The sequence below is a fragment of the Curtobacterium sp. MCLR17_039 genome (assembly GCF_003234745.1).
Classification (GTDB): domain Bacteria; phylum Actinomycetota; class Actinomycetes; order Actinomycetales; family Microbacteriaceae; genus Curtobacterium; species Curtobacterium flaccumfaciens.
Genome location: NZ_QKTF01000007.1, coordinates 1 through 55849, shown reverse-complemented (window position 1 = coordinate 55849; position 55849 = coordinate 1). Strand labels below are relative to the sequence as shown.

The window sequence follows — 55849 nt, the reverse complement described above, 5'->3', positions numbered from 1 at the left end:
GTGCCCGACGAGCGCCTGCCCGGCGATCGCGAGTGCGTCGAGCGCGAACGCCAGTGTCGAGAAGACGGTCAGCCCGACCTGCGTCGTCGCCAGCCCGGTGGTCCCGAGCCCGGCAGCGGCCCCGACGGTCGCGAGCATCGCGATCCGCAGCGACGCGGTCCGCAGGAACAGCCATGCCCCCGACCGCAGGGCCCGGGCGACGCCCGAGGCGCCGGGTCGCAGCGGCGCCCCCGACGACCGAGCGGCCCGCACCGCGATGCGCACGTAGACGACGGCCATCGCCCACTGCACGATGACGGTGCCGGCGGCGGAACCCTCGACACCCCAGCCGGCCCCGTAGATCAGGACGGCGTTGAGCAGCCCGTTCGCGACGAACCCGATGGTCGCGACGACGAGCGGGGTCTTCGTGTCCTGCAGCCCACGCAGCAGCCCGGTCGAGGCGGTCACGACCAGGATGCCGGGCAGCCCGATCAGGGAGATGGTCAGGTACGCGGTCGCGGCGGCCGACACCTCGGCCGAGGCGCCGAACAGGTCGACGAGCGGCCCGGCGAGCGGCCACCCGACCAGCGCCAGCACCACCCCCAGCACGAGCGCGAGCCACATCCCGTCGATGCCTGCGTGCACGGCTCCGCGACGGTCGCCACCACCGAGCGCCCGTGCCACGGCCGGGGTCGTCGAGTACGCCAGGAACACCAGCAGCCCGGTCACCGTCGACAGCACGGCGCTCGCGACCCCGACGGCCGCCAGCGGCGTCGCCCCGAGGTGCCCGACGAGCGCGGTGTCGGTCAGCAGGAACAGCGGCTCGACCACGAGCGCGCCGAGCGCCGGCACCGCCAGCCGCACGATGTCGCGGTCGACCGCGCGCCGTTCGGCAATCACTGCGGCTGTCATCGTTCGGGGCACCGGGCCATTCTGGCGGGGATGCGGTACGGGCGTCGTCCGCACACCCGGTGATGGTCGCCATCGTCGACTTGGCCGGTCTTTCTGGATGGCTCGATGTCCCGGCCCTTACGCTCTTCGGATGCGTTCTCTCGTCAGGCTCGATGACTGGTCTGCATCTGGCGTCGATGCGGTCTTCGACCTGGCTGACGCGTTCCGTGCGGGCCGGGGGCCCGTGACGGAGGGCGCGGCGGTCATGTTCTTCCCGCCGACGAGTCTGCGCACCAGGGCCACGTTCGAGCGGGGCGCTTCGCTCATGGGGCTCGAACCGATCGTGTTCCCGGACACGACACTCGACAAGCCGGAGGCGCTGTCAGATGTCGCTCGCTACCTCGAGAACTGGGTCGACATCGTCGTGGTGCGCCACCAGGACCTCGCCGTGGTCGACGCCTTGGCTGCGGCGCACGCGCTGCCAGTCGTGAACGCGATGACGGACGACAACCATCCGTGCGAGGTGCTGTCCGACCTCCACGCCTTGCAGCAGCGGGGCGGCATCACCGCGATGCGCTTCCTCTTCGTGGGCGCGGACAGCAACATCGCCAGGGCGTGGCAGGAAGCCGCTCGCGTCTTGCAGCTCGACCTGATCCAGTGCTGCCCGGCCGAACTCGCAACCCCGGGGGTTGCGTGGACCGACGACCTCGAGGCAGCTGTTCGATCAGCGGACGTGGTCCTCACCGACGGTCCCGGTGCGCACACTGACGCTCTCGAGGAGTACCGGATCACGGCGGCTCTCCTCGACCTCGCGCCACCGGGAGTCCGCTTCAACCCGTGCCCGCCGTTCCTGCGCGGCCGTGAGGTCAGTGTCGACGCCGTCGAACACGCCGCATTCGTCGGACACGACTTCAAGGCCGGACTCCTGCCGGTGCAGCAAGCCGTCATGGCGTTCTGCCTCGGCCTCGGCTGAGCAGGCGTCCCGACCACTGGCCTGAGTGTGTCGGACGATGCGCGCCTCGCTGGCGATCAGGTTCAGGTGAGGTGGTGTTCGTGGGCGTAGATCGCTGCGGCGATGCGGTTGCGGAGGCCGAGCTTGGTGAGGACTCCGGCGACGTGGGTCTTGACAGTGACCTCGCCGATGCCGAGCGCTGCGGCGATCTCGGCATTCGACTGGCCCTTCGCGACGAGGAGGAGCACCTCGTTCTCCCGCTGGGTGAGGTTCGGGAGTGCGCGCCCGTCGGGTGCCTGCAGCGGCCCGGTGGGGAGTTGCGGTGCGAAGCGGTCGAGCAAGAGCCTCGTGATGCGGGGCGTGGTCACGGCATGGCCGGCAGCGACGGCGCGGACGCCCGCGAGGAGCTCGGCGACCGGCGCGTCCTTCAACAGGAATCCGCTGGCACCGGCACGGAGCGCCCGGTAGGCGTACTCGTCGAGGTCGAAGGTTGTGAGGATCAGGATCTTCGCGTCGGGGTCATCGGTGAGGAGTCGTCCGGTGGCTTCGAGGCCGTCCATGCCGGGCATCCGGATGTCGAGGAGGATCACGTCCGGGCGAAGTGCGTTCGCCTGACGGATGGCGCTCCGCCCGTCCGGGGCCTCGCCGACGACCGTGATGTCCTCTGTGTCGTCGAGGATGAGCCGGAACCCCATCCGGATGAGGGCCTGGTCGTCGACCAGGAGCACGCGGATGGTCATGCTCGTGCTCTTCCTGGCTGGACGGCGAGGGGGATCGAAGCAGCGATCCGCCATCCGCGGGTGCCATCGGGTCCCGCATCGAGGATGCCGCCGAGCTGGGTGACGCGTTCTTCCATCCCGACCAGCCCGAAGCCTCCGGCTCGGGTCTCGAGCGTGCCTCCGGTGCCGTCGTCCTCGATGCTGAGGACGAGCTCGTCTCGCGAGGCCGTGATGGTCACGGTGAACGTGGTCGCACTCGCGTGCTTGAGGGTGTTCGTGATGGCCTCCTGGGTCACCCGGTAGACGGCGACCCCGATCGTTGCCGGAACTCGGTCGACGGCGCCGTGGGTCTGCAGTGTGGCGCGCAGCCCGGCTGCGGTGACGAGTTCGAGCAGCGCCGGTACCCCGTCGATGCTTGGCGTGGGTAGCAGTCCATCGCTCGCTCGGATCGTCCCGACCGCGTGACGGGTGTCGGCAAGGGCCGTGCGGGCGGTGCGTTCGATTAACCCGACGGCCTCGTCCACGCGCTCTGGTTGCCGAGTCGCCCTGCCGGTGCTGGCCGCCGCGAGGGTGACGATCACGGCGAGGCCGTGGGCGATGACGTCGTGCATGTCCCGCGCGATCCGGATGCGCTCGTCGGCGACCGCGAGCAGCGTCTGCTGTTCACGTTCACGCTGTGCCCGAGCGCTCTGCTCCTGCAGAACCGCGACCACGCGGCGGTGGTTGCGGACCGAGGCACCGCACGCGGTCGCCGCGAGGACGAACACGGTGAGGACGGTCAGCATCTCGGTGACGTGGAGCCCGTGCGGCCACGTGACGGACGCGGCCACCGCACCCCCCTCGGCGATCCCGACCGCGACCGCGGTGTCCCGCACCGGGCGGTGGGCGGCGACCGTCGCCAGCGCCACCAGCACGCTCACGTCCGCAGCGAGCTGCACCCCGATCGACCACTGCACGGCAGCGACGACGCTGATGCCGAGGAAGACAGCCATCGGCCATCGTCGACGCACACTCAGCGGCGCGATCATCGCCAGCGACAGCGTGACGTACGCCACGAGCAGCGGGTCACCGGCCCGGGCGTGGAAGACCAGCTGCGGTGTCACCGCGACGGCGAGAGCGCCGGCGATGACGGTATCCGCGACGACAGGGTGCGCCCGCCACCACTGCCGCACCGTGCGGTCGTGACCGAGGACCATCACATTCCGCTGCCGTCGAAGAACGCGGCCAGGGCGGGTGCCGTGTCCGCGACGGTTGACAGGTTCGCCAGGAGCACGATCCCGAGGAACAACAGCATCCCGGGGAGCAGGATCCCACCGCCGGCGAGCACCCGGCGGAGACGCCGATCGGCCTTCGGGGTCCGGGCCCGCTGCACCCAGATCGCCGCTGTCCCGGCGACGACCACGACGATCGCGGCAACCGCGGTCACGACGAGCGCCGCGTGGTAGCGGCGGAAGTCCTCGATGAGCGCGGCCAACGGCGGGGTCATCGTCCCGGACGCGAGCTCACTGCGGACCTGGAGCACCGAGGCGCCGTCCATCGGGAGGAAGGTCAGCACAGATGACAACGGCGCCACTGCACCCTGCACGTTCGCCATCACGACCAGCAGCACGACCGGGGCGATCGGAGCGCCCAGGACACCGACCAGGAACAGCCCGAAGCAACGCCTCCGCGATCGTGCCCGTGCGAACGCGGTCCAGACACGTTGCCCGACCGGGACCAAGACGACCAGCAGGGCGACCGCGACGATCGCCTTCACGATGTGGAACACGGTCCAGTACGACACCGCGCCGGCCAACGGCGAACTCGACGTCCGCCCGGACCCCACCCACTGCGCGAACCCCGAGGCCACGGCTCCGGGAAGCGCCGCGACGGACAGGTGTGTCCCCGAGGCCCAACCGGCGATCGCCGCCGGCCAGACGACCACTGCGATCGTCAGCGCTCCTGCCAACGTGAACCAAACCACCCCACGGCGATCCACAGTTGCCGGCGTGTTCGTCATCGTCATCATCACCCTCCACCACGTCGGGCGCATCCCGACGAGACAACGGTAGGGAGCGCGACCACACCGCCGCGTCCTCCCCGGACACGAGGTATGACGTCGGCGAACCTCCTCCTCGAGGAGGACCCGGCGGACGGAACCTGCGCGTTCCAGACGCCCGGCACCGGTTCCGGGGTTCAGTCGCGGACGACCTCGTTGATCGCGGCCCAGCCGAGCGTCGGCGGTACCGAGACGACAGCACCCGGCGCACCGAACATCTGTGCAGCCCAGTCGCCGGCGACGCTGTACGCGGCTTCGGCGATGGCCGATCCCGCGCTGACCCGGCTCGCCCCCGCCCGTGCGAGGTCACCGACCGACAGGGTCCCGGGCCCGAACGCGACGTTGAGGGGCAGCTCGATCGCGTCCACGAGCATCGAGATCGTGGCGGCCGACAGCGCTCCGAGCACGAAGACGCCACTGGCGCCGGCACTGGCGTAGGCGGTCGCACGGGTGAGCGTCGCCTCCGCCCAGGCGTCGCTGCCGGGCGCGCCCAGCAGGTGCGTGTCGATCCGAGCGTTGACGAAGAGTGGGATGCCGGCGTCATCCGCAGCCTGGCGGGCTGCGCGGATGCGGTCCTCCTGTTCCGCCACCGGACGGAGAGAATCCTCGATGTTCACGCCGGAGACGCCCAGCCCGAGGAACGCGGACACGGTCGAGGCGACGTCGCCCGGTGTCTCGCCGTACCCGCGCTCGATGTCGGCGGTGAACGGGACGTCGACTGCCGCCGCGATCGGCCGCACGGCGTCCAGCGCGCCGTCCCGGGTCAGATCGTTGCCGTCCCGGTGACCGCGTGACCAGGCGACACCGGCGCTCGTCGTCGCGATCGCACGCGCTCCGGCCGAGAGGACAATGCGTGCGGACGCGATATCCCACACGTTCGGCAGGACGACCGGTGCCCCGGGGACGTGCATCGCGGTGAAGGTGCGCGTGCGCTCGAGGTGCGTGCTCATCGTGCAATCTCAGCACACCGGCTCAGAACGGCCAGTCCGACGGGTGGGTCAGCGGCACTGCCACGATCTGCACGTCGTCTTGGTAGGCGATCCGTCCAGGGCTGTTGGTCCGCAGCTCCACCCACGCGACTCCGTACCGGTCGAGCAGGTCGAGGTAGTCCGCGCTCATCGTGAGCAGGGCCGTGGCACTCGTCCGGAACCAGGATCGCGCTCCTGGATTGCGTGCCTCGTCGAAGAGCCGCGTCTCCACGGTCGAGGGGTCCACGTACAGCCCCTCTGCTCGCTGGTTCGCGGCGACCAGCCAGCGGTCGTCGGTGTCGGAGAGAGCTCCGGCCGCGCGCAGACCGTTGGCCAGCGCGAAGATCCCGGGGAAACGACCACGCCGGTTGGGCACCGCGCTCTGGTAGCGGACGAAGTCGGTCACGGTCCGACGCTAGCCCCGTCACGGTCGTGACCGCATGACTGGGCGTGGGCGCCAAGGCAGGCCCACGTCGTCGACGTGCGCCACGACGGACTGGAGGCCCGTGGCGGCGCCGCCACGGGCCTCCAGTCCGGTGGTCCCACGTCGTCAGGCCGGACGCGCGTTCCGGCCGACCACTCGCGTCAGTCGGCGCGCGGTTCCGCGGGGACGGCGCCGGTGGCGGCGTGTGCGGGGTCGGCGACCTCGGTCGACGGCTCGTCGGTGCCACGGGCCCGGCCGATGACGTCCATCACGTGGTAGACGACGATCGCGGCGATCGTGCCGACGATGATGCCGCCGAAGCTCGCCTGGCCGAACGTGAACGTGAAGTTCGCGATGCCGATGATCAGGGCGATGCCGGCCGTCAGCTGGTTCTTCGGCTTCGAGAAGTCGACGCGGTTCTCGACCCAGATCCGGATGCCGATGACGCCGATCAGGCCGTAGAGCGCGGTGGTGGCGCCGCCGAGCACGCCGGCCGGCACCGAGGAGATGACGGCGCCGATCTTCGGTGACAGACCGAGCAGGACGGCCGCGATGGCGGCGACCCAGTAGGCGGCGGTCGAGAAGACGCGGGTGGCGGCCATGACGCCGATGTTCTCGCCGTAGGTGGTGGTGGCGGAGCCGCCGCCGACGCCCGCCAGGACGGTCGAGATGCCGTCGGCGAAGAGCGCGCGACCGGTGAGCGGCGTGAGGTCACGGCCGGTCAGCTGCCCGACGCCCTTGACGTGGCCGACGTTCTCGGCGACCAGTGCCAGGACGACCGGCACGAACGCCAGGTAGATCGCGAGCTGCGACGGGTCGAAGGCGGGAGCGGTGAACTCCGGCAGACCGATCCACGGTGCTGCGTGGACCTTCGAGAAGTCGACCTGGCCGCCGATGAGCGCCGCCACGTAGCCGACGAGCACACCGATGACGATCGACAGCCGGCCGATCAGGCCCTTGAACAGGACGGTGACCAGGATGATCGCCGCCAGGGTGATGAGCGCGATGACCGGGGCCGCCGTGAAGTTGTCGCGGGCCGCCGGAGCCAGGTTGAAGCCGATCAGGGCGACGATCGCGCCGGAGACCACCGGGGGCATCAGCCGGTCGATCCACCCGGCGCCGGCCAGGTGCACGACGAGCCCGACGATCGCGAGCAGGGCACCGACGACGATGATGCCGGACAGGGCGAGCGGGATGCCGCCGATCTTGGTCGCCGCACCGATCGGGGCGATGAACGCGAACGACGAGCCGAGGTAGCTCGGCAGGCGGTTGCCCGTGATGAGCAGGAACAGGATCGTGCCGATGCCGCTGAACAGCAGCGTCGTCGACGGCGGGAACCCGGTCAGCAGCGGCACCAGGAACGTGGCGCCGAACATCGCGACGACGTGCTGCACCCCGAGGCCGATCGTCCGGGGCCAGGTGAGCCGTTCGTCGGGTGCCACGATCGTCGTCGCGGAGACGGTCTTGCCGTCTCCGTGCAGCTTCCACGGAAGTCCCATGCGATGACCGTACCGGCAGCCGTGCGCCGGTGACGACCCGGATCGACCTGCCCCATGGGGTCGGTGGCTATCGTGGACCGCATGACCGACGTCGCACGTGCCTCCGGCATCCACACTGACGAACTCGACCCCGCGGTGCGCCCCCAGGACGACCTGTACCGCCACGTGAACGGGACCTGGATCGAGGCGACGCCGATCCCCGACGACAAGGCCCGGTACGGCTCCTTCACGGTGCTGGCCGAAGCCGCCGAGATCGCCGTGCGCGACATCATCGAGCGCTCGCAGCAGGCCGCCCCTGGCACCGAGGAGCGCAAGGTCGGTGACCTCTTCACCTCGTTCACCGACGAAGCGCGACTCGAGGAGCTCGGCACCGCACCGATCGAGCACCTGCTCGCCGAGATCACCGCCATCGAGTCCGTGCCCGAGGTCATCGCCGCCGTCGGCCGCTTCGAGCGCATCGGCCTGCCGAGCTTCCTGCAGCTCTTCGTCGACAACGACCCGGGCGACCCCGAGTCCTACGTCGTGTTCCTGGAGCAGTCCGGCCTCGGGCTGCCCGACGAGTCGTACTACCGCGAAGAGCGCTTCGCCGACATCCGCGAGAAGTACCGCGAGTTCGTCGCGGCGATGTTCCCGCTCGCCGGCCTCGACGACGGCGGCGCCCGCACCGAGCACGTCATCGCGCTCGAGACGGCGCTCGCCGCCCAGCACTGGGACAACGTCACGACCCGCGACAGCCAGAAGACCTACAACAAGCTGCCCTGGGCCGAGGTCGCCGCGCTCGCGAAGGGCGTCGACCTGCAGACCTGGTGGCAGGCCATCGACGCCCCGGCTGGCGCGTTCGAGACCGTCGTGGTGCGCGAGCCCTCGTTCATCACCGGCCTGGCGGACCTGCTGAACGACCAGCCGCTCGAGGTCTGGAAGGACTGGCTGCGCTGGCAGGTCATCCGTGGCTCCGCCGCGTACCTGACGAGCGCGTTCTCGGCCACGAACTTCTCGTTCTACGGCACCGCACTCACCGGTGCGCCCAAGCAGCGCGACCGCTGGAAGCGCGGCGTCTCGCTGGTCGAGGGCGCGATGGGCGAGGCCGTCGGCCGCATCTACGTGCAGGAGCACTTCGACGAGACCTCGAAGGCCAAGATGGACGACCTCGTCGCCAACCTGGTCGAGGCGTACCGGCAGAGCATCACTGCGCTCGACTGGATGACCGACGAGACCCGTGCCCGTGCGCTCGACAAGCTCGACAAGTTCACGCCGAAGATCGGCTACCCGGTGAAGTGGCGCGACTACTCGGCGCTGCCCGTCCGTGCCGACGACCTGGTGGCGAACGTGCGCGCGGTCGCCTCGTTCCAGGTCGACCGCGAGCTCGGCAAGATCGGCAAGCCGATCGACCGCGACGAGTGGTTCATGACCCCGCAGACGATCAACGCGTACTACAACCCCGGCTTCAACGAGATCGTGTTCCCGGCCGCCATCCTGCAGTTCCCGTTCTTCGACGCGAACCGCGACGCCGCCGCGAACTACGGCGCGATCGGTGCCGTCATCGGGCACGAGATCGGCCACGGCTTCGACGACCAGGGGTCGCAGTACGACGGCGACGGCAAGCTCGAGAACTGGTGGACCGAGGCTGACCGCGCGGCGTTCGAGGAGCGCACGAAGGCCCTCATCGCCCAGTACGACGCCCTGGTGCCGACCGAGGTGCCCGACAGCCACGTGAACGGTGCCCTGACGATCGGCGAGAACATCGGTGACCTCGGTGGCCTGTCGATCGCGTGGAAGGCGTACCTGCTGTCGCTCGACGGCCAGGAGCCCCCGGTCGTCGACGGCCTCACCGGTGCCGAGCGCTTCTTCCTGAGCTGGGCACAGGCCTGGCGCATGGCGATCCGCCCGGAAGAGGCGGCTCGTCTGCTGAGCATCGACCCGCACTCGCCCAACGAGTTCCGCTGCAACCAGGTCGTGCGGAACATCGACGTCTGGTACGACACCTTCGGCGTGACCGAGCAGGACGCGATGTACCTCGACCCCGCCGAGCGCGTCGCGATCTGGTGATGACGGAGCCGGACGCGGCCCGGTCGTCGCGCCGCCGGCGACCGGACGACCGCCCAGCAGGTGGCGGCCGCGGTCGTGGGCGGCACAGCGGCCGGTCCGACGACCGCTTCACCGCCACCACCGAGGCCCTCGGCGCCCTCGCGCTCGAGGGCGCCGGGGTCAGCGCCTCGGTGATCGACACCTCCAGCGGCAAGGCCCTGCTCGCGATCGACGACACCCTGGTGCAGCCGGTCGCGAGCCTGGGCCGCGTCCTGCTGCTCATCGAGGTCGCCGCCCAGCTCGAGGACGGCCGCCTGCACGGTGACCGCCTGCAGCGCATGGCCCGCGACACCGCGACCGGTGCCGGCCTGTGGCAGTTCCTGCAGGAGCCCACGATGCAGGTGCCCGACCTGGCGACCCTGGTCGGGGCCACCGCCGATGCCTGGGCCATGAACGCACTGCTGTCGACCGTCGGCATCGACGCCGTCCGGGAGCGCGCGGAGTCCCTGGGCATCGAGCGCACGGCTTTGATCGACCGGGTGCGGGACCGCCGGGGACCGGACGACGCCCCCGACGCCTCCGTCGCACCGACCGGGGAGCTGTCGTGGGTGATGCGCGGACTGGCGCTCGGCGAGGTCGTCGACGAGGCGGTGTCCAACCGGGTGCTCGGCTGGTTGTCCCTGGCGAGTGACCTGAACCTGGTCGCCGGGTCCTTCGGGCTCGACCCCCTGGCGCACCGTGCGCTCGACCACGGGCTGCAGGTCGTCGCGGTCACCGGGTCGAGCACCGGTGTGCGGGCCGAGGCGGGGATCCTGCGGGGGCCCGGGTCGTCGGTCAGCTACGCCGTGACCGTCACGTTCGACGACGCCTCGTTGCAGCGGCGGTTGGCCGTCGTCGAGGCGCTGCGGACCATGGGCACCGAGGTGCTCGAGGCGGTGCACGCCCCGGCTCGTCGCTGAGGGCGAACGCCGCATCCGGTTCGGTCGGCGTCCAGGGATCACGGGCACACTCCGAGGCAAGCAACCCGAGCAGCGGAGGTCGGACATGACGGGCAAGCACGAACAGGCACGAGGCGACGAGGGTCGCGCGGACGGGGTCGAACCCCGCGCCGGAGCCTTCACGGACAGCGAGATCCCGGGCGAGGAGCACGTCGAGTCGACGGAGCCCGTCGGCGAGTTCGTCTCGAGCGACATCCCCGGCGAGACGCGTCCGAACGGAACCGGACCCGACGGCGAGTACGTCGACTCGGACATCCCCGGCGAGGCCGAGCCGGCCCAGAACGGCGAGGTCGGCGAGTACACCGACACCGACAAGGCCTGACGAATCCGGGCAGAACGCATCCCATGATCAAGGATAGGCACTCATCCTTGATCATGGGATGATCCATGTATGGCTTCGTACGAGACGATCCGACGCACTGGCGACCCGGCAGCCGCGACACGCGCCTTCCGGATGCCGATGGTCTTCGACGCCTACGTGCCGGATCTGCTGCAGGGCCGAACGGTCGAACTCGGACCGGCCGAACAAGCGGCCGTACTCGAGGCCACCGCTGCGGTGACGGAAGCCGAGACGAGATCCACGCTGCTCCGCAGCGGAGACGCACTGGGCCGGATGCTCCTCCGAGCCGAAGCGGTCGGGTCGTCGATGATCGAGGGCCTCGAGGTCTCCCCGCGGAAGCTGCTCGAAGAAGAGGCCCGCGGACGGAGCCCGCTTGGGCAGTGGAGCACCGCAACCGAGGTCCTCGGCAACATCGACGCCATGACCTTCCTCACCGAGTCGGTCGGTCCGGGTTCCCCGGTGACCCTCGACCTGCTCCTCGAGGCGCACCGGCGCCTGATGGAGGCCTCGACGACCCCCGAGGTCGGGGGCACGGTCCGAGCGGTCCAGAACTGGATCGGTGGACCGACGCCTGCCGCAGCGGCGTTCGTCCCTCCCGTGCCGGAGCGGGTGCCAGGACTCCTCGACGACCTGTTGGCGTTCGTGAACTCGAGCACGCTGCCGACGATCGCCATCGCCGCCGTTGCACACGCACAGTTCGAGACGATCCACCCGTTCGCCGACGGCAACGGTCGCATCGGACGCGCACTGATCCACGCTGTCCTGCGGTCACGGGGTCTGACCGTGGAGTCGTCTCCACCGGTGTCCCTGGTCCTGGCGACCCGTGCTGTCGACTACGAAGCGGGGCTCCAGCGGTTCCGGTCCACCGATCCGCCGGCATCGGAGCCAGCGCAGCGAGCCGTCGGGCAGTTCGTCCGGCTCTTCGCCGAGGCGATGGCCGAGGTCGTGGACCGGATGACGCAGTTCGAGCACGAGCTCGTCCGGATCAAGGAGTCCTGGCGATCTGCGCTCGCCGGAGTCCGCTCTGACTCCGCTGCGTGGTCGGCGCTCGAACTCGCGCCCCGCATGCCGGTGCTCACCGCGCAGACATTCGCCGCCGCGACGGGCCGGAGCGAGCAAGCCGCGAACACGGCCTTGGGGGTGCTCGTTGATCGTGGCGTCCTGACACAACGATCGGCGGGACGGCGGAACCGCGTCTTCGAGGCAGACGCCGTGATCGGCGCGCTGGCACTGCTGGAACGCCGTCTCGCCTCTCCGGCCGGTGACACCGGCGTCGTGCCGCCGACCAGGCACGTGCCGGCAGCTCCGCCCAGGGCCTGATGGTCAGTCGATGAGCTCCGCCGCCACCAGGCGGCGGAGCGTCTCCACGCCCGCAGGCGGGCAGCGTTCCGCGTCGGCGGAGGTGACCCACTCCACCTCGTCCACCTCGGCCGAGGCGACGGGCGTGGCGGAGTCCAGCGGGCCTCCCGGTCGGACCAGGAACAGCGTCATCGCGACCATGGTCCCCGGAGCCTGCCCGTGGGCGGGCTCGAGCACGACGCCGAACGGGTCGACGTGGTCGGCGGTGAGGCGCAGGCCGGTCTCCTCGTACGCCTCGCGCACGGCGGCTTCGACGTCGGTCTCGTGCGGCTCCGCCTTGCCGCCGGGCAGGTAGAGCACGTCGCGCGCCCGGGCGCGCACCATCAGGACACGTCGGTCACGCACCAGCAGCAGCGCACTCACGCGCAGCGTGGGTGGTTGCGGAGCGGCCTGGAGGCTCAGCTCGCGTCCGCCTGGTCGTCGCGATCCGAAGCGGTCGGGTCCAGTGCCGTGCGGTCGGCCAGCGGGACGACCGGCGACGGCAGCTCCGGCTCGGCCGCGGGCCGGACGCCGTACAGGGAGTCGATCGCCCCGACGAACTCCTCGCCGCGACCGGCGCGACCGAGCTCACGAGCGCGGACCGACGGACGGTGCAGCAGGACGCCGACCAGGTGCCGGAGCGCCCGCTCGGTGTGCTCGACGGACTCGCCGTCGGCGTCCGCGCGGCGCTTGGCCCGCTCGATCTCGTCGTCGAGGATGTCGAACACGTGCTTGCGGAACGCCACGAGCGCCGGGGTCGTCGACTGCTCCATCGCCTGCGCGCGGAACCGGGACACGGCGTCGTCGACCATCGCGCGGGCCTCGGACTCGGCGTTCAGCTCGGAGATCGGGGCGTGGATGCTGATCGTCTCGAGGTCGAGCAGCTCGACGCCGTCGACACCGGCGGCCGCGGGGTCGACGTTGCGGGGGAGCCCGAGGTCGATGACGATGCGGCGGACCCCGTCGTCGAGGTCGGCCGGTGCGACGACCGGGACCTCGCTCGAGGTGCAGGTGATCAGGACGTCGCTCTCGCCGATGGCCTGGCGCAGGTCGCGGGCGGCGACGAGGTCGTGCTTGGCGGCGAACCAGGGCGCCCGGCCCGAGGGCGAGAACACCTGGATGTTCGTGGCGCCGCGGTCACGCAGGGCGGCGATGGTGGTGGCCGCGTAGCTGCCGGTGCCGACGAGCAGCACGCGGGTGCGGGCCCAGTCGGTGACCCGCGACGAGGCGAGTTCGAGGCCGAGGCGCACGAGCGACCGGCCGGCGGCGCCGATGCGGGTGCGGGTCTTGACGCCGCGTGAGGTGTGCGCGGCCTCTTGGAACAGGCGCTCGAGGTCCGAGGTGGTGGTGCCGTTCGACCGGGCGTCCTCGAGCGAGCGACGGACCTGGCCGGAGATCTCGGTCTCGCCGACGACGACGGACTCGAGTCCGCTCGACACGGCGAACAGGTGCTGCACGACGTCCTTGCCGTCCAGCACGTTGACGGAGTCCAGGACCTCGGTGGCGTCCAGGTCGCTCGCGGCGGCCACGGCCTGCACGGTGGCGGAGACGGCGGAGTCGCTCTCGTCGCCCGCGATGTCGAGGTACGCCTCGAAGCGGTTGCAGGTGGCGAGCACCACGGCACCGTCCAGAACGCCGGCATCCGTGACGAGTCGGCTGGCTGCCGCGGGTGCACCGATGCTCAGTCGCTCCAGGAGATCGAAGCTGGCGTTGCGATGCGACGCCGTGAGACAGATGAGCACGTAGTCAATGGTAACGCGCTCGATGGGAGAATCATCCGGTGACCGAAGCGACGACCACATCCCTCCCCGACTCCCACCCCCTGGCATCAGGGCGGACGAGTGGTTCCCGCCTGGTACGGGCCCTGCGGGGTGACCGTCCGGAGACGCTCCCGGTGTGGTTCATGCGGCAGGCCGGACGGTCCCTGCCGGAGTACCGGGAGCTTCGGATCGGCACAGCCATGCTCGACGCGTGCCTCGACCCGGAGATGGCGTCGGAGATCACCCTGCAGCCGGTCCGCCGGCACGGGGTCGACGCGGGCATCTTCTTCAGCGACATCGTCGTGCCGATCAAGCTCGCCGGTGTGGACGTCGAGATCGTCCCCGGCCGTGGACCGGTGCTCTCGTCGCCGATCCGCACCCCCGCCGACGTCGACGCCCTCGAGCAGCTCGACCCCGCGGCCCTCGCCCCCATCGAGCAGGCCGTCCGACGCACCGTCGAGCAGCTCGGCGACACCCCGCTGATCGGTTTCGCGGGGGCGCCGTTCACCCTCGCCGCCTACCTGGTCGAGGGTGGCCCGTCCAAGGACCACATCCGCGCCCGCACGCTCATGCACGCCGACCCCGAGACCTGGTCGCGGCTGCTCGCCTGGGCCGCCGAGGTGTCCGGGATGTTCCTCCGGGCACAGGTGCTCGCCGGGGCCTCGGCCGCGCAGCTCTTCGACTCGTGGGTCGGGTCGCTCTCCCGCGCCGACTACGTCCGGTCCGTCGCACCGCACTCCGCGCAGGCGATGTCGCACGTCGCCGAGCTCGGGGTGCCGCGCATCCACTTCGGCGTCGGCAGCGGCGAGGTCCTGGCCGACATGACGACCTTCGGCACGGACACGGTGGGCGTCGACGCGGTCGGGGTCGACTGGCGCCTGCCGCTCGACCAGGCGGTCCAGCGCGTCGGCACCGGGGTCAGCGTGCAGGGCAACATCGACCCGGCGATGCTCTCGGCGCCGTGGGATGTCCTCGAAGCGCACGTCCGCGACGTCGTCCGTCGGGGCGGTGCCGCACGGGCGCACGTCGTGAACCTCGGCCACGGGGTCCCGCCCGAGACCGACCCGGCCGTCCTGACCCGGGTGGTCGAACTGGTCCACTCGCTCGGCGACGGTCGCCCGGACGACGGTGCAGCGCAGGACGGAGCCGACGCGTGACCGACGTCGTCGTGGTCGGCGGCGGGGTCGCCGGGCTCGTCACCGCCCGTGACCTCGCCAAGGGTGGTGCCCACGTGGTGCTCGTCGAGTCCTCGGGCGAGCTCGGGGGCATGATCCGTCGGCACACCGTCGGCGGGATCGACCTGGACATGGCGGCGGACTCCTTCGCCACCCGAACGGACGCCGTCGGCCGCCTGGCGATCGAGCTCGGACTCGGCAACGACGTCGTCGCCCCCGACCCGCGCGGCGCCTGGCTGATGACCCGCGACGGCCGGACCTCCCCGATCCCGGCGACCGGACTCCTCGGCATCCCGAGCACCCCGATGGCCGCCGACGTGCTGGCCGTGGTCGGGCAGAAGGGCGGCCTGCGCGCCCAGATGGACTCGCTGCTGCCGGCACCGGTGGGCGCCAAGGCCTCGTCGCTCGGCGAACTCGTCCGCCGGCGCATGGGGGAGCGGGTGCTCGACGACCTCGTGGTGCCGATCGCCGGTGGGGTGCACTCCACACACCCCGACCAGCTCGACCCCGACCGGGTGGCTCCGGGCCTGCGTGCCGCACTGCTGCGCGAGGGCTCACTCGCCCGGGCCGTCCTGTCGCTGCGGGCACGCGCGGCCGCCGGCACCCCGGTGCAGGGGATCCGCGGGGGGACGGTGCGCCTGGTGGACGAGCTCGTCGCCGACCTGGAGACCTACGGGGTCGAAGTCCGGCTGCACACCCGGGCGACCCGCATCGAGGCGCACGCGGTCGAGATCGTCAGTACCGACGGCACGACCGAACGGCTGCCGGCCCAGCACACCCTGTCCTCCGTCGCCGACCCGGAGCGCACCGCCGCCCCCGACCGGACGGGCATCCAGCTCGTCACGCTCGTCGTCGACCAGCCCGAGCTCGACGCCGCCCCGCGCGGAACCGGGATGCTCGTGCACCCGGACGCGCAGGCCGTGTCGGCGAAGGCCCTCACGCACGCGACGGTGAAGTGGCCGTGGCTGGCCGACGTGGCGGACGGACGCCACGTCCTGCGGCTCAGCTACGCGACCACCGCGACGGACCCTGCGGGCGTCGCCACGAGCCTCCCGGTCGACCCGACCGACCCCGTCGGCAGCCGCGCGCTGCAGGACGCGTCCACGCTGCTCGGTGTGCCGATCACGGCTGACCGCGTCAGCGGCGCCGCACGCGTCGGCTGGTACGGACCGGACCTCACCGCGGCAGGGCTGGCCGACGGCGTCGTCGGCATCGGTGAGGCCTCGACCGGACGAGGCCTGGCGGGCATCATCGCCGCCGCTCGGAAGGCAGCCGACGAGATCCTCGGTTCCTGAGCGGACCGCGCAGCCCCCGAGGGCTACTGTTGGTCAGACCGCCGGACGTATTCCGTTCGGTGCATGACCACCGCACAACCAATGCACGGAGGAATCGCACATGCGCGGAAAGCTCCTGTTCGTCGCCGGCGCCGCACTCGGGTACGTCCTGGGATCGCGAGCCGGACGGGCGCGGTACGAGCAGATCAAGACCGTCAGCGGCAAGGTCTGGAACAGCAACGGCGTCCAGAAGGGCGTGCACGTCGCCGAGGACTTCATCGCCGACAAGACCCCGGACGTCGCCGAGTTCATCGGTGAGACGACCAAGAAGGCCGTCCGCAAGGTCGGCCAGAAGAAGGACACCACCACCTCATGACCGACACCCGCGATCGCAAGTCGCGTTCGCTGTTCGGCCTGGTCGGTGACGTCCCGAAGCTCGTCAAGGGCCTGGTCAAGGGCGAGATCGACCTGCTCAAGGCCGAGATGCTGGCGAAGGCGAAGATCTTCGGTCTCGCAGCCGGTCTGCTGGTCGGTGCGCTCGTCGTCGTGCTCTACGCGATCGGCGTCCTGCTGACCGCAGCCGTGATGGGCCTGGCGACCGTGATGCCGGCGTGGCTGGCTGCACTGGTGGTGGCCGTGGTGATGCTGATCATCGCCGCGATCCTCGGCCTGGTCGGCTGGAAGCGCCTGAAGAAGGGCCTGCCGATCACGCCGAAGCGCACGATCGCCAGCGTCAAGGACGACATCAACGCGGTGAAGGGCCTCGGCAAGAAGCCGACCCCGCCGACGCAGTACGGCAGCCGCAAGCCGGACGTCGACGGCCGCTCCTGAGCGCCGACAGCCCCGACAGCCGCACCACCGACGGAGGAACCGTGACCGACCCGCACGACGATCTCGCTGCTCGCGTCGCCGCGACCCGCGCCCAGCTGTTCGACACCCTCGACGCGATCGAGGACAAGCTCAACGTCCCGAAGCAGATCGGGATCGCGGCGTCGAAGTTCAAGCGCGGTCTCGACGAGAAGCCGGTGCCCTACCTGGCCGGTCTCGCAGCCGGCGTGGCGGTGGTCGGGGGTATCGTCGTGATGGTGCTCCGACGGCGGTAGACCGCCCGAGCGCGGTCCACCGGATGCGGGGCGGCCAACACCCTGGCAACCGATAGGACAATGGATCCATGAGCTCCGACGCGCCCACGAACACCGGGCCCGTGCCCGCGCACGACCACCCCCACACGGAACCCGCCGAGACCGGTCACCCGGACTCCGGGATCGACCCGAACCTGCTGACGGCCTACGCCCTCTGGGCAGTGTTCCGCCGGCCCCTCGGTCCGGTCCACCGCGTCGGCGACGACGGTGTGGCCGAACTCGACACCGTGATCGCCAGCGCCGCCGAGCGCGGGGTCACGATCCGTGGCTTCTACGACGTCTCGGCCTTCCGTGCCGACGCCGACGTCATGGTCTGGCTGCACGGCGACGACGCGCAGGCCATCCAGGCCGTGCTGCGCGAGATCCGTCGCACCGGCCTGTTCCAGGACGCCGAGCCGGTGTGGCACGTGATGGCCATGCACCGCGAGGCCGAGTTCAACAAGCGGCACACCCCCGCGTTCCTGCGCGGCAAGGACCCCGAGGCGTGGATCACGGTGTACCCGTTCGTCCGCTCCTACGAGTGGTACCTGCTGCCGGAAGAGGAGCGCTCGAAGATGCTCCGCGACCACGGCATCGCCGGCGCGAAGTACCGCCGCGTGCTCACGAACACCATCGCGACCTTCGCCCTGAGCGACTACGAGTGGATCCTGCCGCTCGAGAGCCCGGACCTCGTCGACCTGGTCGACCTGATGCGCGATCTCCGCTACACCGAAGCGCGCATGCACGTGCGCGAAGAGGTCCCCTTCTTCACGGGTCGTCGCGTGACGACCGCCGAACTCCCGGAGGTGCTGTCATGACCGACACCAGCATGATCACGAACGGCCAGGTCCTCGCCGCCACCCCCGCGGCGGCGTCCGGTCCCGAGCACGTCGAGACCCCGACCGCCTACGACGCGATCCTGCTCGCCGGCTTCGGTGGCCCCGAGGGCCAGGACGACGTCATCCCCTTCCTGCGCAACGTCACCCGCGGCCGTGGGATCCCGGACGAGCGTCTCGAAGAGGTGGCGCACCACTACCGCCACTTCGGCGGCGTGAGCCCGATCAACGCGCAGAACCGTGCGCTCAAGGCCGCGCTCGAGGCCGAGCTGGCGTCGCGCGGCATCGACATGCCGGTCCTCTGGGGCAACCGCAACTGGGAGCCCTACCTCGAAGAAGCCTTCACCGAGGCGGCGGACAAGGGCTACACGAAGCTCGTCGCCATCGCCACGAGCGCGTACTCGTCGTTCTCGAGCTGCCGGCAGTACCGCGAGGACTACGCTCGCGTGCTCAACGAGACCGGTCTGATCGACACCATCCAGATCGACAAGATCCGCCAGTTCTTCGACCACCCGGGCTTCGTCCGCCCGTTCATCGACGGCGTCCGCGACGGCATGGCCCGCGCGATCGCCGAGAACGAGGGCCTCGACGTCGCGACCGAGCTGCAGGTGCTCTTCTCGACGCACTCCATCCCCTCGACCGACGCCGCCCGCTCGGGCCCCGACTACCGCGGGTTCGACGAGCACGGCGCGTACGAGGCGCAGCACCTGGCCGTCGGCGAGGTCGTCCTCGACCAGGCCTGGGCCGAGCTCCTCGAGCAGCCCGAGCACGCGCACCTGCAGGGCACGTCGAAGCCCGCCTGGAAGCTCGTCTACCAGTCGCGCTCCGGTCCCCCGACGCAGCCGTGGCTCGAGCCCGACATCAACGACTACATGAACGAGGACCTCAAGGGCGGCCCGACCCGTGCCGTGCTGATCGTCCCGCTCGGCTTCGTCAGCGACCACATGGAGGTCATGTGGGACCTGGACGAGGAAGCCACCGAGACCGCCGGTGAGCTCGGCTTCTGGTCGCTCCGCACGCAGACCCCCGGCATCGACCCGGCATACGTGTCCGGTCTCGTCGACCTGGTGCTCGAGCGGGTCAACGGCACGCCCAAGGCCGAGCGCCCGCACATGACCGACATCGGCCCCTGGTACGACGTGTGCCGTCCGGGGTGCTGCGAGAACGTGCGAGCGGGGTTCAAGCCCGCCGCCGCGGGCGTCGCTCCGTGACCGACACGACCGTGAACGACCCCAGCGCCACCGGGCCCGACGGCCCGACCCCGATCCGGCTCGGCACCCGTGCCAGCCGGCTCGCGGTCGCGCAGTCGCAGGACGTCGCCGACCGCCTGGCGAAGGCGGCCGGTCGCCCCGTCGAACTCGTCACCGTCACGAGCGAGGGCGACACGAACCGTGCCTCCCTGGCGTCGCTCGGCGGCACCGGTGTCTTCGCCAGCGCCCTGCGTGAAGCGCTCGTCGCGGGCGAGGTCGACGTGCTCGTGCACTCGCTCAAGGACCTGCCGACCGCGCCGTACCCGGGCCTGACGATCGGTGCCGTGCCGAAGCGTGCGGACGCCCGTGACGTCCTCGTCGCCCGGAACGGCGCCACCGTCGACACCCTGCCCGAGGGCGCGAAGGTCGGCACGGGTTCGCCCCGTCGTGCCGCGCAGCTCCGTGCGCAGCGCCCCGACCTCGACGTGGTCGACATCCGCGGAAACATCGACACCCGCCTCGGCCGGGTGGACGACGACCTCGACGCCGTGGTGCTCGCCGCCGCCGGCCTCGGGCGCATCGACCGCCTGTCGGCCGCCACGGAACTGCTCGACCTCGGCTTCTGGCCCAGTGCTCCCGGACAGGGCGCGCTCGCGGTGGAGATCCGCTCGGACGAGACCCACCATGGGCTGCTCGCCGCACTCCGCAAGATCGAGCACGCCCCCACCCGCCTGACGGTGACGGCCGAGCGCGAGGTCCTCGCCAAGCTCGAGGCCGGCTGCTCCGCCCCGATCGGTGCGACGGCCGTCGTGGACGCCGAACTGCTGCTCGTGTCCGCGACCGTCTACCGCCCCGACGGCACCGAGTACCGCACCGCGTCGCACGCGGCCGTGCTCGACGGGTCGGCGCAGGAGCGTCTCGACGAGGCGCTCGCGGTCGGCGGCCGCGTGGCGACCGAGCTGCTCGAGAACGGCGCTGCCGACCTCGCCGACCTGGCGACCACCGTCGCCGAGGACACCACGGACGGGCCGTACACCGCGGGTCCCGGCCTCGCGACGCCGGCCGAGTAGGCGGTCACCACGGAACCCTCCACCACCGCGACGGACGAGGCGCGACCGCCGGTCGTCCTCGTCCCGCGTGGCGGTGCGTGGGGGGACCGGGTCGCCGAAGCGGCGCGGGCCCGAGGGCTCGCGCCCGTCGTCGTCCCCCTCATCATGGACGCTCCGCCGTCCGACCCCTCCGCGCTCGACGCTGCGGTCCGCCGCCTGGTCGCCTCCGGTGCGGTCTGGGCCCACGACGCCGGTTCCGGACCGACGCGCCAGCGGTGGTCCGGCCGTGCCGGTGGGGAGAGGCCCGGATCGCCCGCGCCGGTCGGTGAACGAACCCCTGTGGCTGGTTACGCATGGGTGGTGGTGACCAGTGCGACGGCGGTGACGGTCCTGTCGGAACGCGTGGAGGGCCTCCCGGCCGGGGTGCGCGTCGCTGCGGTCGGCGAGCCGACCGCCCGTGCCGCGCGCGCTGCGGGCTGGGTCGTCGACCTGGTGCCGACCGAGACGTCCGCAGCCGGCCTCGTGCAGGAGTTGCCGGACACCGACGGCACCGTGCTGTTCCCCCGCTCCGAGATCGCCGCACCCACACTCGTCGACGGCCTCCGTGCCCGCGGCATCGATGTGGACGACGTGGTCGCGTACCGTACCGTGGGGACCGGCGACGAGCCGATCACCCTCGAGACGACGCCCGCTGCGGTGCTCGTGACGAGCGGCAGCGTCGCCCGCGAGATCGCCCGCCGGATGACCCCGCTCGACCCCCGCACCATCGTGGCCTGCATCGGCCCCGGGACCGCGACCGACGCCCGTGCGGCCGGACTGCCCGTGCACGCGGTCGGACGCACCAGGTCCGCAGAAGCCCTGCTCGACGCCGTCGTCGAGGCACTGAACCCAACCACCCCCCACCAGGAAGGTCACCCGTGACTGGACGCTTCCCCCAGGTCCGCCCCCGTCGGCTCCGCGCCACCCCCGCGATGCGACGACTCGTGGCCGAGACCCGGCTCCACCCGGCCGAGCTCGTGCTGCCGATGTTCATCCGCGAAGGCGCGACCGACGCCGTGGACATCTCGAGCATGCCGGGGGTGCAGCAGCACTCCCTCGACTCGTTCCGCCGCGCGCTGGTCGACGCCGCGTCGGTCGGTGTGGGTGGTGTGAACCTGTTCGGCGTGCCGACCAAGAAGGACGCCACCGGCTCCGGCGCGACCGACCCGGACGGCATCCTCAACGTGGCCATCCGGGTGGCCAAGGAAGAGGTGGGGGATGCCCTCGTGGTGCAGTCCGACCTGTGCCTCGACGAGTTCACCGACCACGGACACTGCGGTGTGCTGGCAGCCGACGGCTCCGTGGACAACGACGCCACCCTGCTGCGCTACCGCGACATGGCGGTCGCGCAGGCCGAGGCCGGTGCCGAGCTCGTCTGCATGAGCGGCATGATGGACGGCCAGATCGCCGCCGCACGTGACGCCCTCGACGGCGCCGGACACAGCGGCACCGCGCTGCTCGCCTACGCCGCCAAGTACGCCTCGGCGTTCTACGGGCCCTTCCGCGAGGCCGTGTCGTCGTCGCTCGTCGGCGACCGCCGCACGTACCAGATCGACGCCGCGAACGGTCGACAGGGGCTCCGCGAGGTCGAGCTCGACGTCGACGAGGGCGCCGACATCGTGATGGTGAAGCCCGCGATGAGCTACCTCGACGTGCTCGCCGAGACCGCGGCCACCTCGCCGGTCCCGGTCTGGGCGTACCAGATCTCCGGCGAGTACGCGATGATCACCGCAGCAGCGCAGAACGGGTGGATCGACCGCGACGCCGCCGCGATGGAGTCGCTCGTCGGCATCAAGCGCGCCGGTGCCGACGCGATCCTGACCTACTTCGCCGTCGACATCGCGCGGAAGCTCAACGAGGAAGCGGGCCTCCGCACCTCGGGCAGCACCGCGGACGTCGCCGGCATCGCCTCGACCGGGAAGGCCCCCGAATGACCACGAACGACCAGCTGTTCGGCCGTGCCAAGAACGCGATCCCGGGCGGTGTGAACTCCCCGGTCCGCGCCTACGGGTCGGTCGGCGGCACCCCGCGGTTCCTGGTGTCCGCGAAGGGCGCCTACGTCACCGACGCCGAGGGCCGCGAGTACGTCGACCTCGTCGCGTCGTGGGGCCCCGCGATCCTCGGGCACGCCCACCCCGGCACGGTCGAGGCCGTGCAGCAGGCCGCCGCGCGCGGACTGTCGTTCGGGGCGTCGACCCCCGGTGAGACCGAGCTTGCCGAACTGGTGAAGCAGCGGGTGTCGGTGGACGGCGACGGCCCCATCGAGAAGCTCCGCATGGTGTCGACCGGCACCGAGGCCACGATGACCGCGATCCGGCTGGCCCGCGGCTACACCGGTCGCGACCTGCTCGTGAAGTTCGCCGGGCACTACCACGGGCACTCGGACTCCCTGCTGGCCGAGGCCGGCTCCGGCGTCGCGACCTTGGCCATGCCGGGCAGTGCGGGCATCACCGCCGAGACCGCGGCGCAGACCCTCGTGCTGCCGTACAACGACCTCGACGCCGTCCGCCGCGCCTTCGACGAGCACTCCGAGCGCATCGCCGCCGTCATCGTCGAGTCCGCCGCCGCGAACATGGGCGTCCTGGCACCCGAGCGCGGCTTCAACCGTGCCCTGGCGCAGATCACCCGGTCGCACGGGGCGCTGCTCATCGTCGACGAGGTCCTGACCGGGTTCCGCGTCGGTGCGGCCGGCTGGTGGGGCCTCGAAGCGTCGAAGGTCGTGCCGGACGGTGCCGGGTGGAAGCCCGACCTCATCACGTTCGGCAAGGTCATCGGCGGCGGCATGCCCCTCGCCGCACTCGGCGGTCGGCGTGAGGTCATGGACTTCCTCGCCCCGCTCGGGCCCGTCTACCAGGCGGGAACCCTGTCGGGGAACCCGTTGGCCGTCGCCGCCGGCATCGCCACGCTGCGGGCCGCGACGCCCTCCGTGTACGAGTCGCTCAACCGCACGGCTGCGGTCATCTCCGCGGCCACTTCGGACGCCCTGTCGGCCGAGGGTGTCGCCCACACCGTGCAGCGCGCCGGCAACCTGTTCTCGTTCGCGTTCACCGAGCAGGCGCCGCGGAACTACGACGACGTGCGGGCGCAGGACGTGTTCCGCTACGCGCCGTTCTTCCACGCGATGCTCGACGCCGGGGTGACCCTGCCGCCGAGCGTCTTCGAGGCGTGGTTCGTCACGGCCGCACACGACGACCGCGCGGTCGGACGGATCCTCGACGCCCTGCCCGCGGCCGCGAGGGCTGCTGCCGCCGCGACCGCGTGACGGGCACGGAGGCTGCTGCCGCCGCGACCGCGTGACGGGCGTCGGGGCTCAGGAGCAGTCGGCCTTCGTGAAGGTCGTGTCGACGGTCTTCGACGAGCCCTCGAACTTGTAGGTGTACCGCATGTCGACGTCCTCGTCGAGCAGCTTCTTCGTCTCGCTGTTCGAGCAGAGGTTCGGCCCGACGGCGTCGCGGATGGCCCCCTCGGTGATCGAGGCCGGGTCGACGTTCGACGACACCGTGTAGTCGTAGTGGATCGCGGCGCCCTCGGCCTCGATCCCGGTCCACGTCGTGACGGAGTCGACCTGCTTGGGCAGGTCGCTCTGCTCGCGGATCTGCTCGACGGCCTTCGAGACCTTTTCCTCCGTGGAGTCGCTGAAGGCCGCGTTGAGGCCCTGGCGGACGAGGAACGCCACCACCACGGCGACGACGACGCCGAGCACCGAGATCAGGACGCGCTTGCCGCGGGACGACGACTTGGGCGGGGGTGCGTAGGGAGCGGCTCCGGCCGGGGCCTGGTACGGCTGGCCGGCGGGCGGCTGCTGCTGCTGCTGCGCGTACGGCTGGCCGGCGGGCGGCTGCTGCTGCTGCGCGTACGGCTGGCCGACGGGCTGCGGCTGGGGCTGTCCGGCGGGCTGCTGCGGGTACTGCTGGCCGGTCGGCTGGCCCGTGTTCGGCTGCCCGTCGTTCGGCTGTGGCTCGGACCCCGGGTAGGGCGGCGGCGTGTTCGTCATGGTTCCCCCTGGTGACGGTCCGCGGCGTGACACCGTGGTGCGGTGCCGGGTCACTCCCCGACACGGGCCGCGGACACTGAACGGCCATTCAAGCACGCGTCAGGCGGATCGGCGTGCCGCCCAGCGCCCTTCCGACCGCAGGATCGCGAGCGGGAAGTCGAACGCGTGCGACACCGCCGACGACGTGATGACCTCGTCCGAGGTGCCCTGGGCCACGACGGCGCCGTCGCGGAGCAGCATCGCGTGCGACGTCGAGGCCGGCAGGTCCTCCAGGTGGTGCGTCACCATGACGCTGCCCAGCTCGGGGTGCCGGTGCCGCAGCGCGTCGACGGTCTCGAGCAGGTGCTCCCGTGCGGCGACGTCGAGGCCGGTCGCCGGCTCGTCGAGCAGCAGCAGCTGGGGTTCGGACATCAGGGCACGGGCGATGAGGGCGCGTCCCCGCTCACCCTGCGACAGCACCGGCCAGCGGGCGTCCCGTCGTGCGCTGAGTCCGACGTCGGCGATGTGCTGCTCGGCCAGCGCGACCTGCTCGGCCGAGGGTCCCCACCGCATCATGAGGTCCGTCGTGCCGGTCAGCCCGGTGAGCACCGTCTCGAGCACCGTGAGCGGCGAGAGCATCCGGTGCCGGGGGTCGACGTGGCCGATGTGCTCCCGGAGTTCGCGGACGTCGACGCGTCCGAGGCGGCGGCCCAGGACCTCGACCGTGCCGGCGGTGGGGTGTCCGGTCGCGCCGAGGACGGCGAGCAGCGTGGATTTGCCGGCACCGTTCGGTCCGAGCAGCGCCCAGTGCTCCCCGCGCCGGACGGTCAGGTCGACGTCGTGCAGCAGGTCGCGGCCGGAGCGCGTGACGCGGACCCCGGTGGCGTGGATCAGGACGTCGTCGTGCGCGTCGGTCATGACCCCATCGTGCCCCACCGCGCCGTGACGTCGTCCACGTGCGCCCGCGCGACGTCGACGAACCGGCGGGCCACTGCCCAGGCGGCACCGACGTCTCCGCTGCCGGCCGCCGCGTCGAGCGCCAGCCAGAGCGCTTCTGCGTCCCACTGCCGGAACGCCGGGGCCTCGGGCAGCGCGTAGGTGAGCCGTGCCATCGCGAGGCGGAGTGCCTGCCGTGTCCAGCGGTTGCCGGACTGCTCGGCCAGGAACCGGGTGACGGCGAAGGCGCTCTCGGTGTACCGGTGGTCGCGCACCTGGCCGTCCGCCCGCGCCCGTTCGACGACCGCGCGGAACTCCTCGAGCGCGGGTCCCTGCAGGCCGGGCAGGACGTGGACGGCACCGTGCGTGAAGACGCCGGTGAGCAGTTCCATCGTGTCGCGCCAGGTCGCGAGCGACGGTTCCACGACGCGGTACCGGCCGCCGTCGTCCTCGACGAGCCCGAGGTCGTGCAGCCAGCGCATCCCGTCGAGGACCTGCTCGGGTGGAGCACCGGTCCGTGTCACGAGGTCCTCGAGCGTGTGCCTGGACCCGGTCGCCAACGCGCCGGAGCGGACGTGTCGGAGCAGGGCGCGGTCGACCGGGCCGACGCGGTGTTCGGTGGTGTCGTCCGCCGGGCGGCTCGTCCGCGGGACCCCGACGTTCCGCCGGTGGACCTCGAACAGCCCGTCGATGACCTCTGCAGCGGTGGTCGTGACGCCCGGGTCGCCGGTGTCCACGGCGCGGCCGGTGGTCACGAACCAGGCGTGTACGTCGTGGACCGACCAGAGCTGGGTGGGGACGCGTGCCCACCGCATCCGCTCGAACGCACGCAGACCCAGGCTGCGCACCAGGGTGTTCGGGGAGTGCTCGAACCAGAACTGGCAGGCGGCGGAGAACGCCGTCGGGTACTCCGGCAACCGGAGGGCAGCGGTGGTGCGGGCTCGCGCGACCCGGCGATCGAGCTCGGCGCGCAGTTCGGGGGTGAGCGCCGGGATCGTGGCACGGAGTGCCGGACCGAGGAGCGAGACCCAGAAGTCCAGGGCGTCGGAAAGGTCGGCGTCCGAGAGCTCCTCGTACTGCCACGTACCGTTCGGCTGGTGGACCAGGATGCCGAGGTCCTCGAGCCGTGCCGCCGCCGATCGGACGTCACCGAGCGAAGAACCCCACTCCCAGCTCAGTGCGTCGAGGTCGACCGACACCGGTCCGTGGGGGCCGGTCCGGACGTGGGCGAGCAGGGACGCGTAGGCGTCGTCGTGCACGGCCGCCCAAGGGTCGGCGTCACCCCACTCGCCGACGACCATGGGTCAGCCGCGGTCGGCGCGGACCGCCTCGATGTGCTGTTCGAAGTTGCGGGTGAGGGCTCGTCCGGCCTCGGCAGCGCCTTCGCCGTCGCGCTCGGTGAGCGCTTCACGCAGGATCGAGAAGAACGCCTCGGACCCGTACTGCTCGAACGCCGGCGTGGGGTTGAGCGTGAAGCGGACCCGCTCCATGGCGCCGACGGCCGCGTTCTGCACCAGGGGGTTGCCGGAGTGCTCGACGGCGAACTCGATGATCTCGTTGAGGGCACCGCTGAAGCCGTAGTCCCGCACCTTGCGCATGCGGTCGGCCTTGTCGAGCAGGTCGGTGAGGGCTTCGACGTCCTCGTCGCTGTAATCGGGGACGCCCCAGCGCAGGCTGAGCTCGAAGAACCCGGCGGTCGCACGGGTCGCGATGACCCAGTCCTCGAAGGTCGGGGTGGCGACGCGCGTGTACCGGTTCGCCTCCATCTCGACCAGGCCGATGTCGACGAGCTTCGCGATCGCCTCGCGGATCGGGGTGCGACTCACACCCAGCCACTGGACCAGCTCGTCGTCGTTCAGGCGCTCGCCGTGCTGCAGGGTGCCGTCGCGCAGGGCCGCGAGCATCTTGTCGTAGACGACGTCGCGCAGGAGCTTCCGGGGAGAACTCTCCACGGTGGACTTGGGGACCGGCATGTCATCTCCTCGAGGACGAAATCGACACTCGAAATCCTAGCGTGCCAATATGCAAACGTTTGCTAAATCAACCGCTGGAGAAGCTTTCCGGATCAGCCCGCCACGGCGACGACCGTCCGGCCGTGCACCCGGCCTGCGACGACCTCGGCCCCCACCGCGATGGCCTGCTCGGGCGTGACCGTGCGGGTGACGTCGGCCAGGAGCGCCGCGTCGAGGTCGGTCGCGAGCCGGTCCCACGCTCGACGTCGGAGCTCGAGCGGGGCATCGACGGAGTTGATCCCGAGCAGCGAGACCGACCGCAGGATGAACGGCAGCACGGTCGACGGCAGCGCGGAGTCCTGCGCCAGCCCGCACGCCGTCACCGCACCGCCCCACCGGGTCGAGGCCAGGACGTTCGCCAGCGTGGCCCCGCCGACGCTGTCCACCGCTCCGGCCCAGGTGGCGCGCTGCATCGGCTTGCCCGGCTCGGACAGGGTGCCGCGGTCGACCACCTCGGTCGCCCCGAGCCGGCGGAGGGAGTCCGTGTTGGCCGCGCGACCGGTCGACGCCGTGACCTGGTACCCGCGGGCCGCCAGCAGTGCGATCGCCACGGTGCCGACCCCGCCGGACGCCCCGGTCACCAGCAGCGGCCCGTCGTCCGGTGCGACGAAGCGCTCGAGCGCCAGCACACTGAGCATCGCCGTGAACCCCGCGGTGCCGATGGCCGCCGCGAACGAGTCGTCGATCGCCTCGGGCAGCACGACGAGCGACCCGGACGGCACCACGGCGTGCGTTGCCCAGCCCCCGTGCCGGGTCTCACCCAGGCCAGCGCCGTTCAACACCACGCGGTCACCGATCGCGACCTCGTGCACGCCCGGCCCGAGCCCCGACACCGTGCCGACGACGTCGATCCCCGGCACGAGTGGGTCGAGCCGGGCGACGCCGGGGTTCCGCGCGAGCGCCAGGCCGTCCTTGTAGTTGACGCTCGAGTACGTGACGTCGACGAGGGCCTCGCCCTCGGCCGGATCCGGCAGGTCGACGTCGGTGACGGTGGGCGGGGCTGTACTGGACACGAGGACGGCGCGGGTCATGCGCCGGACGCTACCCCGGGCCTCCCGGCGGCCTGCCCGTTCTTTCCCAGGACGCGTGCGATGCCTGGTGGATTCGGGCGTACCGGGTCAGAAGAACCGACCAGGTACGCCCGATTCAACCCGGTACGCCCGAAACCGCCCAGCCCCGCCCCGACCCCAGCCCCGCCCACTCAGCCGAACATGATGGCGGCCTCGTCGAACCGCGCCTGCGGCACGGTCTTGAGCTCGCCGAGCGCCTCCTCGAACGAGACGTGCTCGATCTCGGTACCCCGGAGCGCCACCATCCGGCCCCAGCGCTCCTCGACGACCGAGTCGATCGCCGCCAGCCCGAGCCGGGTCGACAGCACCCGGTCGTACGCGGTCGGCGTGCCACCGCGCTGGATGTGCCCCAGGGTCGTGGCCCGCGTCTCGATGCCCGTCATCTCCTCGATGAGCGGCGCGAGGCGCTCGCCGATGCCACCGAGTCTCGGGCGCCCGAAGGCGTCGAGCCCGCGCTCCGTGTGCGCCGTGTCCTCGTGGTCGGGGACGAAGCCCTCGGCCACCACCACGAGCGGTGCGCGACCGCGGTCGTAGGCGGCCCGCACCCACTTCGCGATCTGTTCCATGCTCGTCTTCTGCTCGGGGATGAGGATCGCGTGCGCGCCCGCGGCCATGCCGGAGTGCAGCGCGATCCAGCCCACGTGCCGGCCCATGACCTCGGCGACCATGCAGCGCGAGTGCGACTCACCGGTGGTGCGCAGGCGGTCCATGGCCTCGGTCGCGATGGCGACGGCGGTGTCGAAGCCAAAGGTGTAGTCGGTCGCGCCCAGGTCGTTGTCGACCGTCTTCGGCACGCCCACGATCTTCAGGCCGGCGTCGGTCAGGCGCTTCGCGGCGGCCAGGGTGCCCTCGCCGCCGATCGCGACGATCGCGTCGATGCCATGCCGCTGCAGGGTCGCGGAGATGTTCTCGAACCCGCCGTTGGGGCCCTCGAACGGGTTCGTGCGGCTGGTGCCGAGGATCGTGCCGCCCTGCTTCGCGATGCCCTGGATGTCCTTGCGGCCGAGCGGAACGATGTCGCCGTCGACCACCCCGCGCCACCCGTCGCGGAAGCCGACGAAGTCGTGTCCGTAGATGGCGATGCCCTTCAGGACGATCGCGCGGATGACCGCGTTCAGGCCGGGGCAGTCGCCTCCGGAGGTGAGGATGCCGATGCGCATGGTGAACTTCCGTCGTCGGGTGGTGGGGATCAGTGCCCATCATGACTGACGGTGGTTCCGCATTACCATCCCCGTGTGTCCCTGCTCGCTTCCGCCACCGTCGACGCCGCTGGTGCGTCCGGTGACGCGTCTCGCGTCGACACGGTGTACCGGCCTGGAGGCGCGGTGGACGTCGCGTCGACCCTGCGGCCCCTGCAGCGCGGCTCCGGCGACCCGGCCTTCCAGGTGGTCGGCGGCGTCGTGTGGCTCGCGCTGCGCACGCCCTCCGGTCCCGCTTCCGTGGCGATCCGGCGGGCCGGCGACACCATCGCGGTGTCGGCGTGGGGCAGCGGAGCCCCGTGGGCGGTCGAGCACGCCCCCGATCTGCTCGGACGCGGCGACGACTGGTCGTCGTTCGACGTCTCCGGCAACGAGTTCCTCGCCGCGGCACGACACCGGCAGCCCGGGCTCCGGTTGCTCCGCACGAACACCGTGGTCGCGATGCTCGTGCCGGCGATCATGGAGCAGAAGGTGACCTCACGCCAGGCGTGGGGCGCGTGGCGGTACCTGCTCCGTCGGCACGGCACCCCGGCGCCCGGTCCGGCACCCGCGGGCATGATGGTGCCGCCGGACGCTCCGACGTGGGCGCGGATCCCGAGCTGGGAGTGGCACCGGGCGGGCATCGAACCGGGGCGCTCGGCCACCGTGATGCGCGCCGTGAAGCTCGCGCCGGCACTCGAACGGACCCTGGTGCATGGCCGCGGCGGCGAGGTCGTGTCCACGAAGCTGCAGTCGATCCCCGGGGTCGGTCGGTGGACCGCCGCCGAGACCGCCCAGCGCTCCCACGGTGACCCGGACTCGCCGAGCGTGGGGGACTTCCACGTGCCGGCGCTCGTCGGGTGGGCACTGACCGGTGCCCCCGTGGACGACGACGGGATGCTCGAGCTGCTCGAACCCTGGCGCGGGCACCGGGAGCGGGTTGTGCGGTTGATCGGCGGCTCCGGGTTCCGGAAGCCGTCGTTCGGGCCGCGGATCACGATCCAGGACCACCGGGGGCACTGAGCGCGAGCGACGCTTCCTCAACGTCCGTACGTGCTGGTCCGCCTACCGTGACCGCCGGTCCGGGGCGCGCCCGGCACGGAGAGGACGCGATGACGACCACCACCGACGAGGACGAGCACGACAAGGTCCCCGGCGTCCCCCCGGAGATCCCCGAGGACACCGGGTCGGCCGAGACGGCTCGCGTCACGAAGCGGCACGTCACCCGGGTCGCGTTCGTCGCCGCACTCGGCGGACTGCTCTACGGCTACGACACCGGTGTCATCTCCGGCACGCTCATCGAGATCGGCAAGGAGTTCTCGATCGGTTCCGCCGTCAAGGAGTTCATCACGGCGTCGATCCTGGTCGGCGCGATCCTCGGCGCACTCGTCACCGGTCCGATCTCGGCGAAGATCGGCCGGCGGCGCACCATCCTGCTCATCGCGGGCGTCTTCGGCCTGGGCGTGCTCTTCGCCGCGGTGTCGCCGAGTCCGGTGTTCCTGATCCTCAGCCGGCTGTTCCTCGGTCTGGCGGTGGGTGGTTCGACCCAGACGATCCCGACCTACATCGCCGAGATCGCCCCGGGCCCGCGCCGCGGCAGCCTGGTCACGGTGTTCAACTGCGCGATCGGCGTCGGCATCCTGTCCGCCGCCATCGTCGGGGTGGCCCTGAACGGCGTCGTGTCCTGGCGCTTCATGATCGGGGTCGCCGCCGCCCCCGCCATCGTGCTGCTGCTCGGGATGCTCCGCCTGCCCGAGAGCCCGCGCTGGTTCGTGTCGCAGGACCGCATCGGTCCGGCTCGACGGGTGCTGCGCTGGCTGCGCCCGGACCACGATGCCGCCGAGGACGAGCTCGACGACATCCGCAAGCTCGACGAGGCCGAACCGAGCGCCGGTTCCGGGCAGTGGGCCCAGCTGCGCAAGCCGTGGGTCCGGCCGGCCCTGATCGCGGGGCTCATCGTCGCCGCGTTCACGCAGCTGACCGGCCTCGAGATGATGATCTACTACACGCCGACGATCCTCACCGACGCCGGGTTCCCGCACGTCTACTCCCTGTGGGCGAACGTCGGTGTGGGCGTCGTCTACCTCGTGATGACGTTCGTCGGGTCGCGGTTGGTGGACCGGATCGGGCGTCGACGGCTGACCCTCGTGATGCTGCCGGGTGCCGCCGTGAGCATCGGCCTGTTCGGAGTGCTCTTCTACGTCCAGGACGGCAAGCCCTCACCGGTGCTCACGCTCGTGCTGATCCTGGCGTTCATGTTCTTCCAGGCCGGCGGCATCCAGGTCGTCGGGTGGCTCGTCGGTTCCGAGATGTACCCGCTGCGGATCCGGGCCGCCGCGACGAGCCTGCACGCGATGGTGCTCTGGGGCGCCAACCTGCTGGTGACCTCGACCGCGCTGACGCTGACCGGCTGGATCAGCCTGGGCGGCACGATGCTCGTCTACGCCGCGCTCAACGTGCTCGGGTGGGTCCTGGTGTTCCTGCGGGTGCCGGAGACGAAGGGCAAGTCCCTGGAGCAGATCGAGCAGTCCCTGCGGGACGAGACGTTCCTGCCGCACCGAGGTGGACGCGAGCGTCACGCGGTGGACCGGACCGCCTGACGGGCTGGAGGCCCGTGGCCGCGTCCGCCACGGGCCTCCCGGCCGTCAGGTGGCGGCTCCCGTGCGCGTCACGGGTGGCGGGTACCCGCACCCGCCAGCACGGCGCGGTAGCCCTCACGGAACGTCGGGTACCGCGGTGTCCATCCCGTCGACCGGAGCAGCGCGTTCGACAGGCGCTTGTCGCCGCCGGCCTGCCGCGCGTCACCGTCGCCCGTCGACGGCTCGGCGACGTGGAGTTCCTCGGCCAGGAACCGCAGCACGTCGTCCAGCCGGCTCGGCTCGTCGTCGGTGCCCAGGTAGAGCGGTGCCGGATCCGGCAGGGCCGCCAGGTGCACGAGCGCTGCTGCGGCGTCGTCGCGGTGGATGCGGTTCGTGTGCGGTGAGGCCCCCGGCGCCAGCAGTGCGGCACCGGATCGGACCTGGTCGATGAGCCGCTCGCGGCCCGGACCGTAGACGCCCGACAGCCGGACCAGCACGGCGCCGGGAGCGCGCTCGCGCAGCAGGACCTCGGCCTCGACCAGGACCTCGGCGGTCGGGGTCGCACCGCGCGCCGGAGTTTCCTCGGTGACTTCGCTGCCGTCCGAGACGTCGTACACGGCGGTCGAGGACACGACGAGCACCCGGGGGTCGGCGTCCGAGGCGTCGATGCCGTCGAGCACGTTGCGCAGCCCGTCGACGTAGGTGGCGCGGTACTCGTCGACGTCGCGGCTGCCAGCGGCGAAGGCCACGACGACGACGCTCGTGTCGGCCGGGATCTCGGGGACCTCGTGTCGAAGGTCGACGCTCCGGCCGGTGATCGGCGCGGGGATCAGCTCGGCGCGGCGGCGGAGTCCGATCACGTGGTGGCCCAGGTCGGCGAAGCGCAGGCCGGCTTCGGTCCCGAGGTCGCCGCATCCGGCGATGACGACTGTCGTGGAGTTCTGCACGGCTCGACCTTGGCACGGTCTCATGGTGGAAGGCGGGGAGCTTGGTGATAATGGTTCTCAACTGGACGATCACCGTCCGGTCTTCTCGACAGGAGTTCCATGTCCCCTCGATCCCTGCGTCTCCTCCCCGCGCTCGTCCTGGCCGGGCTCGTCCCGCTCGTCGGCACCGCGATCGCCGTCCCCGCCTCGGCCGCACCCGCCGTGACCCGGACCGCCCACCACAGCTGGCTCGTCACGGCTGACCCGACGGCGAAGCGCGTGTACGTCAACGACGCCGTCACGGGCAGGCCGACCGCCACCCTGAGCGGGATCGAGTTCGGTACCCACGCGGGCTCCGTCCAGCTCGGCCACGGGCGGATCGCGTTCATGGACGAGTCGAAGCCGCAGCTCGACGTCCTCGCCATCGGCCCGCACGGTACGGCTCGGATCGCGCAGCACTACGCGATCCCCAACGCCGACAAGCGCTGGGAGCGTGCCGGCTGGTTGTCGACCGACACCGCGCGCCGGCACCTGGCGGTCGGCTCCGACTTCGACGGCTCCGAGCGGCAGCGGGTCACGGTCATCGACCTGCAACGGAAGGTGGAGCGCACCGCCCGGATCGACACTTCGGCGGTGCAGCTCGCCACGACCGGCAAGCGCGGCACCGAAGAGGTCGAGACGTTCCTGGTCGGCAGCCCCCTGCGCCTGGTCGTCACCGCGGGCGGACGCCTCGACGCCTACTCCGTGTCCGCGATCATGCGCGGCGCGACGCACCCGCGCCCCGTCGCGACCACGCCCCTCGGTGCCTACCCGCACGGCCCGATCGTCAACGCCACCGGGACCGTGATCGGCTCCGACCTGGCCGCCGGCGTGCAGACCGTCCGGGTGACGCGGACCGGCTTCACGGGCTCCCGGTCCGTCGCGTACCCGAAGCCGAGCGTGCAGAGCTACCGCCCCCGTATGGCGCCGGACGGGACGACCGTGGTCGGCACCCAGGCCGGCAGCGCGGCTGCGGGCACCCCGTGGAACGCCGTCCCCGCCTACCTGACCACCTCGTCGACGTCCTCGAGCAGGATCCGCAGCGTCGACCTCGGCACCGGGTCCTTCACCCGTGTCGCCGTCACCGCCCGGTTCGCCGCCGTCGCGCTGACGTCGGCCAACGGGGACTCGCTCGTCCTGGTGCGGAAGCAGGCCGACGGCGTCTACTCCGGCCGGACGACCTCGGTCCCGCTCACGCCGCTGCGCAAGGGCCCCGTCGCCGGACAGCCGGCCGCCGGGGCCTCGGTGCGGTTCACCGCGGCGACCGACGACGGCCGCAGTGTGTTCGTGACGCGGGGCGACGAGGGGGAGATCACCCAGATCGACACCACCGGCACGAAGCCCTCCGTGCTCCGCACCATCACGCTGCCCACGGCGCTCGCCGGGGGTGGGTACCTGACGACGGTCGACTCGACGGTGGCCCCGTACGACCTCAGCGGTCGCTGACCGGCCGACCCGTCGGTGGGCCGAACCGCTGACTGACCGCCCGACCAGCCGCCGACCGCCCATCGGGGTGGTCGGCGTCTAGGGTCCTGGTGTGATCGTCTGGTTGAACGGAACCCACGGGGCGGGCAAGACCACGACGAGCCGACTGCTCCAGCCGCTGCTGCCCGGCTCGCGGATCCTCGATGCCGAGAAGGTCGGCGAGGTGCTGACGGACGTCACGCCGGGGCTGCCGGCCAGCGACAACTTCCAGCACTGGGATCCGTGGCGGCCGCTCGTGGTCGAGACCGCTCGCCGGGTGCACGACTACGTGGGCGGGCCGCTCATCATGCCGATGACGGTCCTGTTCGAGGCGTACTGGCGTGAGATCGCCGCGGGGCTCGCGGACCACGGGATCCCGATCCGGCACTTCGTGCTGCACGTCGACGGGCCGACGCTCCGCGACCGGATCCAGAACGACCAGATCGTGGGGCCGTCGACGTTCCGGTTCGCGTACGTCGACGCCTACGCCGAGGCGGCGCGCGGCTGGCTGCACGCCGAGGCCGAGGTCATCGACGCGACCGAGGCCCCCGCCACCGAGGTCGCACGGGCCGTCGCGGACGCGGTGACGTCAGAGCGCTGACAGCACGAGCGCCCGGAGACCAGGGGCCTCCGGCTGCGTGTGGTCGACCAGCACCGCCCGCATCCCGGCTGCCCGGGCACCGGTCACGTCGCGCTCGGGGTCGTCACCCACGAAGAGACAGTCCGCCGGGTCGACGTCGAGCTGTGCTGCCAGGGCGTGGAAGGCGCGGACGTCCGGCTTCTGGAACCCGATGCGTTCCGAGATGCAGACGACGTCGAACGCGTCGGCCAGGCCGGTCCGAGCGAGCTTGTCGAGCTGCTGGGTCTCCGTGCCGTTCGTCAAGAGACCGAGGCGGTGTCCGAGGTCGCGCAACTCGTGCAACAGCGCGAAGCTCTCGGGGAACAGCCGCCAGGCCTCGCGGTACGCGCGCAGGTAGTCGTCGAACACGGCGTCCAGGCCGGCCTCGTCGCCAGGCGCCTCGATGCCCAGGTGCGGCAGGACCGTGCGGAGCCGGGCGCGTCGCTGTTCCCGGAAGCTGATCGCCCCGGACCGCCAGCGCTCGAACTGCTCGTCCTCAGCGGTGAACCAGGTGCCGATCGCTGCCTCCGTGACCTCGACGCCCAAACCCTGGAGGAACCGGGTCACGCCCACGCGAGCGGACCCGCGGTGGTCGAACAGCGTCCCGTCCAGATCGAAGCAGATCGCTCGCGGAGTCGGCACGCGCCCAGGCTACGGCCCGTTCGACCAGCGGGAACGGCCGGGAGCTGCACGGCTCTGTCCTCCGCACGCAGCCCCGGGGTTCGCCACCGCCCGGATCATGCCGGAGACTGGTGCGGGTCGCTCACGAAGCCGCCCGCCCCACCACCAGCAAGGAAGGCTCCGCATGCCCGAGCTCCCCGTCGTGTTCGAAGTCGGCTCGATGATCGCCCTGGTCGCGATCCTGCTCGCCGACCTGCTCATCGTCGCGCGTCGCCCGCACGTGCCGACGCTGCGCGAATCCGGCATCTGGGTGGGCATCTACGTCGGGCTCGCACTGATCTTCGCGGTGCTCATGCTGGTCTTCGCCGGTGGCGACTCCGCCGGGCAGTTCCTGGCGGGCTGGCTCACCGAGTACAGCCTGAGCATCGACAACCTGTTCGTGTTCGTCATCATCATGGCGCGCTTCTCGGTGCCGAAGAAGATCCAGCAGGAGGTGCTGCTGCTCGGCATCATCATCGCGCTCGTCCTCCGCGGGATCTTCATCCTGGTCGGCGCGCAGCTCATCGAGAACTTCTCGTGGATCTTCTACATCTTCGGCGCCTGGCTGATCTGGACGGCGATCCAGCAGCTCCGCGGCGAGGACGAGGACGAGCAGAAGGACACCTTCATCGTCCGGCTGCTCCGCCGTCGGGTCCGCCTCACCGACACGTACGACGGCATGAAGTTCCGCACCCACCACGACGGTGTCCGGCACTTCACGCCGCTGCTCATCGTGCTCATCGCGATCGGCACCACCGACCTGCTGTTCGCGCTCGACTCGATCCCGGCGATCTTCGGCATCACCGAGAGCCCCTTCATCGTCTTCACCGCGAACGTCTTCGCGCTGATGGGCCTGCGCCAGCTCTACTTCCTGCTGGGCGGACTGCTCGAGCGTCTGGTCTACCTGAAGTACGGCATCGCCGTGATCCTGGCCTTCATCGGCGTGAAGCTCGTCCTGCACGCGCTGCACGACAACGAGCTGCCGTTCCTGAACGGCGGCCACCACATCGAGTGGGCGCCGGAGATCAACACGTGGGTGTCCCTGCTGGTGATCGTCGCCGCGATGGCCGTGTCGACGCTGGCGAGCCTCGTCCGGATGCGCGGCGAGACCCCGGCCGCCGACGCCGCGACCGCGGACGACACAGCGGCGGACGACGACCGCGCCGACCAGGACCGCGCCGACCAGGACCGCGCCCGCACCTCCGACTGAAACCCGTTTGAACGATCCGCCCTGCCGTCTCGTCGTCTGGGTATGGCACTCCGCAAACGCACCAAGGTCATCATCGGGATCTCCGCCGGCGTCGTCGTCGTGGCGGCAGCAGCCGTCATCGCCGGCCCCGTCATCTACGCGAACACCGTCAACGGCCAGGCCGCCGCAGCACCCTCGCTGTCGGCGTCCTCGTCCGGCACCCTCGACGCGAAGGACGCCGACGGCACCTGGACCAGCAAGAGCAGCTCGTACGCCGGGTACCGGGTGCACGAGGTCCTGCAGGGGAATGATGTGAACGTGGTCGGACGCACGAAGGACGTCAAGGGCACCGCCGTGGTCGACGGCGGCTCCCTCACCAAGGCGACCGTCACCGTCCAGGTCGGCAAGATCAGCACCCCCGAAGCGGCCCGCGACGAGTACTTCCGCTCCACCGCGCTGCAGACCGACAAGTACCCCACTGCCACGTTCGAGCTGACGAAGCCCGTCGACGTCACGAAGGCGCTCGACGGCTCCACGCAGGACGTCACCCTGACCGGCACGATGGACCTGCACGGCGTCGAGAAGCCGGTCACGGCCGACGCGCAGGTCGCGGTCGGCAAGGGCGGGACCGTCCAGGTCGCCGGCACCGTGCCGATCACCTTCGCCGACTACGGCGTCAAGGCCCCGTCGCTCGGCTTCGTCACCGTGGACGGGAAGGGCTCCGTCGAGTTCTCCCTCGACCTCGGGAAGTGACCGTGACGAGTCGTTCCGCGGACGAGCTGCTCGCGACGCTGTACCGCGAGCACGGTGACGCGCTCACGCGGTACGTCCGGCACCTCACACGGGACGGCTCGACGGTCGAGGACGTCGTGCAGGAGACGATGGTCCGCGCCTGGCAGCGTCCGGCCGTGCTCGAACGGGCACCCGACAGCGCGCGGGCGTGGCTGTTCACGGTCGCGCGCAACCTGGTGGTCGACGACGCGCGGTCGGCCCGCAACCGGCGTGAGCACGGCACCGAGCACCAGGTCGAACGGATCGAGTCGGACAGCACGGACGCCGTGCTGGACCGGATCGTGGTCGCCGACGCACTCGCGTCGCTGACCCCGGACCACCGCCGCGTGGTGGTGGACGCGTACTGGCTCGGGCACACGGTGCCGGAGATCGCACGGCGACACGACATCCCGGAGGGCACCGCCAAGTCGCGGTTGCACTACGGGCTGCGAGCCCTCCGGCTCGCACTGCAGGAACGAGGAGTGACCCGATGAGCGACGACAAGTACGCGGAGTGGGATGCGGCGTACGTCCTGGGGTCGCTCCCGGCCGGTGAACGCCTGGAGTACGAGCGGCACCTCGAGACGTGCGACCGCTGTGCGGCCGCCGTCGCCGAGCTGGTCGGTCTGCCGGGGCTGCTCGGCAAGCTGCCGGCCGACCAGGCGATCGAGATCGCAGAACCGGACGGGAGGCCCGACACCCGTTCCGAGAGCGACCTCGCCTCCGTCGCGCACCGCGTCCGACACCGTCGCCGCCGTCGCCGGGTCTGGGTCGCCGCCACCGCGGGGCTCGCGGTGGTCGCCGCCATCCTGGGCGGGCTCGCGGTCGGTGCCGCGGGGGAGCGCACCACGGTGCAGGCCGGTGCCGCTCCGACGGCAGCTGCCACCGCCGACCGCTACGACATGACCGGCGTGCAGGGACTCGACGTCCAGCTCGCCATCAGCGGCGAACAGTGGGGCACCCGCTTCGACTGGGGGTGCTCGTACGGCGGCAAGGAGTGGTCGCCGGACGGGTCGATCCTCTACGACCTCGTCGTCGTCCGGACGGACGGCACGACGCAGACCGTGGGGTCGTGGACGGCTGCCGGCGCGGACGCACGAGGGTTGTCGGCGTCGACGGACATCCCGCGGGACGACATCAAGAGCGTGCAGGTCCGGCTGCGCGGTGAGCGCGGCGCGCTCGCCGTCGTCACGCTCTAGCCGACGTCGGCCTCGTCCGAGGCGTCGTCGGGGCCGATGGCCTCCTGGACGCGCGCACTGACGGACCGCAGCGTCTCGGCGTCGGTCCCCACGGGCCTCCAGAACAGGTCCTCGAGCGCACCGGTGTGCGCGCGGATGCCGGCGAGCACCGCGCGACGGCCGTCCGCGGTCATCACCACCCAGCTGCCGCGGGCGTCGCTCGGGCAGTCCGCCCGCTCTACCAGGCCGCGGGAGACCATCCGCGTGACCTGGTGGCTGACGCGCGACTTCTCCCAGCCGATGCCCGCGGCGATGTCCCGGACGCGCAGACGGTGGTCGGGGTCGCGGTGCAGGCCGATCAGGATCTCGAACTCGGGGACGGAGATGCCGGCACCCGCCTGGACGGCCCGGTCGAGCGCCCGGTCGAGTCGTCGCCAGACGTCGTGGTACGCGTCCCAGGTGGCCCAGTCGTGGCCACCGTTGCCCTCCGTCGACATGCCGACCAGCGTATCCACCGGGCGGACGGTCGGTCCGCCCAGCGACCCCTTTCATCCGCTCGGATGACTCCTGGTCGACGTACGGCGTGCTCCGAGGTCGCGTCGGACGTGCGGCATACGATCGAGGGATGCCGAGTGCTCGCCTCCAGGACACCACCGATGACGCCGTCGCGCTCGTGCGCCGGTGGCTGGCGGCGTCCGCCGGGGTGAAGCCCGACCCGGGCGCGGTCCGTCTGGCCGAGGTCCTGCGCGACGAGCAGGGCCTCGACTTCACCCGGGGTTTCGTGGACAAGGTCGTCCGCCCCGAAGACCCCCGCGTGGCGGCACGGAACCTCGAGCAGCTGAGCCGTGACGTCCCCGACTTCCTCGCCTGGTACCTGCGCGGGGCGGTGACGCTCGGCGGTGGGTTCGCAACCATGGCGCCGTGGGCCGTGATCCCGACCGCGCGCCGGATCCTGCGCCGGATGACCGGGCACCTGGTCATCGACGCGAGCACGAGCAAGCTCGGCCCGGCCCTCGCGAAGGTCCGCGGTCCGGGCACGCGACTGAACGTGAACCTGCTCGGCGAAGCCGTCCTCGGCAGCGCCGAGAGCGACCGACGCCTGCAGGGCACCATGGACCTGCTCGCCCGCGACGACGTCGACCACGTGTCGATCAAGGTGAGCTCCGTCGTGCCGCAGACCTCGCCGTGGGCCTTCGACCAGACGGTCGAGCGCGTCGTCGACCGGCTCGTCCCGCTCTACCGCCTGGCCGCGGCTCCGACGGCCGCCGGACGCCCCGCCAAGTTCATCAACCTCGACATCGAGGAGTACCGCGACCTCGACGTCACCCTCGCCGTGTTCCGGGCGCTGCTCGACCGTGACGAGTTCGCCGACCTGCAGGCCGGCATCGTGCTGCAGGCCTACCTGCCTGACGCCGCGGGAGCGCTCGACGCGCTGACCGAGTGGGCGCAGGAACGCCGGGCGCGCGGCGGTGCCCCGATCACGGTGCGGCTCGTCAAGGGCGCGAACCTCGCCATGGAGCACGTCGACGCGATCCTGCACGGGTGGCCCCTCGCCACCTGGGGCAGCAAGCGCGAGACCGACACCGCCTACCTCCGGATGCTCGACACCGCACTGACGCCGGAGCGCACCGACGCCGTGCGGATCGGGGTCGCCGGGCACAACCTGTTCGACCTCGCCACCGCGTGGGTGCTCGCGCAGCGCCGCGGGGTCACCGACGCCGTCGACGTCGAGATGCTGCTCGGCATGGCGTCCACCCACGCCCAGGCCGTCCGGGCCGACGTCGGCCAGATCCTGCTCTACACGCCCGTCGTGCAGCCGGACGAGTTCGACTCGGCCATCGCGTACCTCGCCCGGCGCCTGCAGGAGAGCGCGAGCCCCGAGAACTTCATCGCCGCCGCAGCCGACATCGACCACGACGCCAGCGTCTTCGAGCGGGAGCACAGCCGGTTCCTGGCGTCCGTCGCCGCACTCGACGAGCCCGTCCCCGCCACCCACCGCACGCAGGACCGCCACCGTGCCCTCGGCGAACCGGTCCTGCGCGACGCGTTCCACAACGCCCCCGACACCGACCCGTCCGTCGCCGCGAACCGCGCCTGGGCGCTCGACGTCCTGCGCCGGGTGCCGCGCTCGCAGCTCGGCGCACAGACGATCCGCGGCGCGAAGGTCGCCGACCGGTCCAAGCTCGAGCGGATCATGGCGCGGACCGCCCAGGCCGGCGTGAACTGGGGGCGGCAGGACCCGTCCGACCGTGCCGAGCTCCTCGACCTCATCGGGCACGAACTCGAGACCCGCCGCGCCGACCTGATCGAGGTGATGGCCGCCGAGACGGGCACGACCTTCGCCGAGGCCGACGCCGAGGTGACCGAGGCCGTCGACGCCGCCCACTACTACGCCGAGAGCGCCCGGCGCCTCGGTGACGTCGAGGGCGCGCAGTACGTGCCGCCGCGGCTGACCGTCGTCGTGCCGCCGTGGAGCTCCCCGGTCGCGATCCCCGCCGGTGGCGTGCTGGCGGCGCTCGCCGCGGGCAGCGGTGTCGTGCTCAAGCCCGCACCCGAGGCGAAGCGCTCCGGTGCCGTGCTCGCCGACGTGCTCTGGGACGCCGGGGTGCCGCACTCGCTGCTGCAGCTCGTCGACCTGGCCGAGGACGAACTCGGCCGCGACCTCATCGGCCACCCCACGGTCGACCGCATCATCCTGACCGGCTCGTCCGACACCGCCCGCTCGTTCCGCTGGTGGCGTGCCGGACTGCCGCTCACCGCCGAGACGAGCGGCAAGAACGCCATCGTCGTCACGCCGAGCGCCGACCTCGACCTGGCGGTGCAGGACATCGTGCATTCCGCCTTCGGGCACGCCGGACAGCAGTGCTCGGCGGCGTCCCTCGTGATCCTGGTCGGGTCCGTGGGTGAGAGCGAGCGCTTCCAGCGGCAGCTCGTCGACGCCACCCGCACGCTCCGGGTCGCGTGGCCGGACGACCCCACGGCGCAGGTCGGCCCGCTCGTCGCCGAACCGCAGGGCACGCTCCGCCAGGGACTGACCGAGCTCGGGCCGGGGGAGTCGTGGCTCGTGCAGCCCGAGGCGGTCGACGACTCCGGCCGACTCTGGTCGCCGGGCATCCGCGACGGCGTCCGACCCGGCAGCGACTTCCACCAGACCGAGTACTCCGGCCCGGTGCTCGGCATCATGCGCGCCGAGACCCTCGAGCAGGCGATCGCCATCCAGAACGGCACCGACTTCGGGCTGACGGCGGGCATCCACTCGCTCGACGTCGACGAGGTGTCCGAGTGGCTGGCCCGGGTCCACGCCGGCAACCTGTCCGTCAACCGCGGCATCACCGGTGCCGTCGTGGGGCGCCAGCCGTTCGGTGGCTGGAAGGCTTCCTCGGTCGGCACCGGCACCAAGGCCGGCGGCCCGATGTACGTCGCGACCCTCGGCCGCTGGCAGCCCACACCCCGGACCGTGCACAAGAGCATCCAGCTGCACGGCCTGCCCCCACGCGTCACCGCGGTGATCGAGGCCGCACGCAGCGGGCTGTCGTTCGAGGAGTTCGACCGTGTCCGCGCCGGAGCCCTGAGCGACGTGCATGCACGAGAGACGCTCTTCCGGTCGCGGGACCTGTCCGGGCTCGTGGTGCAGCGGAACGTGTTGCGCCACCGACCCCAGTCCGTCATCGTGCGCCAGGCCGAGGACGCCTCGACCGTGGACCTCGTCCGGACGCTCGTCGCCGCGACCTCGGCACGCGCGCACATCCTGCTCAGCACGGCTCGGCCGCTGCCCGGCCCGCTCACGCAGCTGCTCGCGTCGAACCGGTCCCCGCTCGACGTCGTCGACCACCTGGTCGAGTCCGACCAGGAGTTCCACGCCCGCGCGTCGTCGGGAGCCGTGTTCCAGGCGGACTGGTCCACCGACCAGGACGACCAGCCGGTCGACACGCTCGAGGCCGTCTTGTCGCAGGGGCAGGACCGGCCGGCCCACACGGCGTTCGGTGGTCCCGGTGCCCGGATCCGGTTGCTCGGCGGTGATCCGCTCGCCCTCGAAGAAGCCCTGGGTGCGAGCATCGACGTCGCGATCCACGACGCCCCCGTGGTCGAGGCCGGCGTGATCGAGATGCTGCCGTACCTGCGCGAGCAGTCGGTGTCGATCACGGCGCACCGGTTCGGCGACGTCGACAGCGACTTCTCCGACCTGCGCGTCTAGGCGCGTCGCGCGTCGGGTATTCCGCTTCGTGAGCAGAAGAGGTCGGGTTCCCAGACGGGACCCGACCTCTTCTGCTCACGAACTGACCCGAGGATCAGTCCTCGGCGTCACCCGCGTCTTCGTCCTCGACGCCGGTCTCGTCCATGCGGTCCCGCAGGTGGTCCGCCATCGCGCCGGCGCCCTCACCGGCGTGGTCGTGGTCGACCTGCTCGATCAGGCCCTGCAGCTTCTCGTGGTTCGTGGCATCGGTGGCACCGTCCATGACGGGCTCGGTCTGCTCGTTGTCGCTCATGTTCCGGACGCTACGCCGCGGTTGCTGCGGAACGGTAGTGGAGCTCGACCGCCCCGCCGTCGAACTGCGTGGTGCCGACGAGCTCGAACACCGGGGTCGGTGCGGCGACCGGCAGCAGGGGAGCTCCGCCGCCGAGTGCGACCGGCATCACGGTGACCCGCAGCTCGTCGAGGATGCCCGCCTGCTGGTACTGCGCCGCGAGCAGTCCGCCGCCGACGACCCAGACGTCACGCCCGGCGGCCTCGCGCTCGAGGTCGGCCTGGTGGTCGCCGACCTCGCCCGAGACGAAACGCACGTCGGCACCGTCGGGCACCGGAAGGTCTCGGGTCGTGAACACCCACGTCGCCAGGTCCGGGTACGCCCACGTGTCGTCGTGCTCGAGCAGCCACTCGTACGTCGTCGACCCCATCGCGATCGCCCCGACGCCGGCGAAGAACCGGTCGTGGTGCTCCTGGAACGGCTCGAAACCGAACTGCAGCAGCCAGTCGAGGTCGTCGTCGGGCGCAGCGACGAAGCCGTCCAGCGAGGACGCGACGGAGTAGATCGTGCTCATGTCGGTGACGCTACCGAGCACCCCCGACAGGAGTCAGCGCCGACCGCCGCGACCGACGACCGTTGCCTCGGCGACCGCGAGCACCGCGGCGATCCAGAACTGGTCGAGCGCGAACCGGCGTCGACGGGGGTCGGCGACGGCCAACGGCACCATCGTCGCGCCGTGCAGGGCGTCCACGACGGCGCTCAGGGTGTGCGCGTTGCCGGAACCAGCCCGCGCGACGAGCGCAGCCTGTGCGAGCTGACGGACCCCGAGCACGCCGTGCAGCACGGCCTGGTCCGACCCTCGGGCCGCACGGCTCAGGTGCCACAGGCCGAGCCCGGCACGCGCCAGCTCGACGACGGCTGCCCCGTTACCGGCGGACGACCGGCGGCTCATCGTCGGCGTCCCGCGACGAGTGCAGCGGCACCGGCCGCACCGAGCACCGCCCCGATGATGCCGTTGCCGACCCGGCGGTGCTCCACCCACCAGGTCTGCGGGGACCAGGCGTGCGCTGACTCGTCGAAGACCCCGTGCGCGCCGTGGTCGCCCGGAACCGGCTCGTACAGGTTGTCCCGCATCTCGAGGCCGTCCTTGTCGGGGGCCTGCTGCCCGTCGACCAGTGTCTTGGCGGCGTACCAGTCGGCGAAGCGTCCGCTGATCCGGTTGCCGAGGATCGTGTAGACCGTCGACTCGCCCACCCAGGTGCGGCTGCGCGGTCGTTCGGCCACGGCGGCGATGGCGCGGGCGCCGACCTCGGGCTGGTAGATCGGGGCGACCGGCTGCGGGTGGTGCGGCAGCTTCGACTTCACCCACTGGAACTGGATCGTGTTGAGGGCCGGCATGTCCACGCGGGACACCTTGACCTTGCTGCCCTGTTCGTGCAGCTCGGAGACGACGGACTCGGTGAACCCGACGATCGCGTGCTTCGCGCCGCAGTACGCGGCCTGCAGCGGGATCCCGCGGAACCCGAGCGCCGAACCGACCTGGATCACGTGCCCACGACCGCGGGGGACCATCCGCGACAGCGCCGACCGGGTGCCGTTCACGAAGCCGAGGTAGGTCACGTGCAGCGCGCGCTCGAAGTCCTCCGGGGCGGTGTCGAGGAACTTCCCGAACACTCCGACCATCACGCCGTTCACCCACAGGTCGATCGGTCCGAGCTCCCGCTCGACCCGGTCGGCCGCGGCCTCGACGGCGTCGCGGTCGGAGACGTCGGCGACCAGGGCCAGCCCGCGTCGCCCGGCTGCCTCGACCTCGGCGACGGCGGCGTCGACACCCTCCTGCCCGCGGGCCAGGACGGCCACGTCCCACCCCCGTGCGGCGAGCTCCCGGACGGTCGCCCGTCCCAGTCCTGCGGATCCACCGGTCACCACTGCCACTCGAGTCATGGCTCCCTTGTACCTGCGGCCGGCCGTGCACCACTCAGCCGCTGTCCCCCGAAGCGGCAGCAGCCGTGCCTCAGCGCCCCCGACCGAACCGCGTCGTGACCCCCGGCGAGTAGAGCACCGAGTCCGGCTCGAGCTCGGTCAGCCCGAAGGGCAGCCCGGCAGCCCCGACCAGGTCGTCCCGCAGCGACACGACCGAGGCCCGGTGCAACGGCCACGACTCGTGCTCGTTCGGCCAGAACCGCGTCCGTCCGGCCCGGTGCACGTGCATGCCCCACCGCGCCGTCAGGAACGTCTCGAGGGGCCCCGGCTCGTCGAGCACCTCGCCCACACGGACGTCGAGCATCGACCGCAGGTGGGTGCCGTGCCGCCGCATCGCGTACCCCACGCGGCCGTCACCGCTGCGCGACTCCGCGACCGCCCACCGGTACGGCAGCCCGGTCGCGACGCGTGCGCCGATGGTCGGCAGGAGCTTGCCGGCGTCGAGCGACAGGAACACCACCCCGCGCTGCCCCTGCTCGTCGACCGTGTAGACGCGGACGTTCAGCTCGACGAAGTCGCCGATGCTCCCGGTCGAGAACGGCGGGAACCGGGTGTCCTCGAACCGGAACGCGATGAGGCCCACCCAGGTGGTCACCCCGTCGTCGGTGCCGTCGAGCGCCATCGTGTCGGGCCTCGTGCCGGCCGGCAGCAGCGGGGCCACCGCCGACACGTCGACGCGCCAGTGCACGAAGACGACGTCGAGCCAGTCCTGCGAGATCCAGGGACGGCCCGGCAGGCCGGGGGCGACGGCCTGGAGGCCCGGGGTGCTCTGGGTGGGTCGGGTGTCGGTCACGATGCGGTCGCCTCCGGTTCGATGTGGGCTTCGACGGGTGCGTCGTCCCACCCCTGCTGCGGGGTTTCGCAGGTGCCGCGGAACACGTACTGCGAGGGACGCTTCCGCTCGCTCGACGTCCAGTCGATGGCCGGCCGTCGTCGTTCCGGGGGCAGGTACCCGATCCGGTAGACGGCCATCAGCTCGAGCGACTCGGGCACGCGGAGCAGTCCCTCGATCTCCTCCCACGCGCCGGGGGTCTCCATCGGGAAGGACACGAACTGGATCCCCAGACCGAGCTCGGTTGTCGCGAGCCAGATGTTCTCCATCGCCGCGCCCATGCTGAACACGGAGTAGAAGCCGGAGAGCTCCTCCTTCCGGTACTCGTGGCGGTCGAGCATCACGCCGAGCAGCAGCGGTGACCCGGCGACGAGCTTCCGATTCTCCTCACCCAGGGTCTGCGGCACCCGGAGCGTGTTCATGAGCAGCTGCCCGCGCTTCGTGAACACCTGCTTCGTGAACGGCCGCAGCGGCCCGGGGAGCTTGTCGAACAGCATGCCGTCGCGCCGCTCGTCCATCTCGGCCTTGGAGAACCGGAAGTACGGCTTGTACCGCTCGAAGAACGTGCCCTCGGCCATGGTGCGGGTCATCGAGCTGCCGCTGATCTCGGCGACGCGATCGATCGTCTGGCGTTCCTCGATCAGCACGAAGCGCCACGGCTGGCTGTTGAGCTGCGACGGCGCCCGGCCGGCGAGCTCCATGAGCAGCCGCTGGTGCTCGTTCGACACCGGATCGGGCAGGAACGGCCCGTTCGTCGTGCGTCGTCGTCGGATGGCCTCGAACAGCTCCACTGCTCACCTCTCTGATCGCCTGCGTGCGAGCACGGCCCCCAGGTAGGACGGTGCGGCGGCGACCGCGACCCTCCAGTGTGCTCCGGAGCGCGGGTTCGTGCGTGGAGCGACCGCCAGCGGCACGAGTGCCGGCAGCAGGAACAGTGCGGTGCGGTCGCGCGTCCACGCGGGTGTGGTCGCCGCGACGCTGGTCAGGGTCGCGGTCACGACGAACAGGCCGTGGTGCACGACGCGGAGCTTCTTCGTGCGGATCAGCCGCACGGCGACCGCGGTGCCCCACAGGCAGTTCGCGACGTAGGCGACGCTCGCAGCGGTGACCAGCTGCCGGGCCGGGCGCGATCCCGTGGGTGCCGAGTCGCGCCTCCAGACCGTCTTCCGTCCCATGCGTGGGACGTTACGCGGTCTCTCGACTGACGAGCTTGGAGAGCACGATCGCGGAGCGGGTGTGGTCGACCTGGGGTGCGAGGCGGACCTTGTCGAGCGCCTCTTCGAGCGCGGACAGGTCCTTCGAGCGCATGTGCACGACGGCGTCGGCGCTGCCGGTGACCGTGCCGGCGTCGATGACCTCGGGGACGGTGTCGAGCAGGGCACGCAGCTCGTCGGGCGAGACGGTGCCGCGGCAGTAGAGCTCGACCCAGGCCTCGGTGCCGCGGTCCTCGACGGCGGGGTCGACCTTGATCGTGAAGCCCTGGATGACGCCGTCACCGACCAGCCGGTCGACGCGGCGCTTGACGGCCGAGGCCGAGAGTCCGACCACCGACCCGATGTCGCCGTAGCCGGCGCGGGCGTTGTCCCGGAGCTGATCCAGGATGCGGTGGTCGAGCGTATCCATTTGTCCCCATCGTACGCGGACTTGTTGCGAAGCTGGTGGGTCTCGCGCACGAAACGTGCGTCACCCGAACGGGTGTCACGGTCCCGCAGGCGGGGGACTGCACTCGTCGGACGGTTCATGCCAGACTTCTGAGTGGCGTCGACCTGGTCCGCTGCGGTGAGTGAGCCTGCATCTCACCGGAGCTCTTCTCCTCGTTCCGTTTCGGTTCCTGGCAGGCTCGGGCCCCGGTCCCTTCCAGGAGGACTGATGTCGAACACCGCACCCGCCCCCGAGTCCGTCGCCACCCCGGCCCGTGTCGCCACCAAGCGCACGATCCTGATGTGCAAGCCGGACTTCTACACCGTGAGCTACCGGATCAACCCGTGGATGCACCCGGAGGAGCCGACCGACACGTCGAAGGCCGTCGAGCAGTGGGAGTCGCTCGTCGCCGTCTACGAGCAGCTCGGCTTCGACATCTCGTACATCGACCCGATCGACGGCCTGCCGGACATGGTCTACGCGGCCAACGGCGGGTTCGTCCTCGACGGCATCGCGTACGGCGCGAAGTTCCAGTACCCCGAGCGCCAGCCCGAGGGCCCCGCGTACATGGACTGGTTCCGCCAGGCCGGTCTGACCGTCGCCGAGCCGGAGCAGACCAACGAGGGCGAGGGTGACTTCCTGCTCATCGGTGACACCATCTTCGCCGGCACCGGCTTCCGGTCGGACAGCACCTCGCACGACGAGCTCGCGAAGATCTACGGCCGCGAGGTCGTCACCCTCAAGCTCATCAACCCGAGCTTCTACCACCTCGACACCGCGATCGCCGTGCTCGACCCCGAGCCCTCCGTCGACGGGACGAGCAACATCGCGTACCTGGAGAGCGCCTTCGACGAGCCGTCGCTGGCGATCCTGCGCGAGCGCTTCCCGGACGCGATCATCGCCACCGAGGAAGACGCCGCGATCCTCGGTCTGAACTCGTACTCCGACGGGTACAACGTCGTGATCGCCGCCCGGGCTGTTCGGTTCGCCGAGCAGCTGCAGGAGAAGGGCTACAACCCGATCGGCGTCGACCTGTCCGAGCTGCTGCTCGGTGGTGGCGGCGTGAAGTGCTGCACCCTCGACCTGCACCCGGTCGGCACCGGCACCTCGGTCGCGCGTTCGCTCGGGGTCAGCTGATGTCGGCGGCAGCGTCGCTCGGGGTCAACACCGCGGCGGCGCTCGCCGTCGAGGACCGCGCCCTCGCGCACAACTACAGCCCGCTGCCCGTCGTCATCGCGTCGGGTGCCGGAGCGACCGTCACCGACGTCGACGGCAAGCAGTACCTGGACGGCCTCGCCGCGTACTCGGCGGTGAACTTCGGCCACGGCAACCCGCGGCTGCTCGACGCCGCACGGGCGCAGCTCGACCGCGTGACGCTCACGAGCCGCGCGTTCGTGAACGACCAGCTCGGGCCGTTCGCCGCAGCACTGGCGGCGTTGACGGAGACCGAGATGGTCCTGCCGATGAACACCGGTGCCGAGGCCGTCGAGTCCGCGATCAAGGTGTCCCGCGCCTGGGGCTACCGCGTCAAGGGCGTGCCGGCCGAGCGGGCGACGATCATCGTCGCGTCCGGGAACTTCCACGGCCGCACCACGACGATCATCTCGTTCTCCGACGACCCATCGGCCCATGATGACTTCGGGCCGTTCACGCCGGGCTTCCGCACGGTGCCGTACGGCGACGCTGCGGCCCTGCGCGAGGCGATGGACGAGACCGTCGTCGCCGTGCTGCTCGAGCCGATCCAGGGCGAGGGCGGCGTGGTCATCCCGCCGGAGTCGTACCTCCCTGACGTCCGCGCGGTCTGCGACGAGTTCGGTGCGCTGTTCATCGCCGACGAGATCCAGTCCGGCCTCGGTCGCGCCGGACACACGCTCGCGGTGCAGCGCGTCGGGGTCCGCCCCGACCTCATCACGCTCGGCAAGGCACTGGGCGGCGGCATCGTGCCGGTGTCGGCGGTCGTCGGTTCGGCTGCGGTCCTCGGGGTCCTGCGCCCCGGCGAACACGGGTCCACCTTCGGCGGCAACCCGCTCGCCGCGGCCGTCGGAGCCGAGGTCGTGGCGATGCTCGGAGAGGGCACCTTCCAGCAGCGGGCCCTCGACGGCGAACCGCTGTTGCGCGGCCTGCTCGACGACCTGCTCGGCAAGGGTGTCGTCTCGCACCGCGTGGCCGGACTGTGGGCGGGGATCGACATCGACCCCGCGCTCGGCACCGGCAAGGCGATCTCGAAGGACCTCGCCGACCGCGGGCTCCTGGTGAAGGACACCCACGGGTCGACGATCCGCTTCGCGCCGCCCCTGGTCGTCACCGACGACGAGGTGCGCTTCGCGATCGGAACCCTGGCCGACGTCCTGACGGCGCGCGCCTGACCTGATCCGCAAAACACCGGTGTTCGCGCGTTGAACCCCCGCATCCCGCGGTGCGGAGCGCGAACACCGGTGTCTTGCGTGCGCCCGCGCGCGTCAACCAGTGCGGCTCACACCGCCCAGCGCGCCGCCAGCTCGTCCATCAGGGCATCGAGCCGCTCGTCGACGACCTGCTCCTCGGGGTGCGCCTCGTACCAGGCGATGACCTCGCGGACACCCTGCCGGTAGGTCGTGCGCGGCCGGTACCACGGCACGAGCGACCGGACCTTGCTGTTGTCGAACACCGAGCTGTTCGCCTTGTCGCCGAGCAGCGCCGCGCCCCACTCCGCGTCCACGGCGGCGATGGCATCCGCCGGCACGTGCGCGATCCGCAGATCCTCGACTCCGGCCGCCGCCGCGATCTCCTGCGCGATGGCGTTCCACGTCGGCGCCTCGTCGCTCGTGATCGTGAAGGGCTCACCGATCGCCTCGGCCCGGTCGAGCAGCCCCGTGAACCCGACCGCGAAGTCGCGGCTGTGTGTCAGGGTCCACAGCGAGGTGCCGTCGCCGGTGATGATGACCGGCTTGCCGGCACGCATCCGAGCGACCGCGGTCCAGCCGCCGGTCAGCGGCAGCTTCGTCTCGTCGTAGGTGTGCGACGGCCGCACGATCGTCACCGGGAAGTCCTGCTCCCGGTACGCCTGCATCAGCAGTTCCTCGCACGCGATCTTGTCGCGCGAGTACTGCCAGTACGGGTTCTTCAGCGGCGTCGACTCCGTGATCGGCAGGTGCGTCGCCGGCGTCTGGTAGGCCGAGGCCGAGCTGATGAACACGTACTGCCGCGTCCGCCCGGCGAAGAAGTCGATGTCGGCCTGCACCTGGTCCGGCGTGAAGGCGATCCAGTTCACGACCACGTCGAAGCGCTGATCGCCGAGTGCGTCCGCCAGTGCGCTGCGGTCCGACACGTCGGCCTGGAGGCGCGTCACACCCTCCGGGATCGGCCTGCCCCCGGTGGTCCCCCGGTTGAGCACGGTGACGTCGAACCCCTGCTCGACGGCTTCCCGGACGCAGGCGGCGCTGATGACGCCGCTCCCGCCGATGAACAACACGCTCGCTCCGGTCATGGATGCTCCCTCGCTTCGATGCGGCGCAGCGTCGCGCCGTCGTCCCATGTGATCCTGCACCGTCCGAGCCGACTACCGTCACGGTTCGGGTCGCACCGACGCGCCCCACGACAGGAGTGACACGCACATGGAGTACCGCTACCTCGGCAACTCGGGCCTCAAGGTCTCCGAGATCACCTACGGCAACTGGCTCACCCACGCATCCCAGGTCGAGAACGACGCGGCGATCGCCTGCGTCAAGGCCGCCCTCGAGGTCGGCATCTCGACGTTCGACACCGCCGACGTCTACGCCAACACCGGCGCGGAGACGGTCCTCGGCGAAGCGCTCAAGGGGGAGCGGCGCCAGTCCCTCGAGATCGCCACGAAGGTGTTCGGGCCGACCGGTCCGAAGGGCCACAACGACACCGGGCTGTCCCGCAAGCACATCCTCGAGTCGATCGACGGCTCGCTGCAGCGGCTGCAGACGGACTACGTCGACCTGTACCAGGCGCACCGCTACGACCACGAGACCCCGCTCGAAGAGACGATGCAGGCCTTCGCGGACATCGTGCGCCAGGGCAAGGTCCTGTACGTCGGCGTCAGCGAGTGGACCGCGGACCAGCTGCGTGCGGGTGCTGCGCTCGCGAAGGACCTCGGCTTCCAGCTCATCTCGAACCAGCCGCAGTACTCGGCGTTGTGGCGGGTCATCGAGGACGAGGTCGTCCCCACCTCGAAGGAACTCGGCATCTCGCAGATCGTCTGGTCCCCGATCGCCCAGGGGGTGCTCACCGGCAAGTACAAGCCGGGTCAGCCGCTGCCCGAGGGCTCCCGCGCGACCGACGACAAGGGCGGCGCGGACATGATCAAGCGGTTCATGCGCGACGAGGTGCTGTCCTCGGTGCAGGAGCTGCAGCCGGTTGCCGACGAGCTCAACCTGTCGATGGCGCAGCTCGCCGTCGCCTGGGTCCTGCAGAACGACAATGTCGCCTCGGCGATCATCGGGGCCTCGCGTCCGGAGCAGGTGCACGACAACGCGGGCGCTGCCGGCGTCACGATCCCCGCGGAGCTCATGTCGCGGATCGACGATGCCCTGGGCGCCGTGGTCGAGCGCGACCCCGCGAAGACGAACGACAGCAGCCCGAAGACGCGCGAGGCCTAGTCCCTCCGCGAAACACCGGTGTTCGCCCGTTGAACACGCGCATGCCGCGGCTCGATGCGCGAACACCGGTGTTTTGCGAGCAGGTCACACCGGCCAGACAACGGAAAAGGCCCCCTGCCGAAGCAGGGGGCCTTCACCGGTGGCTGGACACGGCATCGATCCGTGGACCTTTCGATTTTCAGTCGAACGCTCTACCAACTGAGCTATCCAGCCGTGGCGACCCTGACGGGACTTGAACCCGCGACCTCCGCCGTGACAGGGCGGCACGCTAACCAGCTGCGCTACAGGGCCATATTGAATTGCTGTGGTGTTGTTCAGTACTACTTGCTCGCTCACTCAAGGAGTGACCCCAACGGGATTCGAACCCGTGCTGCCGCCGTGAAAGGGCGGTGTCCTAGGCCACTAAACGATAGGGCCGCAAGCAGTGCATCGCGCTACCGATGGACAAGCATACGGATGCCCCCCGGGTTTCACAAATCCGACCCCGTCAACCGTGCATCCCCGGCGTGTCGCGGCGTCAGCGCACGGGTCTCCGATGCTGTCGGTGCGAGCATCGTCGGCGGCCGCACCCCTCGTCCGAGGGGCTGTCGAGCCTGCGACCCGTGTTGTTACTGTTGCACCTGTTAACAGTGTTACGTGCGTGAGCCTTGCCGCGCTGTTACGAAATCGAGATACATGTCGACCTCCACTCCCTTCTCCCTCCGCACCCGCAGCCGCCTGATCGCCGCTGCGGTCGCCGTCGCGCTCACGGCCGGCACGCTCGCGGCCCTTGCCCCGACGTCGTCCGCCAGCGCTGCGAGCTACCCCAGCTGGGACGAGGTGCAGCAGGCGAAGTCGTCGACCAGCGCCCAGCAGGCCAAGGTCAGCGAGATCAAGTCGCTCATCTCGTCGCTGAAGAGCGAGGCGGCTGCCAAGCAGAAGACAGCCCAGGCCGCGGGCGAGGCGTACCAGGCCGCGCAGAGCAAGTACGACGAGGCGACGCTCAAGCAGAAGTCGCTGCAGTCCCAGGCCGACGAGGCCGAGCAGACCGCCGCGCGGTCCGAAGCGCAGGCCGGTCAGCTCGCCGCGCAGCTCGGTCGGGCCAGCGCCAACGACGTGACGACCGACATCCTCACGCACCCCTCGGACTCCGGTGACCTGCTCTACGAGCTCGGTGCCATGTCGAAGCTCAGCGAGCAGGCCGACGGCATCTACTCGCAGGCGTCGCAGGACCGCGGCACCGCCCAGGCCCAGGCCGACAAGGCGGACACGGCGAAAGCAGCCCTGGGCGACCTCGCCGACGCCGCACAGTCGAAGATGCAGCAGGCCCAGGGTGCCGCCGACGCCGCACAGACCGCGGTGGACGCCCAGAACGACAACCAGTCCCGGCTCGAGGCGCAGCTGAGGGCCCTCACCACCAAGCAGCAGGGCGTCGAGGCGGACTACCGCAAGGGCGTCGCCGCCGAGAAGAAGCGGCAGGCACAGATCGCGGCTGCTGCCGCCAGGGCAGCCGCGAAGGCCGCAGCCACGAGCCAGGGTGGCACGGGCGGCGGCACCGCGAACGCGTCCGGCTGGGTCCGGCCGGCCGGCGGGTACCAGACCAGTCCCTACGGCTACCGCGTCGACCCCTACACGCACGTCAGCGCCCTGCACGCCGGCGTCGACCTGGCCCCGGCTTGCTACGCCCCGATCTACGCGGCGCACGACGGCACCGTCACGTTCGCCGGCAACGGTGGCGGGTACGGCAACGAGGTCATCCTCGACAACGGCGGCGGCATCTCCACTGCTTACGGTCACGTCGTCGACGGCGGGATCATGGTCGCCGCCGGCCAGCACGTCACCGCGGGACAGCAGATCGCCAAGATCGGCTCGACCGGCTGGTCGACCGGGTGTCACCTCCACTTCGAGACCCGGGTCAACGGCGCTGCCGTCGACCCGGTCCCCTTCATGGCAGCGCGGGGGATCTCGGTATGAGCATCAGCGCCACCGGAACGAGTCCTTCCACGTCATGACCACCTCCGCTCGCTCGTTCTCCTGCGGGATCGCGACCATCGCCGTGCTCGGCATCGGCCTGTCGGTCGTCATCGCCGGACCGGCCCAGGCCGCGCCCTCGGGTCCGTCCTGGGACGACGTCAAGGCCGCCAAGTCCGACGCGGCCGACGCCCAGCAGACGGTCGACGAGCTGAGCGACCGGCTCGGCACGCTGCAGGACGCCGCCGACCAGGCCGGTGTCGCCGAGCAGCAGGCCGGACAGGCGTACGCCCTGGCGGCGTCGCAGCAGCAGGAGGCCGAGGACACCCTCGCCGACCTGTCCGCGCAGTCGAAGCGTGCGAAGGACCGGGCGGACGACTCGGCCGGCCAGGTCGCCGGGCTCGTGGTCGAGCTGTCCCGCACGGGCGGTGGTGACCTGTCGACGACGATGCTCATGGACTCGTCGGACTCGAAGGACCTGCTCTACCGCGTCGGCACGATGTCGCACCTGTCTGAGCGCTCCGCGACCGTCCTGGCCGAGGCACGCGCCGACCAGAAGACCGTCGAGTCCCTGGCGGACCAGCAGTCTGCCGCCGAGAAGGCCCTGAGCAAGGCGACCGAGGCGACGAAGACCACCTTCGCGACGGCCAACGACGTGGCCGCAGGCGCCCAGGCGCGGGTGCAGAAGGAACAGGACCAGCAGGCCGAGGTCCTGCGCCAGCTCGCGTACCTGAAGGGCACGAGCGTCGCGACGGAGACCGCGTACTGGAGCGCGCAGCAGGCGAAGGCCGCCGCGGCCGCCATCGCCAAGCAGACGGGCGACGCCGGTACCGGGAACGCCACCGGCGGGGGCACGAGCGGCAGCGACACCGGCAACACCGGCAACACCGGCAACACGGGCGGCACCGGCAGCACCGGTGGCGGGACCTCCACGCCGGCCGTCCCGAGCACGCCGTCCAAGCCGAGCACCCCGTCGAACCCCGGCACCCCCGCGAAGCCGAGCACCCCGAGCAAGCCGAGCACTCCCAGCAAGCCGGCACCCGCTCCTGCTCCCGCCCCGGCCCGCAGACCCTGCTTGCCCGCTTCGAACGCGGTGGCCGCCGCCAGGGCGAGGGAGTCCGGTCCGCCGCTCAGTGCGACGAGGACCAGGTCGCCTGCGGCGACC

57 protein-coding genes and 3 tRNA genes (1 of these 60 cut by a window edge) are annotated in these 55849 nt (G+C 71.3%); 30 read left to right on the top strand and 30 right to left on the bottom strand.

Annotated elements, in window-relative coordinates; translation table 11 throughout:
* On the bottom strand, positions 1-879 hold the 5' portion of the coding sequence (locus tag DEJ00_RS10345; protein ID WP_111057282.1) for an MATE family efflux transporter. Its footprint begins 432 nt before the window's first position; the window shows 879 of its 1311 coding nt (coding positions 1-879); it begins with the start codon at positions 877-879; its stop codon lies beyond the left edge, outside the window.
* Positions 880-988: 109 nt separating this feature from the next.
* Here DEJ00_RS10345 and DEJ00_RS10340 point away from each other — a divergent pair, with 109 nt between their 5' ends.
* Complete coding sequence (locus DEJ00_RS10340) at positions 989-1843, top strand: ornithine carbamoyltransferase (protein WP_111057281.1); 855 nt, start codon at positions 989-991, stop codon at positions 1841-1843.
* A 62-nt stretch (positions 1844-1905) separates the two neighbouring features.
* On the opposite strand, the gene DEJ00_RS10335 is transcribed toward DEJ00_RS10340, so the two are convergent.
* The 6 genes from DEJ00_RS10335 to DEJ00_RS10310 all read right to left on the bottom strand — a co-directional run bounded on the left by DEJ00_RS10335 (position 1906) and on the right by DEJ00_RS10310 (position 7470).
* Positions 1906-2562, bottom strand: a complete 657-nt coding sequence (locus DEJ00_RS10335) for a response regulator transcription factor (protein ID WP_071404459.1) — start codon at positions 2560-2562, stop codon at positions 1906-1908.
* Positions 2559-3737: a sensor histidine kinase gene (locus tag DEJ00_RS10330; RefSeq protein WP_111057280.1), complete on the bottom strand. Its 1179-nt coding sequence runs from the start codon at positions 3735-3737 to the stop codon at positions 2559-2561. The genes DEJ00_RS10335 and DEJ00_RS10330 overlap by 4 nt, the downstream gene beginning before the upstream one ends.
* Entirely contained in the window at positions 3737-4504 is a 768-nt protein-coding gene (locus DEJ00_RS10325) for a hypothetical protein (protein WP_146247939.1), read from the bottom strand. The genes DEJ00_RS10330 and DEJ00_RS10325 overlap by 1 nt, the downstream gene beginning before the upstream one ends.
* 212 nt (positions 4505-4716) lie before the next feature.
* Complete coding sequence (locus tag DEJ00_RS10320) at positions 4717-5529, bottom strand: isocitrate lyase/phosphoenolpyruvate mutase family protein (RefSeq protein ID WP_111057278.1); 813 nt, start codon at positions 5527-5529, stop codon at positions 4717-4719.
* 22 nt (positions 5530-5551) lie between these two features.
* Positions 5552-5953 carry a hypothetical protein gene (locus DEJ00_RS10315; protein ID WP_027467015.1) on the bottom strand — a complete coding sequence of 134 codons (402 nt, stop codon included), beginning with the start codon at positions 5951-5953 and terminating at the stop codon, positions 5552-5554.
* A 179-nt stretch (positions 5954-6132) separates the two neighbouring features.
* Entirely contained in the window at positions 6133-7470 is a 1338-nt protein-coding gene (locus DEJ00_RS10310) for a uracil-xanthine permease family protein (protein ID WP_111057277.1), read from the bottom strand.
* Positions 7471-7551: 81 nt separating this feature from the next.
* Here DEJ00_RS10310 and DEJ00_RS10305 point away from each other — a divergent pair, with 81 nt between their 5' ends.
* The 4 genes from DEJ00_RS10305 to DEJ00_RS10290 all read left to right on the top strand — a co-directional run bounded on the left by DEJ00_RS10305 (position 7552) and on the right by DEJ00_RS10290 (position 12153).
* Positions 7552-9516, top strand: a complete 1965-nt coding sequence (locus DEJ00_RS10305; RefSeq protein WP_111057366.1) for a M13 family metallopeptidase — start codon at positions 7552-7554, stop codon at positions 9514-9516.
* The gene (locus tag DEJ00_RS10300; RefSeq protein ID WP_071248868.1) at positions 9516-10454 is read left to right on the top strand and encodes a serine hydrolase; all 939 of its coding nucleotides are present in this window, start codon (positions 9516-9518) and stop codon (positions 10452-10454) included. Before DEJ00_RS10305 ends, DEJ00_RS10300 begins: the two co-directional genes overlap by 1 nt.
* An 85-nt stretch (positions 10455-10539) precedes the next feature.
* Complete coding sequence (locus tag DEJ00_RS10295) at positions 10540-10815, top strand: hypothetical protein (protein WP_111057276.1); 276 nt, start codon at positions 10540-10542, stop codon at positions 10813-10815.
* A gap of 69 nt (positions 10816-10884) precedes the next feature.
* Complete coding sequence (locus DEJ00_RS10290) at positions 10885-12153, top strand: Fic family protein (protein ID WP_220038860.1); 1269 nt, start codon at positions 10885-10887, stop codon at positions 12151-12153.
* 3 nt (positions 12154-12156) lie between these two features.
* Here the strand turns inward: DEJ00_RS10290 and DEJ00_RS10285 are convergent, their stop codons facing one another.
* Both DEJ00_RS10285 and DEJ00_RS10280 read right to left on the bottom strand, forming a co-directional pair.
* On the bottom strand, positions 12157-12555 hold the full coding sequence (locus tag DEJ00_RS10285; RefSeq protein ID WP_111057275.1) for an NUDIX domain-containing protein: 399 nt from the start codon (positions 12553-12555) through the stop codon (positions 12157-12159).
* A gap of 35 nt (positions 12556-12590) precedes the next feature.
* Positions 12591-13913 carry a glutamyl-tRNA reductase gene (locus DEJ00_RS10280; protein ID WP_027467024.1) on the bottom strand — a complete coding sequence of 441 codons (1323 nt, stop codon included), beginning with the start codon at positions 13911-13913 and terminating at the stop codon, positions 12591-12593.
* A 38-nt stretch (positions 13914-13951) separates the two neighbouring features.
* Between DEJ00_RS10280 and hemE the strand changes: the two genes are divergently transcribed.
* The 11 genes from hemE to hemL all read left to right on the top strand — a co-directional run bounded on the left by hemE (position 13952) and on the right by hemL (position 23877).
* The gene (gene hemE / locus DEJ00_RS10275; protein WP_111057274.1) at positions 13952-15088 is read left to right on the top strand and encodes a uroporphyrinogen decarboxylase; all 1137 of its coding nucleotides are present in this window, start codon (positions 13952-13954) and stop codon (positions 15086-15088) included.
* Positions 15085-16401, top strand: a complete 1317-nt coding sequence (locus DEJ00_RS10270; protein ID WP_111057273.1) for an NAD(P)/FAD-dependent oxidoreductase — start codon at positions 15085-15087, stop codon at positions 16399-16401. The genes hemE and DEJ00_RS10270 overlap by 4 nt, the downstream gene beginning before the upstream one ends.
* 100 nt (positions 16402-16501) lie before the next feature.
* Positions 16502-16756 (top strand): hypothetical protein, encoded by a 255-nt coding sequence (locus DEJ00_RS10265; protein WP_017887727.1) that lies wholly within the window; start codon positions 16502-16504, stop codon positions 16754-16756.
* Positions 16753-17211 carry a phage holin family protein gene (locus tag DEJ00_RS10260; RefSeq protein WP_071248880.1) on the top strand — a complete coding sequence of 153 codons (459 nt, stop codon included), beginning with the start codon at positions 16753-16755 and terminating at the stop codon, positions 17209-17211. The genes DEJ00_RS10265 and DEJ00_RS10260 overlap by 4 nt, the downstream gene beginning before the upstream one ends.
* A gap of 41 nt (positions 17212-17252) precedes the next feature.
* Complete coding sequence (locus DEJ00_RS10255) at positions 17253-17483, top strand: DUF3618 domain-containing protein (protein WP_027467026.1); 231 nt, start codon at positions 17253-17255, stop codon at positions 17481-17483.
* Positions 17484-17551: 68 nt separating this feature from the next.
* Complete coding sequence (hemQ, locus tag DEJ00_RS10250) at positions 17552-18319, top strand: hydrogen peroxide-dependent heme synthase (RefSeq protein ID WP_181440148.1); 768 nt, start codon at positions 17552-17554, stop codon at positions 18317-18319.
* Positions 18316-19548, top strand: a complete 1233-nt coding sequence (locus DEJ00_RS10245; RefSeq protein WP_027467028.1) for a ferrochelatase — start codon at positions 18316-18318, stop codon at positions 19546-19548. Before hemQ ends, DEJ00_RS10245 begins: the two co-directional genes overlap by 4 nt.
* Positions 19545-20597 carry a hydroxymethylbilane synthase gene (gene hemC / locus DEJ00_RS10240; protein WP_258373627.1) on the top strand — a complete coding sequence of 351 codons (1053 nt, stop codon included), beginning with the start codon at positions 19545-19547 and terminating at the stop codon, positions 20595-20597. The genes DEJ00_RS10245 and hemC overlap by 4 nt, the downstream gene beginning before the upstream one ends.
* 144 nt (positions 20598-20741) lie before the next feature.
* Entirely contained in the window at positions 20742-21497 is a 756-nt protein-coding gene (locus tag DEJ00_RS10235; RefSeq protein WP_111057272.1) for a uroporphyrinogen-III synthase, read from the top strand.
* The gene (gene hemB, locus DEJ00_RS10230) at positions 21494-22549 is read left to right on the top strand and encodes a porphobilinogen synthase (RefSeq protein WP_258373626.1); all 1056 of its coding nucleotides are present in this window, start codon (positions 21494-21496) and stop codon (positions 22547-22549) included. The genes DEJ00_RS10235 and hemB overlap by 4 nt, the downstream gene beginning before the upstream one ends.
* Positions 22546-23877, top strand: a complete 1332-nt coding sequence (hemL, locus tag DEJ00_RS10225) for a glutamate-1-semialdehyde 2,1-aminomutase (protein WP_027467030.1) — start codon at positions 22546-22548, stop codon at positions 23875-23877. Before hemB ends, hemL begins: the two co-directional genes overlap by 4 nt.
* Before the next feature lie 48 nt (positions 23878-23925).
* On the opposite strand, the gene DEJ00_RS10220 is transcribed toward hemL, so the two are convergent.
* The 6 genes from DEJ00_RS10220 to DEJ00_RS10195 form a co-directional block, all read right to left on the bottom strand.
* A complete protein-coding gene (locus DEJ00_RS10220; protein ID WP_111057270.1) occupies positions 23926-24609 on the bottom strand; it encodes a hypothetical protein in 684 nt (227 codons plus the stop codon).
* Between the two features lie 99 nt (positions 24610-24708).
* A complete protein-coding gene (locus DEJ00_RS10215; protein ID WP_111057269.1) occupies positions 24709-25506 on the bottom strand; it encodes an ABC transporter ATP-binding protein in 798 nt (265 codons plus the stop codon).
* On the bottom strand, positions 25503-26825 hold the full coding sequence (locus DEJ00_RS10210; RefSeq protein ID WP_111057268.1) for a hypothetical protein: 1323 nt from the start codon (positions 26823-26825) through the stop codon (positions 25503-25505). Before DEJ00_RS10210 ends, DEJ00_RS10215 begins: the two co-directional genes overlap by 4 nt.
* 3 nt (positions 26826-26828) lie before the next feature.
* The gene (locus DEJ00_RS10205; RefSeq protein WP_111057267.1) at positions 26829-27497 is read right to left on the bottom strand and encodes a GntR family transcriptional regulator; all 669 of its coding nucleotides are present in this window, start codon (positions 27495-27497) and stop codon (positions 26829-26831) included.
* A 92-nt stretch (positions 27498-27589) separates the two neighbouring features.
* Positions 27590-28567: an MDR family oxidoreductase gene (locus tag DEJ00_RS10200; protein WP_111057266.1), complete on the bottom strand. Its 978-nt coding sequence runs from the start codon at positions 28565-28567 to the stop codon at positions 27590-27592.
* A gap of 170 nt (positions 28568-28737) precedes the next feature.
* The gene (locus DEJ00_RS10195; RefSeq protein WP_111028748.1) at positions 28738-29766 is read right to left on the bottom strand and encodes a 6-phosphofructokinase; all 1029 of its coding nucleotides are present in this window, start codon (positions 29764-29766) and stop codon (positions 28738-28740) included.
* Positions 29767-29841: 75 nt separating this feature from the next.
* On the opposite strand from DEJ00_RS10195, the gene DEJ00_RS10190 reads away from it, so the two are divergent.
* Together DEJ00_RS10190 and DEJ00_RS10185 are read left to right on the top strand one after the other, a co-directional pair.
* Positions 29842-30807: a DNA-3-methyladenine glycosylase gene (locus tag DEJ00_RS10190; protein WP_111057265.1), complete on the top strand. Its 966-nt coding sequence runs from the start codon at positions 29842-29844 to the stop codon at positions 30805-30807.
* Positions 30808-30896: 89 nt separating this feature from the next.
* Positions 30897-32384: a sugar porter family MFS transporter gene (locus tag DEJ00_RS10185; RefSeq protein ID WP_111057362.1), complete on the top strand. Its 1488-nt coding sequence runs from the start codon at positions 30897-30899 to the stop codon at positions 32382-32384.
* A 68-nt stretch (positions 32385-32452) separates the two neighbouring features.
* On the opposite strand, the gene DEJ00_RS10180 is transcribed toward DEJ00_RS10185, so the two are convergent.
* Complete coding sequence (locus DEJ00_RS10180) at positions 32453-33310, bottom strand: NAD-dependent epimerase/dehydratase family protein (protein WP_111057264.1); 858 nt, start codon at positions 33308-33310, stop codon at positions 32453-32455.
* Positions 33311-33409: 99 nt separating this feature from the next.
* Between DEJ00_RS10180 and DEJ00_RS10175 the strand changes: the two genes are divergently transcribed.
* Both DEJ00_RS10175 and DEJ00_RS10170 read left to right on the top strand, forming a co-directional pair.
* Positions 33410-34774: a hypothetical protein gene (locus DEJ00_RS10175; protein ID WP_111057263.1), complete on the top strand. Its 1365-nt coding sequence runs from the start codon at positions 33410-33412 to the stop codon at positions 34772-34774.
* A gap of 91 nt (positions 34775-34865) precedes the next feature.
* The gene (locus tag DEJ00_RS10170; RefSeq protein ID WP_111057262.1) at positions 34866-35393 is read left to right on the top strand and encodes an AAA family ATPase; all 528 of its coding nucleotides are present in this window, start codon (positions 34866-34868) and stop codon (positions 35391-35393) included.
* On the opposite strand, the gene DEJ00_RS10165 is transcribed toward DEJ00_RS10170, so the two are convergent.
* A complete protein-coding gene (locus DEJ00_RS10165; RefSeq protein ID WP_111057261.1) occupies positions 35382-36053 on the bottom strand; it encodes an HAD family hydrolase in 672 nt (223 codons plus the stop codon). The two genes, DEJ00_RS10170 and DEJ00_RS10165, sit on opposite strands and share 12 nt — an antisense overlap.
* A gap of 163 nt (positions 36054-36216) precedes the next feature.
* Between DEJ00_RS10165 and DEJ00_RS10160 the strand changes: the two genes are divergently transcribed.
* The 4 genes from DEJ00_RS10160 to DEJ00_RS10145 are packed head-to-tail and all read left to right on the top strand — an operon-like array spanning position 36217 to position 39229.
* Positions 36217-37281: a TerC family protein gene (locus DEJ00_RS10160; protein ID WP_111057260.1), complete on the top strand. Its 1065-nt coding sequence runs from the start codon at positions 36217-36219 to the stop codon at positions 37279-37281.
* A 42-nt stretch (positions 37282-37323) separates the two neighbouring features.
* Positions 37324-38013 carry a YceI family protein gene (locus DEJ00_RS10155; RefSeq protein WP_111057259.1) on the top strand — a complete coding sequence of 230 codons (690 nt, stop codon included), beginning with the start codon at positions 37324-37326 and terminating at the stop codon, positions 38011-38013.
* The gene (locus DEJ00_RS10150) at positions 38010-38525 is read left to right on the top strand and encodes a sigma-70 family RNA polymerase sigma factor (RefSeq protein ID WP_071245305.1); all 516 of its coding nucleotides are present in this window, start codon (positions 38010-38012) and stop codon (positions 38523-38525) included. Before DEJ00_RS10155 ends, DEJ00_RS10150 begins: the two co-directional genes overlap by 4 nt.
* Complete coding sequence (locus DEJ00_RS10145; RefSeq protein ID WP_111057258.1) at positions 38522-39229, top strand: zf-HC2 domain-containing protein; 708 nt, start codon at positions 38522-38524, stop codon at positions 39227-39229. The genes DEJ00_RS10150 and DEJ00_RS10145 overlap by 4 nt, the downstream gene beginning before the upstream one ends.
* Here the strand turns inward: DEJ00_RS10145 and DEJ00_RS10140 are convergent.
* Entirely contained in the window at positions 39226-39705 is a 480-nt protein-coding gene (locus tag DEJ00_RS10140; RefSeq protein ID WP_111057257.1) for a MarR family winged helix-turn-helix transcriptional regulator, read from the bottom strand. The two genes, DEJ00_RS10145 and DEJ00_RS10140, sit on opposite strands and share 4 nt — an antisense overlap.
* A 128-nt stretch (positions 39706-39833) precedes the next feature.
* Between DEJ00_RS10140 and DEJ00_RS10135 the strand changes: the two genes are divergently transcribed.
* Positions 39834-43403: a bifunctional proline dehydrogenase/L-glutamate gamma-semialdehyde dehydrogenase gene (locus tag DEJ00_RS10135; protein ID WP_111057256.1), complete on the top strand. Its 3570-nt coding sequence runs from the start codon at positions 39834-39836 to the stop codon at positions 43401-43403.
* Positions 43404-43497: 94 nt separating this feature from the next.
* Here DEJ00_RS10135 and DEJ00_RS10130 read toward each other — a convergent pair whose 3' ends face one another.
* From DEJ00_RS10130 to DEJ00_RS10095, 8 genes are all read right to left on the bottom strand, one after another.
* Positions 43498-43695 (bottom strand): hypothetical protein, encoded by a 198-nt coding sequence (locus DEJ00_RS10130; protein ID WP_035809337.1) that lies wholly within the window; start codon positions 43693-43695, stop codon positions 43498-43500.
* Positions 43696-43705: 10 nt separating this feature from the next.
* A complete protein-coding gene (locus DEJ00_RS10125) occupies positions 43706-44248 on the bottom strand; it encodes a dihydrofolate reductase family protein (protein ID WP_027467044.1) in 543 nt (180 codons plus the stop codon).
* 33 nt (positions 44249-44281) lie between these two features.
* The gene (locus DEJ00_RS10120; protein ID WP_111057255.1) at positions 44282-44626 is read right to left on the bottom strand and encodes a hypothetical protein; all 345 of its coding nucleotides are present in this window, start codon (positions 44624-44626) and stop codon (positions 44282-44284) included.
* Positions 44623-45618 (bottom strand): SDR family oxidoreductase, encoded by a 996-nt coding sequence (locus DEJ00_RS10115; RefSeq protein WP_111057254.1) that lies wholly within the window; start codon positions 45616-45618, stop codon positions 44623-44625. The genes DEJ00_RS10120 and DEJ00_RS10115 overlap by 4 nt, the downstream gene beginning before the upstream one ends.
* A 70-nt stretch (positions 45619-45688) precedes the next feature.
* Positions 45689-46450, bottom strand: coding sequence for a YqjF family protein (locus DEJ00_RS10110; protein WP_220038859.1), 762 nt, complete (start codon positions 46448-46450; stop codon positions 45689-45691).
* Positions 46447-47280 carry a nitroreductase family protein gene (locus DEJ00_RS10105; RefSeq protein WP_111057253.1) on the bottom strand — a complete coding sequence of 278 codons (834 nt, stop codon included), beginning with the start codon at positions 47278-47280 and terminating at the stop codon, positions 46447-46449. Before DEJ00_RS10105 ends, DEJ00_RS10110 begins: the two co-directional genes overlap by 4 nt.
* A 3-nt stretch (positions 47281-47283) precedes the next feature.
* Positions 47284-47664, bottom strand: a complete 381-nt coding sequence (locus DEJ00_RS10100) for a hypothetical protein (RefSeq protein ID WP_111057252.1) — start codon at positions 47662-47664, stop codon at positions 47284-47286.
* A 10-nt stretch (positions 47665-47674) separates the two neighbouring features.
* Entirely contained in the window at positions 47675-48112 is a 438-nt protein-coding gene (locus DEJ00_RS10095) for an Lrp/AsnC family transcriptional regulator (RefSeq protein ID WP_017887694.1), read from the bottom strand.
* Positions 48113-48358: 246 nt separating this feature from the next.
* Here DEJ00_RS10095 and ddaH point away from each other — a divergent pair, with 246 nt between their 5' ends.
* On the top strand, positions 48359-49267 hold the full coding sequence (gene ddaH, locus DEJ00_RS10090; RefSeq protein ID WP_111057251.1) for a dimethylargininase: 909 nt from the start codon (positions 48359-48361) through the stop codon (positions 49265-49267).
* Positions 49267-50496, top strand: coding sequence for an ornithine--oxo-acid transaminase (gene rocD, locus DEJ00_RS10085; protein WP_111057250.1), 1230 nt, complete (start codon positions 49267-49269; stop codon positions 50494-50496). The genes ddaH and rocD overlap by 1 nt, the downstream gene beginning before the upstream one ends.
* Positions 50497-50603: 107 nt before the next feature.
* Here rocD and DEJ00_RS10080 read toward each other — a convergent pair whose 3' ends face one another.
* Complete coding sequence (locus DEJ00_RS10080; RefSeq protein ID WP_111057249.1) at positions 50604-51596, bottom strand: NAD-dependent epimerase/dehydratase family protein; 993 nt, start codon at positions 51594-51596, stop codon at positions 50604-50606.
* Positions 51597-51723: 127 nt separating this feature from the next.
* Between DEJ00_RS10080 and DEJ00_RS10075 the strand changes: the two genes are divergently transcribed.
* Positions 51724-52734, top strand: coding sequence for an aldo/keto reductase family protein (locus DEJ00_RS10075; protein WP_111040159.1), 1011 nt, complete (start codon positions 51724-51726; stop codon positions 52732-52734).
* Positions 52735-52874: 140 nt separating this feature from the next.
* On the opposite strand, the gene DEJ00_RS10070 is transcribed toward DEJ00_RS10075, so the two are convergent.
* The 3 genes from DEJ00_RS10070 to DEJ00_RS10060 all read right to left on the bottom strand — a co-directional run bounded on the left by DEJ00_RS10070 (position 52875) and on the right by DEJ00_RS10060 (position 53151).
* Positions 52875-52947, bottom strand: a tRNA-Phe gene (locus DEJ00_RS10070).
* A 1-nt stretch (position 52948) separates the two neighbouring features.
* Positions 52949-53025: transfer RNA gene (locus tag DEJ00_RS10065), tRNA-Asp, on the bottom strand.
* Between the two features lie 53 nt (positions 53026-53078).
* Positions 53079-53151, bottom strand: a tRNA-Glu gene (locus tag DEJ00_RS10060).
* A gap of 258 nt (positions 53152-53409) precedes the next feature.
* Here DEJ00_RS10060 and DEJ00_RS10055 point away from each other — a divergent pair.
* Together DEJ00_RS10055 and DEJ00_RS18940 are read left to right on the top strand one after the other, a co-directional pair.
* Entirely contained in the window at positions 53410-54687 is a 1278-nt protein-coding gene (locus DEJ00_RS10055) for a M23 family metallopeptidase (protein WP_111057248.1), read from the top strand.
* Positions 54688-54721: 34 nt separating this feature from the next.
* Positions 54722-55849, top strand: a 1128-nt coding sequence (locus tag DEJ00_RS18940) for a hypothetical protein (RefSeq protein WP_181440145.1), incomplete at its 3' end; no start/stop codon positions are given.

Coding starts and splice junctions, on each gene's coding strand:
- DEJ00_RS10290 (WP_220038860.1), top strand. CDS start 10,885: ATGGCTTCGTACGAGACGATCCGACGCACTGGCGACCCGGCAGCCGCG.
- DEJ00_RS10145 (WP_111057258.1), top strand. CDS start 38,522: ATGAGCGACGACAAGTACGCGGAGTGGGATGCGGCGTACGTCCTGGGG.
- DEJ00_RS10245 (WP_027467028.1), top strand. CDS start 18,316: ATGACCGACACCAGCATGATCACGAACGGCCAGGTCCTCGCCGCCACC.
- DEJ00_RS10155 (WP_111057259.1), top strand. CDS start 37,324: ATGGCACTCCGCAAACGCACCAAGGTCATCATCGGGATCTCCGCCGGC.
- DEJ00_RS10115 (WP_111057254.1), bottom strand. CDS start 45,618: ATGACTCGAGTGGCAGTGGTGACCGGTGGATCCGCAGGACTGGGACGG.
- DEJ00_RS10135 (WP_111057256.1), top strand. CDS start 39,834: ATGCCGAGTGCTCGCCTCCAGGACACCACCGATGACGCCGTCGCGCTC.
- DEJ00_RS10305 (WP_111057366.1), top strand. CDS start 7,552: ATGACCGACGTCGCACGTGCCTCCGGCATCCACACTGACGAACTCGAC.
- DEJ00_RS10200 (WP_111057266.1), bottom strand. CDS start 28,567: ATGACCCGCGCCGTCCTCGTGTCCAGTACAGCCCCGCCCACCGTCACC.
- rocD (WP_111057250.1), top strand. CDS start 49,267: ATGTCGGCGGCAGCGTCGCTCGGGGTCAACACCGCGGCGGCGCTCGCC.
- ddaH (WP_111057251.1), top strand. CDS start 48,359: ATGTCGAACACCGCACCCGCCCCCGAGTCCGTCGCCACCCCGGCCCGT.
- DEJ00_RS10310 (WP_111057277.1), bottom strand. CDS start 7,470: ATGGGACTTCCGTGGAAGCTGCACGGAGACGGCAAGACCGTCTCCGCG.
- DEJ00_RS10185 (WP_111057362.1), top strand. CDS start 30,897: ATGACGACCACCACCGACGAGGACGAGCACGACAAGGTCCCCGGCGTC.
- DEJ00_RS10160 (WP_111057260.1), top strand. CDS start 36,217: ATGCCCGAGCTCCCCGTCGTGTTCGAAGTCGGCTCGATGATCGCCCTG.
- DEJ00_RS10340 (WP_111057281.1), top strand. CDS start 989: ATGGCTCGATGTCCCGGCCCTTACGCTCTTCGGATGCGTTCTCTCGTC.
- DEJ00_RS10260 (WP_071248880.1), top strand. CDS start 16,753: ATGACCGACACCCGCGATCGCAAGTCGCGTTCGCTGTTCGGCCTGGTC.
- DEJ00_RS10100 (WP_111057252.1), bottom strand. CDS start 47,664: ATGGGACGGAAGACGGTCTGGAGGCGCGACTCGGCACCCACGGGATCG.
- DEJ00_RS10295 (WP_111057276.1), top strand. CDS start 10,540: ATGACGGGCAAGCACGAACAGGCACGAGGCGACGAGGGTCGCGCGGAC.
- DEJ00_RS10195 (WP_111028748.1), bottom strand. CDS start 29,766: ATGCGCATCGGCATCCTCACCTCCGGAGGCGACTGCCCCGGCCTGAAC.
- DEJ00_RS10125 (WP_027467044.1), bottom strand. CDS start 44,248: ATGAGCACGATCTACTCCGTCGCGTCCTCGCTGGACGGCTTCGTCGCT.
- DEJ00_RS10210 (WP_111057268.1), bottom strand. CDS start 26,825: ATGGTCGTCGGCGAGTGGGGTGACGCCGACCCTTGGGCGGCCGTGCAC.
- DEJ00_RS10265 (WP_017887727.1), top strand. CDS start 16,502: ATGCGCGGAAAGCTCCTGTTCGTCGCCGGCGCCGCACTCGGGTACGTC.
- DEJ00_RS10335 (WP_071404459.1), bottom strand. CDS start 2,562: ATGACCATCCGCGTGCTCCTGGTCGACGACCAGGCCCTCATCCGGATG.
- DEJ00_RS10215 (WP_111057269.1), bottom strand. CDS start 25,506: ATGACCGACGCGCACGACGACGTCCTGATCCACGCCACCGGGGTCCGC.
- DEJ00_RS10075 (WP_111040159.1), top strand. CDS start 51,724: ATGGAGTACCGCTACCTCGGCAACTCGGGCCTCAAGGTCTCCGAGATC.
- hemQ (WP_181440148.1), top strand. CDS start 17,552: ATGAGCTCCGACGCGCCCACGAACACCGGGCCCGTGCCCGCGCACGAC.
- DEJ00_RS10330 (WP_111057280.1), bottom strand. CDS start 3,737: ATGGTCCTCGGTCACGACCGCACGGTGCGGCAGTGGTGGCGGGCGCAC.
- DEJ00_RS10080 (WP_111057249.1), bottom strand. CDS start 51,596: ATGACCGGAGCGAGCGTGTTGTTCATCGGCGGGAGCGGCGTCATCAGC.
- DEJ00_RS10220 (WP_111057270.1), bottom strand. CDS start 24,609: ATGACGAACACGCCGCCGCCCTACCCGGGGTCCGAGCCACAGCCGAAC.
- DEJ00_RS10300 (WP_071248868.1), top strand. CDS start 9,516: ATGACGGAGCCGGACGCGGCCCGGTCGTCGCGCCGCCGGCGACCGGAC.
- hemL (WP_027467030.1), top strand. CDS start 22,546: ATGACCACGAACGACCAGCTGTTCGGCCGTGCCAAGAACGCGATCCCG.
- DEJ00_RS10175 (WP_111057263.1), top strand. CDS start 33,410: ATGTCCCCTCGATCCCTGCGTCTCCTCCCCGCGCTCGTCCTGGCCGGG.
- DEJ00_RS10130 (WP_035809337.1), bottom strand. CDS start 43,695: ATGAGCGACAACGAGCAGACCGAGCCCGTCATGGACGGTGCCACCGAT.
- DEJ00_RS10235 (WP_111057272.1), top strand. CDS start 20,742: ATGGACGCTCCGCCGTCCGACCCCTCCGCGCTCGACGCTGCGGTCCGC.
- DEJ00_RS10320 (WP_111057278.1), bottom strand. CDS start 5,529: ATGAGCACGCACCTCGAGCGCACGCGCACCTTCACCGCGATGCACGTC.
- DEJ00_RS10205 (WP_111057267.1), bottom strand. CDS start 27,497: ATGCCGGTCCCCAAGTCCACCGTGGAGAGTTCTCCCCGGAAGCTCCTG.
- DEJ00_RS10140 (WP_111057257.1), bottom strand. CDS start 39,705: ATGTCGACGGAGGGCAACGGTGGCCACGACTGGGCCACCTGGGACGCG.
- DEJ00_RS10120 (WP_111057255.1), bottom strand. CDS start 44,626: ATGAGCCGCCGGTCGTCCGCCGGTAACGGGGCAGCCGTCGTCGAGCTG.
- DEJ00_RS10055 (WP_111057248.1), top strand. CDS start 53,410: ATGTCGACCTCCACTCCCTTCTCCCTCCGCACCCGCAGCCGCCTGATC.
- DEJ00_RS10095 (WP_017887694.1), bottom strand. CDS start 48,112: ATGGATACGCTCGACCACCGCATCCTGGATCAGCTCCGGGACAACGCC.